The sequence below is a fragment of the Mesorhizobium sp. B1-1-5 genome, from assembly GCF_006443065.1.
Classification (GTDB): Bacteria; Pseudomonadota; Alphaproteobacteria; order Rhizobiales; family Rhizobiaceae; genus Mesorhizobium.
Genome location: NZ_VFWS01000026.1, coordinates 1 through 51351, shown reverse-complemented (window position 1 = coordinate 51351; position 51351 = coordinate 1). Strand labels below are relative to the sequence as shown.

General features: G+C 63.7%; 70 protein-coding genes and 1 pseudogene (1 of these 71 only partly in view). 36 read left to right on the top strand and 35 right to left on the bottom strand.

Annotated elements, in window-relative coordinates:
* Together FJ980_RS11900 and FJ980_RS11895 are read right to left on the bottom strand one after the other, a co-directional pair.
* On the bottom strand, positions 1-80 hold the 5' portion of the coding sequence (locus FJ980_RS11900) for a sulfotransferase family protein (RefSeq protein WP_140543071.1). The gene continues 661 nt to the left of window position 1, outside the view; 80 of the gene's 741 nt are visible here — the first part of the coding sequence; the start codon lies at positions 78-80; the stop codon falls past the left edge of the window.
* A gap of 171 nt (positions 81-251) precedes the next feature.
* A complete protein-coding gene (locus FJ980_RS11895; protein WP_140543070.1) occupies positions 252-527 on the bottom strand; it encodes a hypothetical protein in 276 nt (91 codons plus the stop codon).
* Between the two features lie 269 nt (positions 528-796).
* Here FJ980_RS11895 and FJ980_RS11890 point away from each other — a divergent pair, with 269 nt between their 5' ends.
* Both FJ980_RS11890 and FJ980_RS11885 read left to right on the top strand, forming a co-directional pair.
* Positions 797-1966: a PLP-dependent aminotransferase family protein gene (locus tag FJ980_RS11890; RefSeq protein WP_181181175.1), complete on the top strand. Its 1170-nt coding sequence runs from the start codon at positions 797-799 to the stop codon at positions 1964-1966.
* Between the two features lie 276 nt (positions 1967-2242).
* Positions 2243-2788 carry a YbhB/YbcL family Raf kinase inhibitor-like protein gene (locus FJ980_RS11885; RefSeq protein ID WP_140543068.1) on the top strand — a complete coding sequence of 182 codons (546 nt, stop codon included), beginning with the start codon at positions 2243-2245 and terminating at the stop codon, positions 2786-2788.
* 209 nt (positions 2789-2997) lie between these two features.
* Here FJ980_RS11885 and yghU read toward each other — a convergent pair whose 3' ends face one another.
* Positions 2998-3867, bottom strand: coding sequence for a glutathione-dependent disulfide-bond oxidoreductase (yghU, locus tag FJ980_RS11880; RefSeq protein ID WP_140543067.1), 870 nt, complete (start codon positions 3865-3867; stop codon positions 2998-3000).
* 202 nt (positions 3868-4069) lie between these two features.
* Here yghU and FJ980_RS11875 point away from each other — a divergent pair, with 202 nt between their 5' ends.
* Entirely contained in the window at positions 4070-4972 is a 903-nt protein-coding gene (locus FJ980_RS11875) for a S1C family serine protease (protein ID WP_140543066.1), read from the top strand.
* Positions 4973-4985: 13 nt separating this feature from the next.
* The gene (locus tag FJ980_RS11870) at positions 4986-5927 is read left to right on the top strand and encodes a LysR family transcriptional regulator (RefSeq protein ID WP_140543065.1); all 942 of its coding nucleotides are present in this window, start codon (positions 4986-4988) and stop codon (positions 5925-5927) included.
* Here the strand turns inward: FJ980_RS11870 and FJ980_RS11865 are convergent.
* The 3 genes from FJ980_RS11865 to FJ980_RS11855 all read right to left on the bottom strand — a co-directional run bounded on the left by FJ980_RS11865 (position 5878) and on the right by FJ980_RS11855 (position 7362).
* Entirely contained in the window at positions 5878-6606 is a 729-nt protein-coding gene (locus FJ980_RS11865; RefSeq protein ID WP_140543064.1) for an SDR family oxidoreductase, read from the bottom strand. The two genes, FJ980_RS11870 and FJ980_RS11865, sit on opposite strands and share 50 nt — an antisense overlap.
* A gap of 120 nt (positions 6607-6726) precedes the next feature.
* Positions 6727-7161 carry a type II toxin-antitoxin system HicB family antitoxin gene (locus tag FJ980_RS11860; RefSeq protein ID WP_140543063.1) on the bottom strand — a complete coding sequence of 145 codons (435 nt, stop codon included), beginning with the start codon at positions 7159-7161 and terminating at the stop codon, positions 6727-6729.
* Positions 7162-7173: 12 nt separating this feature from the next.
* A complete protein-coding gene (locus tag FJ980_RS11855; protein ID WP_140543062.1) occupies positions 7174-7362 on the bottom strand; it encodes a type II toxin-antitoxin system HicA family toxin in 189 nt (62 codons plus the stop codon).
* Positions 7363-7578: 216 nt separating this feature from the next.
* Between FJ980_RS11855 and FJ980_RS11850 the strand changes: the two genes are divergently transcribed.
* On the top strand, positions 7579-8175 hold the full coding sequence (locus FJ980_RS11850; protein WP_140543061.1) for a YdeI/OmpD-associated family protein: 597 nt from the start codon (positions 7579-7581) through the stop codon (positions 8173-8175).
* A gap of 156 nt (positions 8176-8331) precedes the next feature.
* Here the strand turns inward: FJ980_RS11850 and FJ980_RS11845 are convergent, their stop codons facing one another.
* Positions 8332-8628, bottom strand: coding sequence for a hypothetical protein (locus tag FJ980_RS11845; protein WP_140543060.1), 297 nt, complete (start codon positions 8626-8628; stop codon positions 8332-8334).
* A gap of 400 nt (positions 8629-9028) precedes the next feature.
* Here FJ980_RS11845 and FJ980_RS11835 point away from each other — a divergent pair, with 400 nt between their 5' ends.
* The 6 genes from FJ980_RS11835 to FJ980_RS11810 all read left to right on the top strand — a co-directional run bounded on the left by FJ980_RS11835 (position 9029) and on the right by FJ980_RS11810 (position 14908).
* Positions 9029-10087: a nucleotidyltransferase domain-containing protein gene (locus FJ980_RS11835; RefSeq protein ID WP_140543059.1), complete on the top strand. Its 1059-nt coding sequence runs from the start codon at positions 9029-9031 to the stop codon at positions 10085-10087.
* Between the two features lie 241 nt (positions 10088-10328).
* Complete coding sequence (locus tag FJ980_RS11830; protein WP_140543058.1) at positions 10329-11537, top strand: ABC transporter substrate-binding protein; 1209 nt, start codon at positions 10329-10331, stop codon at positions 11535-11537.
* Between the two features lie 44 nt (positions 11538-11581).
* On the top strand, positions 11582-12334 hold the full coding sequence (locus tag FJ980_RS11825) for an ABC transporter ATP-binding protein (RefSeq protein ID WP_140543081.1): 753 nt from the start codon (positions 11582-11584) through the stop codon (positions 12332-12334).
* Entirely contained in the window at positions 12327-13031 is a 705-nt protein-coding gene (locus tag FJ980_RS11820; protein ID WP_140543057.1) for an ABC transporter ATP-binding protein, read from the top strand. The genes FJ980_RS11825 and FJ980_RS11820 overlap by 8 nt, the downstream gene beginning before the upstream one ends.
* A 7-nt stretch (positions 13032-13038) precedes the next feature.
* Positions 13039-13926: a branched-chain amino acid ABC transporter permease gene (locus FJ980_RS11815; RefSeq protein WP_140543056.1), complete on the top strand. Its 888-nt coding sequence runs from the start codon at positions 13039-13041 to the stop codon at positions 13924-13926.
* Between the two features lies 1 nt (position 13927).
* The gene (locus tag FJ980_RS11810) at positions 13928-14908 is read left to right on the top strand and encodes a branched-chain amino acid ABC transporter permease (RefSeq protein ID WP_140543055.1); all 981 of its coding nucleotides are present in this window, start codon (positions 13928-13930) and stop codon (positions 14906-14908) included.
* Here the strand turns inward: FJ980_RS11810 and FJ980_RS11805 are convergent.
* From FJ980_RS11805 to FJ980_RS11795, 3 genes are all read right to left on the bottom strand, one after another.
* Positions 14905-15207 (bottom strand): HigA family addiction module antitoxin, encoded by a 303-nt coding sequence (locus FJ980_RS11805; RefSeq protein ID WP_140543054.1) that lies wholly within the window; start codon positions 15205-15207, stop codon positions 14905-14907. The genes FJ980_RS11810 and FJ980_RS11805 overlap by 4 nt on opposite strands.
* Before the next feature lie 38 nt (positions 15208-15245).
* Complete coding sequence (locus FJ980_RS11800; RefSeq protein WP_140543053.1) at positions 15246-15527, bottom strand: type II toxin-antitoxin system RelE/ParE family toxin; 282 nt, start codon at positions 15525-15527, stop codon at positions 15246-15248.
* A gap of 152 nt (positions 15528-15679) precedes the next feature.
* Positions 15680-16372 carry a helix-turn-helix domain-containing protein gene (locus FJ980_RS11795; protein WP_140543080.1) on the bottom strand — a complete coding sequence of 231 codons (693 nt, stop codon included), beginning with the start codon at positions 16370-16372 and terminating at the stop codon, positions 15680-15682.
* Positions 16373-16547: 175 nt separating this feature from the next.
* Here FJ980_RS11795 and FJ980_RS11790 point away from each other — a divergent pair, with 175 nt between their 5' ends.
* Together FJ980_RS11790 and FJ980_RS11785 are read left to right on the top strand one after the other, a co-directional pair.
* On the top strand, positions 16548-16874 hold the full coding sequence (locus tag FJ980_RS11790) for a DUF1330 domain-containing protein (protein WP_140543052.1): 327 nt from the start codon (positions 16548-16550) through the stop codon (positions 16872-16874).
* A 114-nt stretch (positions 16875-16988) separates the two neighbouring features.
* Positions 16989-17525, top strand: coding sequence for a hypothetical protein (locus FJ980_RS11785; protein ID WP_246676400.1), 537 nt, complete (start codon positions 16989-16991; stop codon positions 17523-17525).
* 73 nt (positions 17526-17598) lie between these two features.
* Here FJ980_RS11785 and FJ980_RS11780 read toward each other — a convergent pair whose 3' ends face one another.
* Entirely contained in the window at positions 17599-18072 is a 474-nt protein-coding gene (locus FJ980_RS11780; RefSeq protein ID WP_140543051.1) for an Lrp/AsnC family transcriptional regulator, read from the bottom strand.
* A gap of 103 nt (positions 18073-18175) precedes the next feature.
* Between FJ980_RS11780 and FJ980_RS11775 the strand changes: the two genes are divergently transcribed.
* The 5 genes from FJ980_RS11775 (at position 18176) to FJ980_RS11755 (ending at position 25610) form a co-directional block, all read left to right on the top strand.
* Positions 18176-19378 (top strand): diaminopropionate ammonia-lyase, encoded by a 1203-nt coding sequence (locus tag FJ980_RS11775; protein WP_140543050.1) that lies wholly within the window; start codon positions 18176-18178, stop codon positions 19376-19378.
* Complete coding sequence (locus FJ980_RS11770) at positions 19375-20610, top strand: Zn-dependent hydrolase (protein ID WP_140543049.1); 1236 nt, start codon at positions 19375-19377, stop codon at positions 20608-20610. The genes FJ980_RS11775 and FJ980_RS11770 overlap by 4 nt, the downstream gene beginning before the upstream one ends.
* A gap of 203 nt (positions 20611-20813) precedes the next feature.
* Positions 20814-22010 carry a diaminopropionate ammonia-lyase gene (locus tag FJ980_RS11765; protein WP_140543048.1) on the top strand — a complete coding sequence of 399 codons (1197 nt, stop codon included), beginning with the start codon at positions 20814-20816 and terminating at the stop codon, positions 22008-22010.
* Positions 22011-22106: 96 nt separating this feature from the next.
* Complete coding sequence (locus FJ980_RS11760; RefSeq protein WP_140543047.1) at positions 22107-23264, top strand: M20 aminoacylase family protein; 1158 nt, start codon at positions 22107-22109, stop codon at positions 23262-23264.
* Between the two features lie 249 nt (positions 23265-23513).
* Positions 23514-25610 (top strand): EAL domain-containing protein, encoded by a 2097-nt coding sequence (locus tag FJ980_RS11755; RefSeq protein ID WP_140543046.1) that lies wholly within the window; start codon positions 23514-23516, stop codon positions 25608-25610.
* A gap of 22 nt (positions 25611-25632) precedes the next feature.
* On the opposite strand, the gene FJ980_RS11750 is transcribed toward FJ980_RS11755, so the two are convergent.
* Positions 25633-25935, bottom strand: a complete 303-nt coding sequence (locus tag FJ980_RS11750; protein ID WP_140543045.1) for an AzlD family protein — start codon at positions 25933-25935, stop codon at positions 25633-25635.
* Positions 25932-26675, bottom strand: a complete 744-nt coding sequence (locus FJ980_RS11745; RefSeq protein WP_140543044.1) for an AzlC family ABC transporter permease — start codon at positions 26673-26675, stop codon at positions 25932-25934. The genes FJ980_RS11750 and FJ980_RS11745 overlap by 4 nt, the downstream gene beginning before the upstream one ends.
* A gap of 171 nt (positions 26676-26846) precedes the next feature.
* On the opposite strand from FJ980_RS11745, the gene FJ980_RS11740 reads away from it, so the two are divergent.
* Entirely contained in the window at positions 26847-27305 is a 459-nt protein-coding gene (locus FJ980_RS11740; RefSeq protein ID WP_040981044.1) for an Lrp/AsnC family transcriptional regulator, read from the top strand.
* Positions 27306-27551: 246 nt separating this feature from the next.
* Here FJ980_RS11740 and FJ980_RS11735 read toward each other — a convergent pair whose 3' ends face one another.
* The 5 genes and pseudogenes from FJ980_RS11735 to FJ980_RS11715 form a co-directional block, all read right to left on the bottom strand.
* Positions 27552-27872, bottom strand: a complete 321-nt coding sequence (locus FJ980_RS11735) for a plasmid stabilization protein (protein ID WP_095768382.1) — start codon at positions 27870-27872, stop codon at positions 27552-27554.
* 36 nt (positions 27873-27908) lie between these two features.
* Complete coding sequence (locus FJ980_RS11730) at positions 27909-28106, bottom strand: hypothetical protein (RefSeq protein ID WP_140543043.1); 198 nt, start codon at positions 28104-28106, stop codon at positions 27909-27911.
* Between the two features lie 50 nt (positions 28107-28156).
* A complete protein-coding gene (locus FJ980_RS11725) occupies positions 28157-28375 on the bottom strand; it encodes a hypothetical protein (RefSeq protein ID WP_140543042.1) in 219 nt (72 codons plus the stop codon).
* A 27-nt stretch (positions 28376-28402) separates the two neighbouring features.
* Positions 28403-28897, bottom strand: a complete 495-nt coding sequence (locus tag FJ980_RS11720; RefSeq protein WP_140543041.1) for a hypothetical protein — start codon at positions 28895-28897, stop codon at positions 28403-28405.
* Between the two features lie 172 nt (positions 28898-29069).
* A pseudogene (locus tag FJ980_RS11715) lies at positions 29070-29168 on the bottom strand (KGG domain-containing protein); the annotation flags it as partial.
* A 483-nt stretch (positions 29169-29651) separates the two neighbouring features.
* Here FJ980_RS11715 and FJ980_RS11710 point away from each other — a divergent pair.
* Positions 29652-29831, top strand: coding sequence for a hypothetical protein (locus FJ980_RS11710; protein WP_140543040.1), 180 nt, complete (start codon positions 29652-29654; stop codon positions 29829-29831).
* A 52-nt stretch (positions 29832-29883) separates the two neighbouring features.
* Here FJ980_RS11710 and FJ980_RS11705 read toward each other — a convergent pair whose 3' ends face one another.
* On the bottom strand, positions 29884-30777 hold the full coding sequence (locus FJ980_RS11705; protein ID WP_140543039.1) for an alpha/beta hydrolase: 894 nt from the start codon (positions 30775-30777) through the stop codon (positions 29884-29886).
* 39 nt (positions 30778-30816) lie between these two features.
* Positions 30817-31047, bottom strand: a complete 231-nt coding sequence (locus FJ980_RS11700; RefSeq protein ID WP_140543038.1) for a hypothetical protein — start codon at positions 31045-31047, stop codon at positions 30817-30819.
* A 163-nt stretch (positions 31048-31210) separates the two neighbouring features.
* Here FJ980_RS11700 and FJ980_RS11695 point away from each other — a divergent pair, with 163 nt between their 5' ends.
* The gene (locus tag FJ980_RS11695; RefSeq protein ID WP_140543037.1) at positions 31211-31930 is read left to right on the top strand and encodes a Crp/Fnr family transcriptional regulator; all 720 of its coding nucleotides are present in this window, start codon (positions 31211-31213) and stop codon (positions 31928-31930) included.
* Positions 31931-32038: 108 nt separating this feature from the next.
* On the opposite strand, the gene FJ980_RS11690 is transcribed toward FJ980_RS11695, so the two are convergent.
* Positions 32039-32338, bottom strand: a complete 300-nt coding sequence (locus FJ980_RS11690; protein WP_140543036.1) for a DUF982 domain-containing protein — start codon at positions 32336-32338, stop codon at positions 32039-32041.
* A gap of 545 nt (positions 32339-32883) precedes the next feature.
* Between FJ980_RS11690 and FJ980_RS11685 the strand changes: the two genes are divergently transcribed.
* Together FJ980_RS11685 and FJ980_RS11680 are read left to right on the top strand one after the other, a co-directional pair.
* A complete protein-coding gene (locus tag FJ980_RS11685) occupies positions 32884-33903 on the top strand; it encodes an SDR family oxidoreductase (protein ID WP_140543035.1) in 1020 nt (339 codons plus the stop codon).
* Between the two features lie 19 nt (positions 33904-33922).
* Positions 33923-34228, top strand: a complete 306-nt coding sequence (locus FJ980_RS11680; protein ID WP_140543034.1) for a hypothetical protein — start codon at positions 33923-33925, stop codon at positions 34226-34228.
* 23 nt (positions 34229-34251) lie between these two features.
* Here FJ980_RS11680 and FJ980_RS11675 read toward each other — a convergent pair whose 3' ends face one another.
* The gene (locus tag FJ980_RS11675; protein ID WP_140543033.1) at positions 34252-34437 is read right to left on the bottom strand and encodes a hypothetical protein; all 186 of its coding nucleotides are present in this window, start codon (positions 34435-34437) and stop codon (positions 34252-34254) included.
* A 200-nt stretch (positions 34438-34637) separates the two neighbouring features.
* Between FJ980_RS11675 and FJ980_RS11670 the strand changes: the two genes are divergently transcribed.
* Positions 34638-35696, top strand: coding sequence for a YihY/virulence factor BrkB family protein (locus tag FJ980_RS11670; RefSeq protein ID WP_140543032.1), 1059 nt, complete (start codon positions 34638-34640; stop codon positions 35694-35696).
* A gap of 26 nt (positions 35697-35722) precedes the next feature.
* Here the strand turns inward: FJ980_RS11670 and FJ980_RS11665 are convergent, their stop codons facing one another.
* From FJ980_RS11665 to FJ980_RS11645, 5 genes are all read right to left on the bottom strand, one after another.
* Complete coding sequence (locus tag FJ980_RS11665; protein WP_140543031.1) at positions 35723-35935, bottom strand: hypothetical protein; 213 nt, start codon at positions 35933-35935, stop codon at positions 35723-35725.
* A gap of 381 nt (positions 35936-36316) precedes the next feature.
* On the bottom strand, positions 36317-36634 hold the full coding sequence (locus FJ980_RS11660) for a DUF982 domain-containing protein (RefSeq protein WP_246676399.1): 318 nt from the start codon (positions 36632-36634) through the stop codon (positions 36317-36319).
* Positions 36631-36933, bottom strand: a complete 303-nt coding sequence (locus tag FJ980_RS11655) for a DUF982 domain-containing protein (protein ID WP_140543030.1) — start codon at positions 36931-36933, stop codon at positions 36631-36633. Before FJ980_RS11655 ends, FJ980_RS11660 begins: the two co-directional genes overlap by 4 nt.
* 285 nt (positions 36934-37218) lie before the next feature.
* Positions 37219-37731: a ferritin-like domain-containing protein gene (locus FJ980_RS11650; RefSeq protein WP_140543029.1), complete on the bottom strand. Its 513-nt coding sequence runs from the start codon at positions 37729-37731 to the stop codon at positions 37219-37221.
* A gap of 202 nt (positions 37732-37933) precedes the next feature.
* Positions 37934-39244 carry an Nramp family divalent metal transporter gene (locus FJ980_RS11645; protein WP_140543028.1) on the bottom strand — a complete coding sequence of 437 codons (1311 nt, stop codon included), beginning with the start codon at positions 39242-39244 and terminating at the stop codon, positions 37934-37936.
* A gap of 405 nt (positions 39245-39649) precedes the next feature.
* Here FJ980_RS11645 and FJ980_RS11640 point away from each other — a divergent pair, with 405 nt between their 5' ends.
* Positions 39650-39859 carry a cold-shock protein gene (locus FJ980_RS11640; RefSeq protein WP_095768399.1) on the top strand — a complete coding sequence of 70 codons (210 nt, stop codon included), beginning with the start codon at positions 39650-39652 and terminating at the stop codon, positions 39857-39859.
* A gap of 106 nt (positions 39860-39965) precedes the next feature.
* Positions 39966-40160 carry a hypothetical protein gene (locus tag FJ980_RS11635; protein WP_140543027.1) on the top strand — a complete coding sequence of 65 codons (195 nt, stop codon included), beginning with the start codon at positions 39966-39968 and terminating at the stop codon, positions 40158-40160.
* Positions 40161-40257: 97 nt separating this feature from the next.
* Here the strand turns inward: FJ980_RS11635 and FJ980_RS11630 are convergent, their stop codons facing one another.
* The gene (locus FJ980_RS11630) at positions 40258-40458 is read right to left on the bottom strand and encodes a hypothetical protein (RefSeq protein ID WP_140543026.1); all 201 of its coding nucleotides are present in this window, start codon (positions 40456-40458) and stop codon (positions 40258-40260) included.
* A 318-nt stretch (positions 40459-40776) separates the two neighbouring features.
* Positions 40777-40980 (bottom strand): CsbD family protein, encoded by a 204-nt coding sequence (locus tag FJ980_RS11625; RefSeq protein ID WP_140543025.1) that lies wholly within the window; start codon positions 40978-40980, stop codon positions 40777-40779.
* A 548-nt stretch (positions 40981-41528) separates the two neighbouring features.
* Here FJ980_RS11625 and FJ980_RS11620 point away from each other — a divergent pair.
* Complete coding sequence (locus FJ980_RS11620) at positions 41529-41942, top strand: HD domain-containing protein (RefSeq protein ID WP_140543024.1); 414 nt, start codon at positions 41529-41531, stop codon at positions 41940-41942.
* A gap of 39 nt (positions 41943-41981) precedes the next feature.
* Here FJ980_RS11620 and FJ980_RS11615 read toward each other — a convergent pair whose 3' ends face one another.
* On the bottom strand, positions 41982-42488 hold the full coding sequence (locus FJ980_RS11615; RefSeq protein ID WP_140543023.1) for a hypothetical protein: 507 nt from the start codon (positions 42486-42488) through the stop codon (positions 41982-41984).
* A gap of 94 nt (positions 42489-42582) precedes the next feature.
* On the opposite strand from FJ980_RS11615, the gene FJ980_RS11610 reads away from it, so the two are divergent.
* The 3 genes from FJ980_RS11610 (at position 42583) to FJ980_RS11600 (ending at position 44470) form a co-directional block, all read left to right on the top strand.
* Positions 42583-42828, top strand: a complete 246-nt coding sequence (locus FJ980_RS11610; RefSeq protein ID WP_140543076.1) for a hypothetical protein — start codon at positions 42583-42585, stop codon at positions 42826-42828.
* Between the two features lie 111 nt (positions 42829-42939).
* Positions 42940-43944, top strand: coding sequence for a PAS domain S-box protein (locus FJ980_RS11605; RefSeq protein WP_246673341.1), 1005 nt, complete (start codon positions 42940-42942; stop codon positions 43942-43944).
* A gap of 166 nt (positions 43945-44110) precedes the next feature.
* The gene (locus FJ980_RS11600; protein WP_095768502.1) at positions 44111-44470 is read left to right on the top strand and encodes an SPW repeat protein; all 360 of its coding nucleotides are present in this window, start codon (positions 44111-44113) and stop codon (positions 44468-44470) included.
* Positions 44471-44888: 418 nt separating this feature from the next.
* Here FJ980_RS11600 and FJ980_RS11595 read toward each other — a convergent pair whose 3' ends face one another.
* Positions 44889-45362, bottom strand: coding sequence for an Lrp/AsnC family transcriptional regulator (locus FJ980_RS11595; RefSeq protein WP_140543021.1), 474 nt, complete (start codon positions 45360-45362; stop codon positions 44889-44891).
* Between the two features lie 137 nt (positions 45363-45499).
* Between FJ980_RS11595 and FJ980_RS11590 the strand changes: the two genes are divergently transcribed.
* Positions 45500-46291 carry a tryptophan 2,3-dioxygenase family protein gene (locus tag FJ980_RS11590; RefSeq protein ID WP_140543020.1) on the top strand — a complete coding sequence of 264 codons (792 nt, stop codon included), beginning with the start codon at positions 45500-45502 and terminating at the stop codon, positions 46289-46291.
* Positions 46292-46505: 214 nt separating this feature from the next.
* Positions 46506-46919 carry a DoxX family protein gene (locus FJ980_RS11585; RefSeq protein ID WP_140543075.1) on the top strand — a complete coding sequence of 138 codons (414 nt, stop codon included), beginning with the start codon at positions 46506-46508 and terminating at the stop codon, positions 46917-46919.
* Positions 46920-47012: 93 nt separating this feature from the next.
* Here the strand turns inward: FJ980_RS11585 and FJ980_RS11580 are convergent, their stop codons facing one another.
* The 4 genes from FJ980_RS11580 to FJ980_RS11565 form a co-directional block, all read right to left on the bottom strand.
* Positions 47013-47318 (bottom strand): hypothetical protein, encoded by a 306-nt coding sequence (locus FJ980_RS11580; RefSeq protein ID WP_095768409.1) that lies wholly within the window; start codon positions 47316-47318, stop codon positions 47013-47015.
* Positions 47319-47389: 71 nt separating this feature from the next.
* On the bottom strand, positions 47390-47659 hold the full coding sequence (locus FJ980_RS11575; RefSeq protein WP_095768410.1) for a hypothetical protein: 270 nt from the start codon (positions 47657-47659) through the stop codon (positions 47390-47392).
* A 225-nt stretch (positions 47660-47884) separates the two neighbouring features.
* The gene (locus FJ980_RS11570) at positions 47885-48340 is read right to left on the bottom strand and encodes a hypothetical protein (protein ID WP_246673339.1); all 456 of its coding nucleotides are present in this window, start codon (positions 48338-48340) and stop codon (positions 47885-47887) included.
* Between the two features lie 146 nt (positions 48341-48486).
* The gene (locus FJ980_RS11565; RefSeq protein WP_348640653.1) at positions 48487-48780 is read right to left on the bottom strand and encodes a hypothetical protein; all 294 of its coding nucleotides are present in this window, start codon (positions 48778-48780) and stop codon (positions 48487-48489) included.
* A 382-nt stretch (positions 48781-49162) separates the two neighbouring features.
* Here FJ980_RS11565 and FJ980_RS11560 point away from each other — a divergent pair, with 382 nt between their 5' ends.
* The 4 genes from FJ980_RS11560 to FJ980_RS11545 all read left to right on the top strand — a co-directional run bounded on the left by FJ980_RS11560 (position 49163) and on the right by FJ980_RS11545 (position 51248).
* Positions 49163-49531, top strand: coding sequence for a hypothetical protein (locus FJ980_RS11560; protein WP_140543018.1), 369 nt, complete (start codon positions 49163-49165; stop codon positions 49529-49531).
* Entirely contained in the window at positions 49524-49934 is a 411-nt protein-coding gene (locus FJ980_RS11555) for a hypothetical protein (RefSeq protein WP_140543017.1), read from the top strand. Before FJ980_RS11560 ends, FJ980_RS11555 begins: the two co-directional genes overlap by 8 nt.
* Positions 49882-50568, top strand: coding sequence for a terminase family protein (locus tag FJ980_RS11550; RefSeq protein ID WP_246676398.1), 687 nt, complete (start codon positions 49882-49884; stop codon positions 50566-50568). The genes FJ980_RS11555 and FJ980_RS11550 overlap by 53 nt, the downstream gene beginning before the upstream one ends.
* 326 nt (positions 50569-50894) lie before the next feature.
* Positions 50895-51248, top strand: a complete 354-nt coding sequence (locus tag FJ980_RS11545) for a hypothetical protein (protein ID WP_140543015.1) — start codon at positions 50895-50897, stop codon at positions 51246-51248.
* Positions 51249-51351 lie beyond the last annotated feature (103 nt).

Here is a 51351-nt window from a genome sequence, read left to right as displayed (position 1 = left end):
AAGCCGAGCCTGTTCAGCGCGGCGAAAGTCGACCACGTGCCGGTGCGGCCGAAGCCGGCCCCGATGACCTCGAGCGTCATTGCCCCTCCCGTTCCGGACCGATGTTCTTCTTCTTGACGGTCCGCGCCCATGAGGTTGCATCCGCTTGCGCTTCGAGGCAACGGGTTTCTATTCGCGGTCGCTTAAATGTTCTTGAGTTTGAGGCGGATGGCGGTCCACCTCAGGATCCGCCATCCTGCGTCGAAACTCGGTCAGGCGTGGCCCGCCAGCGCGTTCAGCTTGGCGCAGAATTCGGCATGCGGCTTGCTCATGGCCGCGTCCTGGCATTCCTTCATCATCGCCGCTTGGTGCTTCTTCGACATCTTGGCCCAAGCCTTCTTCATATCGGCATCCGACTTCATCGTCTTCATCGTCTTGTCGGTGAAGAACGGAGCCATCATCTTCGGCTCGTCGAGGATGCCGGCGAATGCCGTGCCGGCGATGACCGACGCGGCCAATAGGCTTAGAAATGCGATCTTCGTTTTCATGGCCTGTACCTCCCATCGTTGTTGCCCCACAGTTGGGGCACGTCATAAGTATCACCAACAGCGATTTATTTAGATGTCGCTGATATTTCCTGGCGGTCACGTTTCGGTGAATGCATGGTGCTTATTGGCCTGCGCGCGCTTCGAGCCTGGGCTATTCAACTCGGTGAAAAAGCCTGATAATAGGTCAGCTAGGTTGACCTAAGTAGAATACGCCCCGCGGGAGGTGCGCCTTGACCCTGTTGAACCTTCTGGCCTCGCGTTCCTCGCGCATGAAGGCTTCGGAAATCCGCGAGCTGTTGAAGCTGCTCGACCAGCCCGACATCATCTCCTTCGCCGGCGGCATTCCCGACCCGTCGCTGTTTCCGGCCGAAGCCATCGGCGATGCCTACCAGGCCGTGCTGGGCGGCAAGGAGGCGGGCGCCGCGCTGCAGTACCAGGTCAGCGAGGGTTTCCTGCCGCTGCGCAAATGGCTGGCCGCCCATATGGGCAAGCTTGGCGTTCGATGCGACGAGGGCAACATCTTCATCACCTCCGGCTCGCAGCAGGCGCTCGACTATCTCGGCAAGCTCTTTTTGTCCCCCGGCGACACTGCGCTGGTGACATGGCCGACCTATCTCGGCGCGCTGCAGGCTTTCAACGCCTATGAGCCGCGCTACGACCGGCTGAACACCGCCGGCGGCAACATGACGCCCGAGGCTTATCGCGCGGCAGCGGCGGCCAATGGCGGCAAGGTGAAGTTCGCCTATCTGGTGCCGGATTTCGCCAATCCGACCGGCAATACGCTGGATACCAAGCAGCGCGAGGCGGTGCTCGACCTTGCCGGCGAGCTCGACATCGCCGTCATCGAGGATGCCGCCTACCGCGCGCTGCGCTATGACGGCGAGGGCGAACCGCCGATCCTTGCGCTCGATTGCGCCCGCTCCGGCGGCATCGATCATGCACGCACGCTCTATTGCGGGTCGTTCTCGAAGATCCTGTCGCCGGGCATGCGCGTCGGCTGGGTCTGCGCGCCGCGCCATGTGGTGGAGAAGCTGGTGCTGATGAAGCAGGCGTCCGACCTGCACAGCCCCTCGATCAACCAGATGGTCATGCACCGCGTCGCCGAAACCATCTTCGACGCCCAGGTGGAAAAACTGATCGATGCCTACCGAAAGCGCCGCGATGCGCTGCTTTCCGCGCTGGAAGCCGACATGCCCGCCGGCATTTCCTGGAGCCGTCCGGACGGCGGCATGTTCGTTTGGCTGACGCTGCCGGAAGGCACGGATGCCACCGAGCTGCTGGCGCGCTCGATCAAGGAGGCGCGCGTCGCCTTCGTGCCGGGCAACGCCTTCTACGCCGACGGCACCGGCCGCAACACGCTGCGCATGTCATTCACGCTTGCCGACGGCCGCGCGGTGAACGAAGGCGTGCCGAGACTGGCAAAGCTGCTGCGGGGCTGACCCTCAAGGGGAGATCAGCAGCCGGCCGTCCACTCGCGCAGGCGTGATTGGTCGTGTGCAGGCGTGATTGTCCGCGCGCCCGATTCCTCGGCTAGTGTCGCGACCGATCCAACCCCCTGGATCGACCCGGCCGTGGGGTCCCACCTCTATGGCCCGAACGAAAGCCCCGACGGCCTCCACCGGCGGGGCTTTCTCATTGTCTCGGCAAGCGGCCGCGCTAGCTTGCCCTTTTTCGGGCCGCTTTTCGGCTACGCTGCGTCATTCAGGGAGGATCAGATGACCTTGCGCCTCGGCTTCACCATGCTTGCCCTTGTGGCCTTCGCCAGTCAGGCGGCGGCCTTCGAGATGTCCAGCCCGTCGGTATCGAACGGCAAATGGGATGCAAAATATCTCGGCGACAAGCCCGGCTGTGGCGGACAGAGCGTCTCGATCGCGCTTGCCTGGAAGGACCCGCCGGCCGGAACGAAAAGCTACGCGCTGACCATGTTCGACACCGATGCCAATGGCGGCAAGGGCTTCTGGCACTGGCTGGCCTGGAACATCCCGGCGAACGCCAAGGGTCTGCGCGAGGGCGCCGGCGCGCAAAGTGGCCAGCGCATGCCCAAGGGCTCCGTGCAGGGCAAAGGCGGCGTCGGCCGCGCCGGCTATTTCGGCCCGTGCCCGCCGCCCGGCAGCGGCGACCATCACTATGTCTTTACGCTCTATGCGCTGGGTGAAAAGACATTGCGCATACCGGCCAACCCCTTGCCGGAGATGATCTCGGTCGCCGCCAAGAGCTCCGCGCTCGGCCAAGCGACCGTGACGTATACCTTTGGGAGGTAGTGGGGAGCTCGCGACAGCCAATCTCCCCCCTTGTGGGGGAGATGCCCGGTAGGGCAGAGGGGGGCGCTGTCCCGCCAACCTTTCCAGCTAAAATCAGCTAAATCCGATCGCCGACTGTGCTCGGCCGATGCAAAACACCGGAGGCCGCGATCCTTCGCGCCCCCCTCTGGTCTGCCGGCCATCTCCCCCACGAGGGGGGGATTAGCAGTTCACTCCGCCGCTTGCAGCTTATCCTGCGTCCTGGTTTCGAAGTCGCTGGCGTCATGGCGCTCGCGCAGCTGGAAGGCCGGATCGCCGGACATGCGGTTGACCATGCGGCCGCGGCTTACCGCCGGCCGCGCGTCGATCGCGTCGGCCCAGCGCTGCACGTTCTTGTATTCATGCACCGACAGGAACTCCGCGGCGTTGTTGTAGCTGCGGCCCTTGGCGAGCCCGCCATACCAGGGCCAGACCGCAATGTCGGCGATCGTGTAATCGGGGCCCGCGAGATATTCGCTCTCCGCCAGCCGGCGGTCGAGCACATCCATCTGCCGCTTGGTCTCCATGGCGAAGCGGTCGATGGCATATTCGATCTTTTCGGGCGCATAGGCATAGAAATGGCCGAAGCCGCCGCCGAGATAAGGCGCCGAGCCCATCTGCCAGAACAGCCATGAGAAGGTTTCCGCGCGCGCCGCGCGTTCGGTCGGCAGGAACGCGCCGAACTTTTCGGCGAGATAGGTCAGGATCGAGCCGGATTCGAACACGCGCACCGGCTTCGGCTCGCTATGGTCCATCAGCGCCGGGATCTTCGAATTCGGATTGACCTCGACGAAGCCCGAGCCGAACTGGTCGCCGTCGCCGATCTTGATCAGCCAGGCATCGTATTCCGCACCCTTGTGGCCGAGCGCCAGAAGCTCCTCCAGCATGATCGTTACTTTCTGGCCATTGGGCGTGGCCAGCGAGTAGAGCTGCAGAGGGTGCTTGCCGACCGGCAGTTTCTTGTCATGCGTGGGGCCTGCGATCGGCCGGTTTATCGAGGCGAACTCACCGCCATTCGGCTTGTTCCAGGTCCAGACTTTCGGCGGGACGTATTGGTTCATGTTGAAGGCCTTGCGTTTCGTGAAGGGCGGGCATCTGCCACGGATGCCGATAGACTTAGGTGCGGTTCCGCGCGCGTCAAAGAAAAAAGTTCAATCTTCGTTGAACTAGCGCTTATGCCAGCTTGAGCGAGGGGAATCCGCCCTTGCACGGCGCTCCTTCGGCCATACTTATAGGCAGAGACCCGCAATGCAGGATGGATCGATGACCATCGAGAAAATTTCGCGCTCCGTCGTTGCCGTGCGCGCCACGGTTCCGGACGACGCCTTCACCGCCAATGCGCTGGGCACGCGCCGCGAGGGGAGCGGCGTGGTGATCCGCGACAATGGGCTGGTGCTCACCATCGGCTATCTGATCACCGAGGCCGAGGAAGTGTGGCTGACCGACCAGGATGGCCGTGTGGTGGCGGCGCATGCGCTGGCTTACGACCAGGAGACCGGCTTCGGCCTCGTGCAGGCGCTGTCGCCGCTCGGCCTGCCGGCGGTCCAGCTCGGCAATGCCAGGAAAGCCAAGATCGGCGATGCCGTGACGCTCGCCGACGGCATCGGCCAGCAGGTCGACGCCCATATCGTGACCAAGCAGGAATTCGCCGGCTATTGGGAATATCTGATCGACGAGGCGATCTTCACGGCGCCCGCGCATCCGTCCTGGGGCGGGGCCGCGCTGTTCGACCGCGCCGGCAAGCTGCTGGGCGTCGGCTCGCTGCGCCTGCAGATGAGCCGCGCCGGCGAGGTGGCCGACATCAACATGGTCGTGCCTATCGATCTTCTGACGCCGATCCTCGACGATCTGATCAAGCGCGGCCAGGCGGCGAAGGCGCCGCGTCCGTGGCTCGGCGCCTTCTCGGCCGAGTCGAACGGCATGGTGGTGGTGATGAGCGTCGCCGAAGGCGGCCCGGCCGCACAGGCGGGCCTGCGCCAGGGCGACATCATCTCCGATGTGCGCGACGGCGAAGTCGATGGTCTGGCCGATTTCTACAGAAAACTCTGGCAGAATCCGGCCGGCGCTGAAATTCCGCTGCGCGTCGTGCGCGACGGCCGCGAAACCTGGCTGCGCATCAAATCCGCCGACCGCAATTCCTTCCTGAAGAAGCCACAGCTGCAGTAGGCTTGGAGCGCCGATGCATCCCAGGCTGCTGAAGACCTTTCTCGCGGTCGCGCGTACCCGCAACGTCACGCGCGCAGCGCGAGAGGTCAATCTCGCGCAGTCGAGCGTCAGCGACCAGATCCAGGCGCTGGAAACCGAGCTTGGCGCCAGCCTCTTCACCCGCTCGCGACAGGGGCTCACCCTGACGCCGGCGGGCGAGGCGCTGAAACCTTATGCCGAGGAGCTGCTGGCGCTCGCCGACGACGCGCGGGCCGCCATTGATGCCACCAGCGCCGAGGCGGCCGGCGGCCTGTCGATCGGCGCGCTGGAGACGATCGCCGCGGCAAGGCTGGCGCCATGGCTTGCTGGTTTTCGCGCCGATCATCCCGGCATCGACATCAAGCTCCGGATCGCCGGCAGCGGCGAGTTGCTGCGCCGGCTGGGCGACGGTGAGATCGACGTCGTTTTCTGCTTCGAGCAATCCAATGCCGGTGAGCCGGACCCGCGCCTTGCCAGACGCGTCGTGGCGGCCGAGCCGCTGGCGCTGATCGCGCCGCCCGGCGACAACCGGGCGGATGTCGATCTGGCGGCGCTGGCCGAGAAGCAGTTCGTTGCCACCGAGACCGGCTGCGTCTACCGCGCCATGGTCGATAAGGCGTTCGCCGAGGCCGGCCTCGGTAATCCCAGCCTCGCCGCGGAAGCCGGCAGCATCGACGCCATCGCCGGGCTGGTGGCGGCAGGCGCCGGCTTTGGCCTCGTGCCGCGGCTGGCGGTCGCCGCCGCGATCGGTCGCGGCGAGGTGTCCGAGCTTGCCTGGCCTGGGCCGGTCCGCTCGGCGGACGTGGTGATGATCTGGCGGCGGCGCCGCGTCCAGCCGCCAGCGCTTAACGCACTGCTCACCGCCGTAGGGGAGGGCTTCCCCTTGGTCACACCAGGCGGTGCCCGCCCTCGACATGCAGCGTCTCTCCCGTCGTAAAGCCGTTGCCGATCAGGAAGCGGATTGCGTCGGCGATGTCCTCCGGCTTTCCGACCCGACCCACCGGCAGTCGTTTCGCCATCGCCGCAAGCGTGTCGTCCTTTTTGTCGCCGGCGACGAACTCCCAGATCGGCGTGTCGACCCAGCCAGGCGAGACGGCGTTGACCCGGATCGGCGCCAGTTCGACGGCCAAAGCCCGCACCAGCCCTTCCAAGGCGGCGTTTACGGCGGCGACGACCGAGCCGCGCGCCGCCGGCCGGTGGGCGGCAATGCCCGAGACGAAAGTGAGCGAGCCGGCTGACGGCAGCTTCAGCGCGCCGTGCTTGGCGAGTAAAAGCGGCCCGTAGAACTTGCTTTCCACCACCTTTTGCGCGGCTGAAAGCTCGATCTCGGGCAACAGCCGGTAGGCGCCCTCGATGTCGGCCGCCGTGCTGACGATATGGTCGACCCTGCCGACGCGCTGAAACAGTGCGGCGACCTCATCCTCGCGGCTGATATCGACCACGGCTGTTTCGAGCGTGCCCGGCTGGCCGAGCTCTTCCCACGCCGCGCCCAGCTTCGCTTCGCCTCGCCCGGCGATGATGACGTGCGCACCTTCCTCGAGGCAGCGCCTGGCGAGCGCCAGCCCCATCCCCGAGCTGCCGCCGACGATCAGGATTTTTTGCTTCTCCATGTCCATGCCTTTCCTTTGCATGGACACTGATGTGGCAAAGCACGGCGTGGAACGGAAACGGAAGAAACCGATAGTGGTATCGGAGCCTCCGATGGAGGTCGGCGGCCGCCACCTTCGTTGCGAAAGTCAGGCGGCCTTGTGGAACTCCATGTCGAAGCGCAGCGGGTGGCCGAGCGCCTTGAATGCCTCCTCGAGCGAATCGAGCCGCGAGTTGTGGTCGAGCCGGAACAACCGATCGACATGCTCGCGCTGGCATTTCAACTCACGCATCAGATCCGCCCGGCTCCAGCCCTTTTCCCTAAGGGCCATGTATAGGGCCGACTTCAGGAAAACGAGCGCCGGAACCTCCACGAACCATCCCTTGCCCTTGGTTTCCTTGAGCGGAAAAGGGATATCATCCCCGTGCGCAATCCGGGCGGCGATGGCCTCCTCGATTGCATTGCGCCCATTGCGGCAAGCTTCTTCATCGGTGGCGCCGTAGGACGCGACTTCGTCGAACTGAGGTGCCGTAACCAACCAGGTATCGTTGTCGTCGGGCGTGAGGGCGAGTTCATACCACATACACTATCTCCTCTATTTCAGGCCCAAATCCTTCTTGATCTTCTCGACCAAACGCGTTCCAAGCTCCTTGCCGCCACCATGCATTGGCAACTGGGAAACTTTGTCCTCATAACGGACAGTCAGATGACCGCTCCCACCGCGGTGGGTTTCAAAGGTGCATCCCTGCTTGGCGAGCCAGCGCCGGAATTCGTTTGCGTTCATAAAGGATAGCGTACTCCACATATCTGTAGAAGTCAACAGAAGTGTGGAGTTTACCAGGTTATTGAAAACAAGGGAGTTTTCGGCCGGTGCTTCAAGTCGCGAACGCGAATCCCTCGGATCAAGCCGTATAGCGCCTGCTGACAGGAACTGGCACCAGCCGTCGCTACAACCGTCGCGGAATCGTCCGTATTGGCGTGATGAAATGACGAGGTGATAATGGCCCCCATCAAGGTCGATCCGGACAAGGTGCACGAATTCCCGGATGCCGAAAGCTTCCATGCCTGGCTTGCCGACAACCACGCCCGCGAAAGCGAAGTCTGGATAAAGATCCACAAGGTAGGTTCTGGTCTTGCCTCGATCACGCCGAAGGAGGCGATCGACGTCGTGCTTTGCTTCGGCTGGATCGACGCGGTGCGCAAGTCGCTCGACGAGAAAAGTTTCCTGCAGCGCTACACGCCGCGCGGCAGGAAGAGCATCTGGAGCAAGATCAACATCGACAATGTCGCGCGCCTGATCGAGGCGGGGCGCATGACGAAGCATGGCCTCGATCAGGTCGAGGCGGCCAAGGTCGACGGTCGCTGGGGCCGCGCCTATGGCGGATCGAAGGAGATGGCCATCCCGCCCGACCTGCAGGCTGCGATCGATGCCGAGCCGAAGGCGAAAGCGATGCTGGGCAAGCTTTCGGCACAGAACCGCTTCGCGCTCGCCTTCCGCGTCCACAACATGAGGACCGAGGCCGGCCGCAAGAAGAAGATCGCTGATCTGGTGGCGATGTTGAAGCGCGGCGAGACCATCCACCCGCAGAAGAAGTAAGGCATGATCCCGAAATGGTCGCCGGTTTGCCCGACTAGGTCTGCAAGCAAAAACGCCGCCCGGGAGGGGGGGCGGCGTTTTCGGGAAGCGATGATCCTGAACCCTTGGCAAGCGGTCTCGGATCATCCGGTCATGAAGGTCGCAACGCGTCAGGCCTCATGCGGCCTTCTTTGCAACATGCTTCTCCACATGGTGCTTGCGCACGTGGTGCTTCTTCACGTGATGATGCTTGCGAGCATGATGACGGTGATGCTTCCTGAGCTTCTTGTGCGGGCCATTGGCGCCAGCCTTCGCCGTCTCGGAAGCGGCCGGGGCGGCCGTGGTCGCGGCAGGAGCAGTGGTGCTCGTCGCCGGAGCGGTGGTCGTCGTGGTGGTGGTCTGGGCGTTGGCGGCGGGCACCGCGAAAGCGAGGGCGACGGCGAGGCCGAGTGCGGAAAGAAAGGTCTTTTTCATAATCGGCATTCCTTGGGTTCGGATCAATGTCTGTTGTCGCGCGCCGGAGTGGTCGGCTGCTGCGGGTACCGTTATGACACCAGTTTTTTTCGCGAGTTTTTCCCGACTGTTGAATCTTGTTTCCGGATTGTGTCTGGCGCCGCCGGCATCGTCTGGGCCGCGACCTTGCGCGACGACGGTCCGACCGACGGCTTTTTTCGTGACTGCAAAAGGCTGCCTTGGTGAGAAAGGACAATCGCGAAAGTCGTTTCATGGGAAACGATTTAAGCTATTGTTTTCAAGCATTTTTCCACTATCATGGCGGAATTCGAGAGTGATGGTGGAAAATGGTAAGCAAGACATTGTTATTTAACGATTTTCCACTATTAATTTAGAAATGGCTCGGTAGAGTGGAAAACGGATGCTTAGGGAGCTGACAAATGAACAGCGCCGCCAACTCATAGATACCCAGCAGGTCTATGAGAGCTGGCTCGGCGCCAACGAAGAGCACCAAAGGCGCTTCCGGGGCAGCATGCGCTGGGTTGAGCGGAACGGCGCCGAATACCTGCTGCGCAAGATCGGCCAAGCCGAAAGCTCGCTAGGTCCCAGAAGCGAGGATACGGAAAGATCATTTTCGGCTTTCTCCGAGGCCAGGGAACGGAACAAGGACCTGCTGGCCGGCCTGTCAGATCGCTTGAACAGCCTTGCCAAGATCAATGTCGCAATTGGCTTGGGGCGAGTGCCGGCTATAGCTGCCCGGATATTGCGACGCTGCGCCGAAACGAACCTCCTTGGACGACAGTTGGTTGTCGTCGGCACGAATGCCCTGTTCGCCTACGAGGCTTTGGCGGGTGTGCAGATCGCGAGCGGCCTCACGGCAACCGGAGACATCGATCTGCTCTTTGACTCGCGCCGCCGGATCAGCTTCGTGACCGGCGAGAAGATAACACAATCCGGGTTGATCGGTGTATTGCGCAAAGTGGACCGGTCCTTCAAGCCACTCCAGCCCAGAGCCTTCAGGGCGACAAACCGGGATGGTTATCTTGTCGATCTCATTAGACCGCAAACGAGAAATGTCCTCAAGGACAATGCCCCGACGTCGATAACGCCGCTTGCCGATGATCTCGACGGTGCCCCGATGGACGGATTGCAATGGCTCATCAATGCGCCCAAGACCGAGGCAATCGCCATCGATGAGCGCGGCTATCCCGTAAAGATACCGACTGTCGACCCCAGGATATTTGCGCTTCACAAGGCATGGCTCGCGAGGCGGCCCGACCGGTCCGCGGTCAAGGCCACCCGCGATCGCGAGCAGGCTGAGGTGGCTGCGGCGATTTCTCACAACTACCTGAAGCTTCCACTTGACCGCGACTATCTCAAGGCTTTTCCCGCTCCTCTTAGAGAAGCTGCGATCCGCACGCTCCTGCCGGTAAAATCGCTTGGGCTTTCCGAGGATTCTGCAATAGAGCCTGATTGGTAGCCGCCCAGGCCGCCTGGCAATCCTCCATGCTACGAAAATAGCATTCTCGGCCCGCGACATGTGGTGCTAGGCTCGCGCCCGTGCACCCAAGGCACACTGCGGCCCAGCCCGCAAACAGGAGGGCCCGCCAGAGGAGGAGCGGCAGAGCGGGATCGAGGCTCCAATCCAAAATCCGAAGGAACTGTTGAACCATCGCGAGGCAGCCGCGTTTCCCGTGGTTGCCACATGGGAGGAACCACCAGTGAAAGCATCCTATCTCGTCTCGGCCGCGCTCCTTGCGGCATCCGCAATGCCGGCCGCGGCTGGCGAAATCTCCGACGGCAAGGTCAAGATCGGCATCCTCAACGACCAGTCGGGCGTCTATGCCGATTTCGGCGGCAAGTGGTCGGTCGAGGCCGCCAAGATGGCGGTCGATGATTTCGGCGGCAAGGTGCAGGGCGTGCCGATCGAGATCGTCAGCGCCGATCATCAGAACAAGCCCGACATCGCCTCCAACATCGCGCGCCAGTGGTACGACACCGAGCAGGTCGACGCGATCATGGAGCTCACGACATCGTCCGTAGCCTTGGCCGTCCAGGGGCTTTCCAAGGAAAAGAAGAAGATCGACATCGTCACCGGCGCGGCTTCCACCGACCTCACCGGCAAGCAGTGCTCGCCCTATGGCTTCCATTGGGCCTACGACACCCATTCCCAAGCGGTCGGCACCGGCGGCCAACTGGTCAAGCAGGGCGGCGACAGCTGGTATTTCATCACCGTCGACTATGCCTTCGGCTATTCGCTTAAGGACCAGACCGCCAAGCTGGTCGAGGCGAGCGGCGGCAAGGTGCTGGGCGAAGTGCGCTATCCGCTCGGCTCCACCGACTATTCCTCCTTCCTGCTGCAGGCGCAGTCCTCCGGCGCCAAGATCGTCGGGCTCGCCAATGCCGGCCTCGACACGTCGAACTCGATCAAGCAGGCAGCCGAATTCGGCATCGTCGCCGGCGGCCAGCGGCTGGCCGCGTTGCTTTTCACGCTCGCCGAGGTGCATGGGCTGGGCCTGCAGGCGGCGCAAGGCGTGGTGCTGACCGAAGGCTTCTACTGGGATCGCGACGACAAGAGCCGTGAATTCGCCCAGCGCTTCTTCAAGCGCACCAACCGCATGCCGAACATGATCCAGGCCGGCACCTATTCGGCGGTGACGCAGTACCTGAAGGCCATCGACAAGGCCGGCACCGACGAGACCGAGGCAGTGGCCAAGGAACTGCATGAAATGCCGGTCAACGACGTCTTCACCGCCAACGGCAAGGTGCAGGCCGACGGCTCGATGGTGCACGACATGTATCTCTATCAGGTCAAGAAGCCGGAAGAGTCGAAGAAGGACTGGGACTATTACACCTATCTGGCGACCATTCCGGGCGACAAGGCCTTCATGAAGGCCGAGGACAGCGGCTGCCCGCTCGCCGCCAAGTGACGCTCGACACAGCCACCGCTGTCCGCCCGGACAGCACGGATCAGATGCCGCGGGTGGTGCTTTCCGCCCGCGGCCTCAGGCGCGACTTCGCCGGCTTCGTCGCGGTGAAGGATGTCGACCTCGACGTCCATCACGCCAAGATCCATGCGCTGATCGGCCCGAACGGCGCCGGCAAGACCACCATCTTCAATCTCTTGACCAAATTCCTGCAGCCGACCAGCGGCAGGATCGAATTGCTCGGCACCGACATCACCCGCACGCCGCCGGCCAAAGTGGCGCGCATGGGGCTCGTCCGCTCCTTTCAGATATCGGCGATCTTTCCGCATCTCTCCGTGCTCGACAATGTGCGCGTGGCGCTGCAGCGTCCAAGCGGGCTGGGCTACCAGTTCTGGCGCCCGGTCTCGGCGTTGGATCGGCTGACGCCAAGGGCACGCGAGCTGCTCGCCATCGTCGGCCTCGATGACGCCGCGCATCGTCTCGCCGGCGATCTCTCTTACGGCCGCAAGCGCGTGCTGGAGATCGCGACCACATTGGCGCTCGAACCGAAGGTGCTTCTGCTCGACGAGCCGATGGCCGGCATGGGGCATGAGGACGTCGGCACGATCTCCGGCATTATCCGCTCGCTGGCAAAAAACCGCGCCGTGCTGATGGTCGAGCACAACCTCACCGTGGTTGCCGATCTCTGCGACTGGATCACCGTCATGCAGCGCGGCCAGGTGCTCGCTGCCGGCGACTACGCCGCCGTCAGCCAGGACGAGCGCGTCCGCGTCGCCTACATGGGAACCGAGCATGAGTGAGCCGCTGCTTGCCGTGCGCGACCTCCACGCCTGGTATGGCGAGGGCCATGCGCTGCATGGCGTCAACCTCGACGTCATGCGCGGCGAGACCGTGACGCTGCTTGGCCGCAACGGCGTCGGCAAGACGACGACGCTGCGCGCCATCATGGGCCTGATCCGTAAGCGCACGGGCTCCGTCACCTTCAACGGCAAGGACCTGATCCGCCTGCCGTTGCACCGCGTCGCGCATCAGGGCATTGGCTTCGTGCCGGAGGAGCGCGGCATCTTCGCCACTCTTACCGTCGACGAGAACCTCATCCTGCCGCCCGTCGTGGCCAATGGCGGTATGAGCGTGGAAGAAATCTTCGAGCTCTTCCCCAATCTCAAGGAGCGCCGCAACAGCCAGGGCACGAAGCTGTCCGGCGGCGAGCAGCAGATGCTGGCCATCGCCCGCATCCTGCGGACCGGCGTCGAGATGCTTTTGCTCGACGAGCCGACCGAGGGCCTGGCGCCAGTCATCGTGCAGCGCATCGGCGAGTTGCTGGCGACGCTGAAGAAACGCGGCATGACCATCCTTCTGGTCGAGCAGAACTTCCGCTTCGCCGCCCGCATCGCCGACCGCTTCTATCTGATGGACCACGGCAAGGTGGTGGAAGGTTTTGCCGTCGGCCAGCTGACCGCGCACACCGAAAAGCTGCACGAGGTGCTGGGGGTATGATGGCGCCATGACCATGATCTTCGGCATCCCCATCCAGGCCTTGCTCGGTCAGCTCTTGGTGGGCCTGATCAACGGCTCCTTCTATGCGATGCTCAGCCTCGGCCTCGCCGTCATCTTCGGCCTCTTACGCATCATCAACTTCGCCCATGGCGCGCTCTATATGCTGGGCGCTTTCATTGGTTATCTGCTGCTGGTGCATTTGGGCATCGGCTACTGGCCGGCGCTGGTCCTGGTGCCGCTTGCCGTCGGCCTGTTCGGCATGGCGGTCGAGCGCCTTGCTTTGTCGCATCTCTACCGCCTCGACCCACTCTATGGCCTGCTCTTCACCTTTGGCCTCGCCTTGGTCATCGAAGGCGTGTTCCGTTATTATTACGGCGTCTCCGGCAATCCCTACGCCGTGCCGACGCTGCTTGCCGGCGGCACCAATCTCGGGTTCATGTTCCTGCCCAACTATCGCGGCTGGGTGGTGGCGGCTTCGCTCATCGTCTGCATCGGCACCTGGCTGCTGATCGAGAAGACCAGGCTAGGCTCCTATCTGCGCGCCGCCACCGAGAACCCGGAACTGGTCCAGGCCTTCGGCGTCAACGTGCCGCTTCTGCTCACGCTCACCTACGGGCTGGGCGCGGCGCTTGCGGGGCTCGCCGGCATTCTCGCCGCTCCGGTCTACCAGGTCAGTCCGCTGATGGGCTCGGATCTGATCATCGTCGTCTTCGCCGTTGTCGTGGTCGGCGGCATGGGGTCGATCCTCGGCGCCATCGTCACCGGCTACATGCTCGGCCTCGTCGAGGGCCTGACCAAGGTTTTCTATCCCGAGGCCTCGAACCTCGTCGTCTTCGTCATCATGGCAATCGTGCTTTTGCTGCGGCCGGCCGGCCTGTTCGGAAGGGACGCCTGAGATGAGCGAGGCGACCCTTCACGCAGAACGCGCCGCCGCCTCCGTGAGGCTCGAACGGGCGCTGGTGGTGCTGGGCATCGTGGCGCTGATCGCCGCGCCCTTCGTCGTCTACCCGATCTTCGTCATGAAGATGCTGTGCTTCGCGCTGTTCGCCTGCGCCTTCAACCTGCTCTTGGGCTACACCGGCCTGCTTTCCTTCGGCCATGCCGCCTTCTTCGGCGGCGCGGCCTATTTCTGCGCCTATGCGGTGAAGGCCTGGGGCTGGCCGCCGGAGGCCGGCATCCTGCTCGGCACCGCAGGTGCCGCGGGCATGGGCCTCGTCATGGGCTTCCTCGCCATCCGCCGGCAGGGCATCTATTTCTCGATGATCACGCTGGCGCTGGCGCAGATGTTCTATTTCTTCTGCGTCCAGGCGCCCCTCACCGAGGGCGAGGACGGCATCCAGGGCGTGCCTCGCGGCCACCTGTTCGGCGTCGTGGACCTCAACGTCGCCATGAACATGTATTTCTTCGTGCTCGCCGTCTTCCTCATCGGCGTCTTCGCCATCTGGCGCATCGTCAACTCGCCCTTCGGCATGATCCTGCGCTCCATCCGCGAGAACGAGAACCGCGCCATTTCGCTCGGCTATTCCGTCGGGCGCTACAAGCTCGCCGCCTTCGTCATGTCGGCCGCACTTGCCGGCTTTGCCGGCGCGACCAAGACGATCGTCTTCCAGTTCGCCACGCTCACCGACGTCACCTGGCAGATGTCGGGCGAAGTGATCCTGATGACGCTGCTCGGCGGCATCGGCACCATGGCCGGCCCGGCGGTCGGCGCCGGCCTTGTCGTAGGGCTGGAGAACACGCTCGCGACATCCGGCTTCCCGGTGACCATCGCCACGGGACTGATCTTCATGATCTGCGTGCTGATTTTTAGGCGCGGGATTGTCGGGGAGGTCTATGCGCGGTGGCTGGGGTGGAGGGCGCGCGGCAAGAACTCCTAAGCTGCAGCCGCCCCGAACCGCTCAATCCCTTTGAGTTCGTCCTGTATGGAGGTGCCCTCGACGGCGAGGTCATAGCTTGCCTGCATGTTCATCCAGAACTGCGGAGTCGTCCCAAAGAACTTTGCCAGGCGCAAAGCGGTGTCTGGCGTAACAGGGGTGGTCTCGTTGACAAGGCGTTCGATACGCGTACGTGGGACGTGAAGCTTCTTCGCCACGGTGTAGGGCTTCAGGTCGAGTGGCTCGAGGAACTCGGTCCTCAATATCTCGCCGGGATGGATAGGCTTGTCGAGGTCGATCATTTGGTTCCGCTCCTGTCGGATAGAGCTGGTTGGTTCAGCTAATGATAGTCAGTGATCTCTACATCGTCCGCTCCGCCATCCGTCCACCGAAAGCAAACGCGAAATTGGTCGTTGATACGGATCGAGTGCTGACCGGCGCGATCGCCCTTCAGCGCTTCAAGCCGGTTTCCCGGTGGGACCTTGAGATCGGCCAGTTCGGCAGCGTTGTCCAACATGAACAGTTTCCGTTGAGCGACACGAACGAGATCTGCCGGGAATCCTTTCGGAGCTTTGCCTGTCGAAACCGCCTCAGTGGTCCTGTCTCTGAACGAACGTATCATCCACTTCCCCCGAAACGTATCTTCTCATGATGCGTCTCCAAGATCAAGCGTAAAGTATCATGCGGTGATACGAAATGCCTCGAAGGGACTATCTTGGGCGAGGTGCGCCCGCCGGCACTTTCAGCCCCACCTTCACCCGGTCCGGCGCCCGGTTAGGCCGCCCGCTTGGGTTCGACCGCGAACGGGCTGAGCCCGAGCCAGCTTTGCATCTTCCTGCCAATGGCCTTGTCGCCGGTCAGGACGACCTTCACGCCGGCCTTCTCGACAGTCAGCACGCCCATCCAGATTGCGGTCATCGTGTGGAGATCGGTCGAGACGTAGAGGTCGACCTCGAAGCCCGGATCATACCAGCACAAATCGACCTCGCCATGCTTCTCGACGATCAGCCACCACGAGCGTTTCGAGGCTGGGAGGTCCTGATACAGAAATTGTATCACGGTTCTTCCGTCAGGCAGCGGCGAGGGGTTCAGATTACGCCGCATATCCCACATCAGCAGCGACGGATCGAGGTTCTTCAACGACAGCCGGGACTCGACCCATTTCTGTCCCCAAAAACCCATCGCCTCGACAACAGGGCGCAAATCGCGTCCCGCCTCGGTCAATCGGTAGTCGAAGATACCCTTCTCGCCGGGGACTTCCCGGCGCTCCACGACCCCCGCCAGCTCCAGCTCCTTCAGCCGTTGCGACAGAAGGGTCGGCGACATTTTCGGCACACCGCGGCGCAGGTCGTTGAAGCGGGTCGAGCCCGCCACCAGCTCGCGCATCAACACCATCGTCCAGCGGGTACACAGCACCTCGGCGGCCATCGATAGCGGGCAGAACTGCTTGTAACCGTGCTGGGCCATGATCGGCGCCTCCTCAAAAGGTTGGCCGGACATTAGACCTTCATGAATGAAGCGGCGAGTACAGAAACTGTACCGGCCCGGTACAGATCCAGGACTGGTTGGCACGAGCCCCGCCGTGCGAGCCGTTTGGCCGACGCACGGGATATCCCTGTGCGCAGCAACCAGGAGAATGACCATGACCGCTTACCTTATCGCGGATATCAAGGTGAAAGATCCGAAATGGATACCGGACTACGCCGCGACCGTGCACGACCTCGTTCACAAGCACGGCGGCAGATATCTGGCGCGCAGCGGCAATGTGAGGACGCTCGAGGGCAAGCCGCTCGACACGACGCTGATCGCGCTGATGGCCTTTCCATCGGAAGCGGCGGCGCACGCCTTCACCAATGATCCGGCCTACGCCCCCTTCGTGTCGGCCCGCCAGGGCGGCAGCGACAGCCGCTTCCAGCTGATCGACAACACCGATCTGGCCGGAACGATTTCGTACCTGCCGAAGGGATGATCGGCAGCCGCCGCATCCAAACCGGGATCATCAAGCACAAACAGCCACGGCGCTTGCCTGTCGCGCCGCCGTACTTTCGGCGGCCGGCCAGCCGTGCTTTTCAGGAAGAACGAAATGAACATAACACCAGACTTTTGTAACAGGCTGCTCATGGCAGCGGCCGCGCTGACGGCCTGTACGACCTTCGCCCAGGCGCATCAGGACGCTGCTGCATCGATGTCCGGCGCCAGCCCGCTGGCCGACAAGGTGCGAGCGGCCAACAGCCGGTTTCTCGACGTCAAGGCCGCTACGGCGGAGGGCTATGCGCCCATTCCTTGCGCCAGCGGCATCACCGGCGGCGCCATGGGCATCCACTATGTCAACGGCCAGTATCTGAAGGACGACAAGATCGATATCGCCCGTCCGGAAGCGGTCATGTACGAGCCGATGGCCGACGGCACGCTGAAGCTGGTGGCGGTCGAATACATCACCTCGAAGGGCCCCGCGTCGCTCGACGGCCAGCTGTTCAACTTCAACAGCGCGCCCAACCGCTACGGCCTGGGCGAGTTCTATGAACTGCATGTCTGGGCCTGGAAAGGCAACCCGACCGGCACCTTCGCCGACATGAACCCGAAAGTGTCGTGCGAACACGCCGCGTCGCCGACCCAGTAGAGGTTGGAGATTGGCGAAAGCCAGGACAACGGCCGATCTCCCCCTTGTTGGGGAGGTCGGCGGCCTCGACGCCTCACCCGACCGGCACCTCCATCCCCACCTTCACCCGGTCCATCGCCACGAACGTGCGAAACCTTTTGACATTGTTGTTCTCGAAGAATAGCCGCCTTGTCAGCGCCTCGTAATCGGCCATCGTCGCCACCGTGACGACGAGGATGAAATCGGCCTCGCCGGTGACGTAGTAGCATTGCTGCACTTCGGGCACTTGGGCAAAGCCGCGCTTGGCGGCGTCGATCAGCTCGGCGCGCTCGCTCTCCACCTCCACCTCGACGAAGATCGTGATCGGGTGGCCGACCCTGGCCGGGTCTACCAGCGCCACATTGGCGCGGATGACACCTGTCTCCTCCATGCGCTTGATGCGCCGCTGCACGGCCGGCGCCGACAGGTTGACCTTCTCGCCGATCGTGCGCTGCGGCGTCGCGTTGTCCTTCTGCAGGATGGCGAGGATGGCGCGGTCGAAGGCGTCGAGTTCGGGCGAAATGGACATGGCAGCGTTTCCCAACGAAACAAACTTGCACTTCAAGCGTCAAAACAGAGCGCCTTTCTCGCTTGTCCTGCAATAAATTTCAGTCCTCAAGACGGAGAAACCCATGTTCCTGCTCAACCGCCACCCGGACCATCGCCGCCCGCTGACCGAGGAGGACGCCGCGATGCTTGGGCTCGCCGGTGCCAGGGAGGCCGAGCGCTTCCTTGCCGCGCGCGACAACCATGCCGAGACACCGCTGCACGCCCTGCCGGCGCTGGCGGCCGAGCTCGGCATCGACGCGCTGCATGTCAAGGACGAGGGCAAGCGCCTCGGCCTCGGCAGCTTCAAGGCGCTGGGCGGCGCCTATGCCGTCATGCATCTGGTGCTGGAGGAGGCCGGCAGGCGGCTCGGCCGCGCCGTCGACGTCGCGGAACTGCATAAGCATGAGGTCAAGGCGATCGCTGCCGGCATGGTTTTCGCATGCGCGACCGACGGCAATCATGGACGCTCTGTGGCCCAGGGCGCCGGCCTCGTCGGCGCGCGCTCCGTCATCTTCGTTCATTCGGGCGTCAGCAACGAACGCGTGGCGGCCATTGCCCGCTTCGGCGCCGAAATGGTGCGCGTCGCCGGCGATTACGACCAGTCGGTCAGGGAAGCCGCCCGCGTCGCCGCCGAGCGCGGCTGGACCGTCGTCTCCGACACGTCCTGGCCGGGCTATGAGCGCATACCCGGGCTTGTGATGCAGGGCTACACGGTGATCGTGCGCGAGACGCTGAGGCGGTTGCCGCAGCCGCCCACTCACGTCTTTCTGCAGGCCGGCGTCGGCGGCTTCGCCGCCGCGGTCGCCGGCCATCTCGCCATCATGCTTGGCGAGGATCGCCCGAAGGCCATCGTGGTCGAGCCGGCGCGGGCGGCCTGCGTCTATGAGACAGCCAAGGCCGGGCGTCCGGTCACGATCGCGCACAGCAAGCTCACGGTGATGGCGATGCTCGAATGCTACGAGCCGTCTCTGGTCGCCTGGCGCGTGCTGTCACGGGTCGGCGATGCCTTTATGACTGTGGACGAGGAAGATGCCGTCGCGGTGATGAACCGTCTGGCGCGACCTGCCGGCAACGATCCGGCGATCGTCTCCGGCGAAAGCGGCGGGGCAGGGCTCGCCGGGCTGATCCGCGTTGCCGGCGACAACAAGATGCGCGCGGCGCTCGGTCTCGATGGGAATTCCCGCGTGCTGATCATCAATTCCGAAGGCGCGACCGATCCCGGCCGCTATGCCGAGCTGATCGGAATGGCGCCGCAAGACGTCGCGCAAGCGAGGCTGCCGGCATGAGCAATCCGACGATCAACGCCGACCGGCTTCTCGGCCGTATCCAGGAGCTCGGCAGTATCGGCCGCGATGCGCAGGGGCGGCTGGTCCGCGTCGCCGCCTCAGAGATGGACCGGCTCGGCCGCGATCGCTTCGTCGGCTGGCTGGAAGAGGCAGGGCTCGAGGTCGCCGTCGACCGCATCGGCAACATTTTCGGCATCTGGCGGAACGATGCCAATAGCGGCCAGCCGCCGGTCATGCTCGGCTCGCATATCGACACGGTGATCGACGCCGGCATCTATGACGGCTGCTACGGCGTGCTTGCCGGCCTCGAAGCGATCGAGAGCCTGAGGGAGGCCGGCTTCGCGCCGGCGCGCCCGATCGTGGTTGCCGCCTTCACCAATGAGGAGGGCGTGCGCTTCTCGCCCGACATGATGGGCTCGCTGGTCTTTGCCGGCGGTCGGAACCTCGAGGAAGCGCTGGCCTCGGTCGGCACCGACGGCACGGTGCTGGGCAAGGAGCTGGAGCGCATCGGCTATGCCGGTCGGCATCAGCCCGGCTTCCTCAAGCCGCATGCCTATGTCGAGCTGCATGTCGAGCAGGGGCCGGTCCTCGAGCGCGAGGGCATCGCCATCGGCGCGGTCGAGAACCTGCAGGGGATTTCCTGGCAGCGCGTTACCATCGACGGCGAGGCCAACCATGCCGGCACCACGCCGATGTCGATGCGAAAGGACGCAGGCGTCGCCGCCGCCCGCGTGATCGGCTTCTTGGCGGACCGGGCCAGCGCCTCGTCGACGCGCACTGTCGTCACCGTCGGCACCATCGCGTTCGAGCCGAACGCCATCAACGTCATCCCGTCGCGGGCGATCTTCACCATCGACCTGCGCGATCCCGACGAAACGCATCTTCGCGAAGAGGAGGCGGCGCTTGCCGCCTTCCTCGACAAATTGGCCGCAAGCGCCGGCGTCACTGTCCATGCCGAAAGCCTGGCCCGTTTCGAGCCGGTGACCTTCGATGCCCGCATCGTTTCGCTGATCGAGGATGGCGCCAGGGCGGCCGGCCTTTCGTGCCGGCGCATGACCTCGGGCGCCGGCCACGACGCGCAGATGATCGCCCGCATCGCGCCGTCCGCGATGATCTTCGTGCCGAGCCGGGGCGGCATCAGCCACAACCCCGCCGAGTTCACCGCTCCCGACGAGCTGGTCGCCGGCGCCGACATCCTGCTTAGCGTCGCCGCCCGGCTGGCGGGCGACTGATCGCGGGAGGAACCCAGATAGGCGTGCCGCTGGGGGTGAATACCACCAAAAATAGTCATCTTGGCTGTATCTGGTCGTCCCGAAGCGAACATCCGGCGACATCCAATCGAAACAAACTTCAATCACTTAGCCAATTAAAGCATCCAAAATCGCGCCCGAATCGCGCCCGCCGACAGAGTTCAGTGCCTCGCAGGAAGACTAGCATGCTGCTTCTCAACCAACGTCCAGAACACAACCAGCCGTTGGTTGCCGCCGATGCCGAGTCGCTCGGCATCGCGGGGGGCGAGCGGGCCGAGCGTTACCTCAAGGCGCGCGACGATCATGCCGAAACGCCACTGCACGCCTTGCCGGCGCTGGCCGATCACCTCGGCGTCGCGGCACTTCATGTCAAGGATGAAGGCCAGCGTCTCGGCCTTGGCAGCTTCAAGGCGCTGGGCGGTGCCTATGCCGTCATGCGGCTGGTACTGGAAGAGGCCGGCAAGCGCCTCGGTCGCGATGTCGATGTCTCCGAGATCGGCGAGCCGAGAGTGCGCGAGATCGCGTCGAGCATGATCTTCGTCTGCGCCACCGACGGCAACCATGGCCGCTCCGTGGCACAGGGCGCCGGGCTTGTCGGGGCGCGTTCGGTGATCTTCGTCCATGCCGGCGTCAGCGCCGAGCGCGTCGCGGCCATCGCCCGCCTCGGCGCCGAGATCGTGCGGGTCGAGGGCGGCTATGACCATGCGGTGCGCGAGGTCGCCCGCGTCGGTGCCGAGCGCGGCTGGAAGATCGTCTCCAACACGTCCTGGCTCGGCTATGAGCGCGTCCCCGGACTGGTCATGCAGGGCTACACGGTGATCGTGCGCGAGACGCTGCGGCGCTTGGCCGAGCCACCGACGCATATTTTCCTGCAGGCTGGCGTGGGCGGCTTCGCGGCGGCAATTGCCTGCCATATGGCGGTCATGCTTGGCTCCAGGCGGCCGAAAGCGGTGGTGGTCGAGCCGCGGCGCTCGGCGTGCCTCTACGCCTCGGCCGAGGCCGGACGTCCGGTGACGATCGCCCAGCAGCAGCCGACCGTGATGACGATGCTCGAATGCGCCGAGCCGTCCTTGGTCGCCTGGCGCGTGCTGGCGCGCGTCGGCGATGCTTTCATGATGGTGGAAGAAGAGGACGCGGTCGCCGTGATGAAGCGGCTGGCGCGGCCCTTGGGCAATGATCCGGCCATCGTCTCCGGTGAGAGCGGTGGCGTCGGGCTCGCCGGACTGGTCCGCGCTGCGGGCGGCGGGCAGATGCGCGCGGCGTTAGGCCTCGATGCCGGCTCCCGCGTGCTCGTCGTCAACTCGGAGGGCGCCACCGACCACGGCCGCTTTGCCGAGCTGGTCGGGATGGCGCCGGCAGAGGTGTTCCTGCAGACTGCCTGAGAGCAATTCCGGGAAAAGCGCGCAGCGGTTGGCTCGGCGACTTCGACGTGGCCTTCCGTCCGAAATTGCGTCAAGGAACGAGACTTGAGGACGACGATGGCTGAGCTCGACCAGCAGGCACTGCACAGCGAGATGACGGCGTGGCGGCGCGATCTCCACGCCCATCCCGAATTCGGCTTCGAGGAACAGCGCACCGCCGCCTTCGTCGCCGCGAAATTGCGGGAGTTCGGCCTGGAGGTCGCCGAAGGCGTCGGCGGCACCGGCGTCGTCGGCACGCTGACCCGAGGCAGCGGCAACCGTGCCATCGCGTTGCGCGCCGACATGGATGCGCTGCACATCGCGGAGCAGGGCAGGCAAGCCTGGCGCTCGCAAATGCCGGGCACCATGCATGCCTGCGGACATGATGGCCATACCTCGATGCTGCTCGGCGCGGCGAAATTGCTTGCCGGTGAGGGCGGCTTCGACGGCACGGTGCGCTTCATCTTCCAGCCGGCCGAGGAATGGGGCAGGGGCGCGCTGGCTATGCTGGGCGACGGCCTGCTCGAGCGCTTCCCCTTCGAGGAGATCTTTGGGCTGCACAACATGCCCGGTCTGCCCATCGGTCATTTCGAGACCCGGAGCGGTCCGGTCATGTCGGCCGAGGACAATTTCGAGATCGTGCTCAAGGGCCTGGGCGGCCACGCAGCGCGGCCGCATGCCGGCCAGGAGACCTTGGTCGCCGCCTGCGCGCTGGTCGTCAACCTCCAGACCATCGTCTCGCGGCGCTTGAGCCCCGCCGATATCGGCGTCGTCTCGGTGACCGAGCTCATCGCCGACGGCACCCGCAATGCGCTGCCCGGCATGGCGCGCATCCTCGGCGACTGCCGCAGTTTCAGGCCCGAGGTGAGCGCCGCGATCGAAAAGGAGATGCGGCGCATCGCCGACGGCACGGCCCAGGCCTATAATGTTGCGGCTGAAGTCGCTTACACCCGCGAGTTCGTGCCGTTGATCAACGATGCTGCATTGGTCGACGAGGCGCTTGCGGCGGCCCGATCCGTGCTGGCCGACGACGCTGTTCGCGTTGCGGCTGAGCCCATGACCGCCTCTGAGGATTTCGCCCGCTTCCTCGACCATGTGCCTGGCTGCTTCGTCTTCATGGGCAATGGCGATACGGCACCGCTGCACAACCCGTCCTATAATTTCGACGACATGGCCCTGCTGCATGGCGCGCGGTTTCATGCGGCGGTGGTGAGGCGAAGGTTGGCGGTGGGCTAGGCGATTGACGGCGGCGGTCGAGCGCAGAGGGGGGTGCTGTCCCGCCGGCGTTTAGGTTTTTTGCAGTCACAGCCAAGCCGGTTAGCGACCAGCTCCACCCCAACAAAATCAACGCCGCGATCCTTCACGCCCCCTCTGGCCTGCCGGTCATCCTCCCCTCTTGGGAGGAGGTTAACTGAACCACTCCCGGTAACCCTTTTTTCTCTGCTTTCATGCAATATTGCCGGGACGGGATGGCAAGAACAAGCAATGGCGGACGACGATAAACGCAACGGTAAGTTCTGGGCGCTGGCGCTCGATCGCGCTCATCTCGGTCTATGGGACTGGAATTTGTCGACCGGCGATTGCTACTATTCGCCGACCTGGTCGAAGATGTTGGGCTACGAGGCGAACGAGCTCGCCAACACGCCCGATCTCTGGCTGAAGCTGACCCATCCCGACGATCGCCAGCGCGCGCAGGAAAGCGGCGACCGGCATATTGCGGGTCTCGTCGATTCCATCGAGACGGAGCTGCGCCTGCGCCACAAGGACGGCCACTGGGTCTGGGTGCTCGACCGCGGCGGCATTGTCGAGCACGACGCCGACGGCAAGCCGCTCAGGATGATGGGCGTGCAGACCGACATCACCCGGCAAAAAGAGGCCGAGGCGGCGCTCGAGCAGGTCAATATCCGCTTCCGCCTCGCGATAGCCGCCAGCGGCACCGGCATTTGGCACCACGATATCGGTACGAAGAAGAGCTATTGGGACGCACGCACGCGCGAGATCTTCGGCCTGGTTGCCGATACCGATGAGGTGACGGCGGACCTCTGGCACACCTACCTTCATCCCGACGACAAGGAAGCTACCGAGCGAGCGCATCTGATCGCCCCCGGCTCGAACAGCGTCGTCGCCTCGCAATACCGGATAGTCCTGCGTGACGGCCAGGTCCGCCATCTCGAGTCGCTGGTGCGTTTCATTGCCGGCGTCGGCTCGGCCGGTCAGATTTTGGGCACGGTGCGCGACATCACCGAGGAGAAGACGCGCGCCGAGGAGCTTGCCTTCGCCGCGCGTCACGACGCGCTGACCGGGTTGCTCAACCGTTCGGCCTTCGACCGGCTGCTTGCCGAGAACATCGCCATGGCCGGGCGGCTGCCGCTTGCCGTGTTCTATGTCGACCTCGACTACTTCAAGGCACTCAACGACTATGCCGGCCATGCCGCCGGAGACCTCGCGCTGAAGAGCGTCGCGGCGGGCATCCTCGCCAGCCTGCCCGCGTCGGGGCAGGCGGCGCGCCTCGGCGGCGACGAATTCGCGCTGTTGGTGCCGAACTGCAATGACGCCTGCGCCGAGCGCCTTGCCCGCGCGGTGCTTGCCGCGGTGCACGACGCCGATCCCGGCTCTGCCGCCACCTCGCGCAGGCTTGCCGCCAGCATCGGCATCGCCTTCGTGCGCGACCCCACCATGAGCGTGGCCGACGCGCTCGCCTGCGCCGACGATGCCTGCTACGCCGCCAAGGCCGGCGGCCGTGGCCGCTTCGCGGTGTTCTCGCCGGAAACGGCGTCGGGCGCCGGCGGCCTCAACGCCGCGCGGCTTGCCGCAGACCTGGTCGATGCAATGGAGGATGGCCGGCTGAAGCTGTTCGGCCAGGAGATCCACCGGCTCGGGCAGCCATGGGAGGACAGCCGCCACGTCGAGGTGCTGGCCAGGCTCGAGGGCCGCAGCGGCAACATGATCCCGCCCTGCGGTTTCATGCCAGTCGCCGAACGCTTCGGCCTTGCCGCCCGGCTCGACCGCTGGATCATCCGCGCCGCGCTGACGCGCCACGGCGAGGCGATGCGCGCGGGGGCCATCTCGCTCGACTTCAACCTGTCGGCGCAGACGCTTTCCGACCCGCAGCTCTGGGAGTTCGTCGACGAGGCGATCGCCGACAGTGGCGCGCCGGCGTCGGCGATCGGCTTCGAGATCACAGAAACCGCCGCCGTCACCAATTTCGATGCCGCGGCCGAGTTCGTGCGCAAGGCCAGGCAACGCCGCTGCCGCGTCAGCCTCGACGATTTCGGGGCCGGCATGAGCTCGTTCGAATATCTCAGGCGCTTTCCTGTCGATGCCATCAAGATCGACGGCTCCTTCGTCGAGCACATCGCCGAAAGCCGGTTCGACCGCGAGATCGTTTCGGCGATCACCGGCATCGCCCGCTCGATGGGCGCTGCCGTGGTGGCAGAGAAGATCGAGGAAAAGAACGCGCTGGAGATCCTCATGGGCATGGGCGTCGCCTATGGCCAGGGCTATTTCCTGCACCGGCCGGAGCCGCTGGAAGCGATCGTGGCAAGGGCGACGGGCGGCGCGTGGGGGATGCGGGCCGGCTAAGCTATCTCCTCCTCGGGGGAGATCAGCCACCCATCAGCCACCTTAGCACGCCCGCCGAAGCCACCCCGATCACCACTGTCGGCAGCATCGACAGCCGTGTCGCCGCTAGCACCGTGATTGCAAGTGCCGCCAGATCGGCCGGATTCTTCGAGACGAAATCCGGAGCGATCACCGAGATCAGCACGCAGCCGGGCGCGGCTTCCATCACCGCCGTGGCGCGCGGGCCGAGCGCGCGGTTCCTCAGCACCACATAGCCGCCGATGCGGGTGAGATACGTCACGCCGGCCATCGCCAGGATGGCGAGCACGGTCATCGGATCGATCATCTCTCACCTGCGAGGAACCACGCGGCCACCAGGCCGGACAGCGCACCGGCCGCCACATACCAGGCGCCGGGCACGACGAGATAGGTGAGCGCCGCCACCGCCAGGCTGACCAGCCAGGGCCGCGCCGCGGCAAAGCCCGTCCACATGCCCCGAAGCAACACCAGGAACACAGCCGGGAAAGCCAAGGCAGAACCGTATGTCTCGACGTCGCCGAGCACCGGACCGAGTGCCGCGCCGCAGGTCGTGAATGCCACCCAGGCGAGGTAGAAGGGCAGGGCGGCGCCCAGGTAAAAGGCCAGGCTGAAGGCCGGCCGCATGCCGGCGTCGGCGCGCCGCCGCGCATCCGCAAGGCCCACGGCCCAGCTCTCGTCGCACATCAAAAACAGCGCCGGAAAAACCTGCCGCTTCGGCAGATGGTTGATGAACGGCGCAAGTGCGGCGCCCATCAGGAGATGCCGGCTGTTGACCAGAAAGGTGATGGCGGCGATCAACAGGATATGCGGCGGCGAAGTCCAGAGCCGGATCGCGGCGAACTCGGAGCCGCCGGCGAAATTGAGGCCGGTCATCAGCGGCACCTCGGCCACGCTCAGGCCCTTCTGCGCTGCCTGCGCGCCGAGCACCAGCGCGTAGGGGATGATGCCGAGCAGCACCGGCGTCGAGGCAGCGAGCCCGCGCCGGAACTCGCCGCCGCGTCCATCGGTGCTTTGACCCTCGGCGAGGGCGATCTCGGAAACGCTCATGGCTTTGCCTTCGGCAGGCCTCGTGGCCGCCGTTCTCCCGCTCGGTTGTGGGTTGCTATCGGTGGGGCACCATAGCCGAATCGCCTCGCAATCGGGTTGCGAATACGTCCCGCTTCTGCCAAAATTTAGCATTGAATAGCGCATACAGGCAAAAGATTGGAATTTGGCACTATGAAGCTGGATGAGATCGACAGGCGCATCCTGCGCGCCTTGCAGCGCGACGGGCGCATGGCCAACAACGATCTGGCCAAGGAAGTCGGCCTCTCGCCGTCGCCTTGCCTGCGGCGCGTCAAGTTGCTGGAGGAGGCCGGCGTCATCGACCGCTACGTCGCGGTGCTCAACCCGGCCAAGATCGGCCGCGGCCAGACCTTCTTCACCCGCATCTGGCTGAAGCAGCAGGACGAGGACACGATCGAGCATTTCGCCGCCGAGGTGGCGAAATTCCCCGAAGTGATGGAGTGCTATCTGATGCTGGGCGACTGCGACGCGATGGTGCGGATCGTGGCGGCCGGCATCGACGACTATCGCCGCTTCCAGTCGGAGCATCTGAGCCGCATCAAGGGCGTGCAGAACGTCAAGACGGACGTGCCCAGCCAGACGATCAAGCAGACATCGGAGATGCCACTGTAGGGGGCATTCTCCTTCTCCCCTTGTGGGGTGAGAAGCGGTCCGCGTGAGCGGATGGAAAGCCAATTGCTTGGCTTTTCGAGCTTCGAACGCCCTGAGCCTGCGAAGGGCCGGGCGGTGGCCGCGAAACGGCCGGGTGAGGGGTGTTCCAGGGAAAGCCGGCGTCTCGCTCCGCTGGAACACCCCTCATCCGTCTCGGCGCTATCGCGCCGATCCACCTTCTCCCACAAGGGGAGAAGGGGAAGTTCCTCAATGATGAGCGTGGTGCTCCGCGTTGCGCTTGCGCGTGGCCGCTGCCTTCTTCGCGGAAGCGGAGCGCGCGGCCGCGGATCGCTCGCCCGAAGCCTTGCCGCCAGCCTTCCCGCCCTTATGCGCCGCCGGATGGCCGGTGTGCTTGCCGCGGCCGGAGCCGCCTGCCTTTTTGCCGCCGGCGTCGTCCTTGTTGACCGTCGCCCAGGCGCGCCGTTCGGCTTCCTTCTCGGACACGCCGCGCTTCTCGTAGCCTTCGGCGATATGATCGGCCTTGCGTTCCTGCTTGTCGGTGTATTTCGATTTGTCTCCGCGTGGCATTGTCCTGCTCCTTGTTGCGCTGAGTGATTGAGAGTCTCAGGAACCCTTTTTCTTGGCGACGTCGCCCAGGTCGGCCCGTTCCGGATCCTTGTTGTTCTCGTCGGCCGCGTCGCGATCCTCGTCGGGATCATCCTTAGCCGGCAGATAGCCGCGCGGCTTGTTGGCCTTCGGGCCTTCCCAGCGCGGCCATTGATCGGAGGTTCCGGGACGTCCGGTATTGGGTGAATTGCTCATCTTAACCTCGCTTTCGAGAAGGCCGTTTGCCCACCGTCCTTGGAGAACCGTCAGCCTTCCGCTTTCATGGTCCGTGCGATCTTCAAGAGTTTGTCGCGGTCGTGCCCGTGCTCGCGGATCAACTCCCGCGCCTGCTTCGGCGAAAGATCGGTGTGCTCCGCCAGGAAGCGCACATCGGGATCGTCGCCGCCCTTGGTCGGCAAATTGCCGGTCGCCGGCGCATCGGCGGCGCCCGGCCGGTTCGGTATATTGTCGTTCGCCTGGGTCATCGCAGGCCTCCTTCGATTTCCGCCGTATCAGTTCGCTGTCTGGGACTGCCTGCGGCGTGCTTCCTTCTTGCGGCGCAGCACCTCGTCGGTGCCGACGACGTCCTTCGAGCCGCCGGTGATCGCGGTCGAGACCACGGCCGGCGGATCGCTTGCCGGAAAGGAGTCCTCAAGGCCGGACTGCAACTGCTCCTCCAGCGTATCCGGGTCTTCCGAACGGCCTTCGGCGCGACGTCCGTCGATCTCTTCCAGATCTTGCTTGGCGTCGGGATGCTCGCGCACATTGCGCAGCGTCGACACGACGAGTTCGACGGCGAATTCCTTCATCTCCTCGCCGTGCGGGGCGGCGACGTCGGTCTCCTCGACCAGGCGAACAAGCGATTGTTCGAGCTTGTCCAACTCGCGCATGCCTTGGTAGTGCGCCAGTTTCTGCGCCAGCGAGTGGATCAGCAACGGACCGAAGGTCGAATAGGCCTGTACCCGGGTCTCATCGACGCGTTCGGGATGAAGTGTACGCAAGGACATCGGTGCCTCCATGTAACGTCCTGCGGCGACCGCTTCGCTTGAGGCGGCCGGCCCTTAAGGGAACTGGAGGAGGGGGAAGAGGTTCCATCCCGGGCTGGAAGTCGCGGGACAGCTGGAAGTCGCGGGACACCAAAATGGCGCCCGCGTTTTGCGGACGCCATTTTGAAACTCAGTGCTGACCGCCCTTGCGACCAGCCTCGGAGGCGCGCCGGCGGTCTTCGGCGAAGTTGCCGCTGCCACCTCGGTGCTGGCCGGCGCTCCGCTGACCCATGTTGCGGTCCTCGGCCTGCTGCTGCCCGCTGCCGCGATGCTGGTCTTCGCGGTTCTTGTGGCTCTGCTGGCCGGCTTTGACGTGCTGTTCGTGGGTTCCGCCTCGATTGGGCATATCGAATTCTCCGTTGGTTCGGATTTTTCTTGAGGGTGAATTCAAGGATGCGTCCAACATCCCTGAGTAAGGGGAACAGGCGCCCGCAACCGATGTTCCGATCGAAACATTTTGTGACTCGTCAGACTGAAGTCCGATCCGGCCAGCGCATTGGGCTGGCTTGTGCAACCAAATCTCTTTTTGCGAATTGGTGAGCGGCCGACGAGAAAGCCCCCTCCATCGCCGGCTATCATGGTGCCCGCCGGTCAGCCCCGCGCAATTCCGGCGGGCACCGTTATCCATAAACAGAAGGCCGCGCAGCCGACCTCGGAGCGAGACGACGTTTTGACCTATATCTCTGCAAAGCCCGCTCGGCAGGATGCCGAAAGCATGCCTGCCAATGACAACCAGCGTACCACCCTTGCCGATCTTTCGTTCCTCGACATCATCAATGACGAGGACGAGGTCGCCGATATTGCCAGGCGCGCCGAGCGTCTCGGCCATGCCGCGCTCATCGCAATGGCGATCGGCCTGGCGGCCCTGCCGTTGCTCTGGCTGATGCTGATGTGAGCCAGGCCGACCGGCCGCTTGGCCGGCCGGCGCCATCTGCCGGAGAGGTTCTCTATCTTCCGGAAAAGAAGGCGTCGAGCGTGGGCGCCGTTTCGATCGGCGATTCCTCCGGAAAGAAGTGGCCGCCGGGCATCGCCCCGCCGCTGGCATCGTCGGCCCAGTTCCGCCATATGCCCAGCGGTCCGTCTTCGTCCCGATACCATTCGGCCAGCGCGCCATGCTCGCTCCACAGCGCCAGCACGGGGCAGGATATACGCCGGCCGGCCTCGCGGTCCGCATGGTCGTGCAGCCGGTCGAGCGAAGCCGCCGCGCGATACTCTTCGCAGATGGCGTGGATATGCGCCGGATCGCGCAGCGCAGCGACATAAGCCTGCCGCACGCCGGGCGGGAACGCGTCGGCTGCGGATCCCCAGCCGGAAAGCGCATTGTCGACGATTGCTTCGGCCGTCGCCGCCAATATCGTCTCCGGCAGCGGCTCGGGCTGCGCCAGCAGCGACCACGGCCAAAAGCCTAGCGCCAGCCTGGCATCGGCCCGGTCCCAGACCTCGGCGGTAGGGACGATGTCGAGCACGGCGAGCTTCTCGACGCGGTCCGGATGATCGAGCGCCAGCCGGTAGGCGACGCGCCCGCCGCGATCATGGCCGGCGACCAGGAAACGTCGGAAGCCGAGGTCCTCCATGAGCGCCGCCATGTCGGCGGCCATGGCGCGCTTGCCGTAGGGCGCATGGTCGGCGGCCGACGGCGGGCAGGAGCTTTGCCCATAACCGCGCAGATCGGTACAGACGACGCTGAAATCCCGCGCCAGGCTGGGCGCCACGTCGCGCCACATCGCATGCGTTTCGGGAAAGCCGTGCAGCAGGAGCAGGCCGGGCCCGCTGCCGCCATGGCGGGCGAAGATACGCGCCTCGCCGGTGTCTATTTCCAATGTGTCAAAATCGGCGAACATGCTTGCCTCCGGCGGGATGCGATGCTGAGGGCAAAGGCCTCACTTCCAGGCCGAGTCCAGCGTCAGCGACGCCTCGAATATCTGCTCCTTCGCGGTGCGCAGCTTCACGGTGATCTTCAACTGTTCGGTCCCGGGCGCCTCGTCGCGGGCAATGTCGTGCAGGATGCGCAACGCCTCAAGACGGGCACGCTCGCGGTTGGCAAAAAGCTGCCCGTGCTCGTCAACCTGGCCATGCTCGGCGTTATGGAGGTCGAAATAGTAGCGTTCCATCGATGAAGCACTCCGGGCGTTTGGCAAGTTCAATCCCTGGCCCCGATCATGGTTCCAAGCGGTTGATCCTCAGCGGAATGCGCGGCGCGCCGGCCCTTGCTGCGCGGCCGCCTGCAACCGGCCCAGCCCTGCGGCGTTAGCTGTTGCGCATGGAGAACCGCGGATGCTGGAATCGCTTTACCTCAACCTCGGCCAGCATGACGTCCTGTCGGAAGAAGAGAAGGCGCTGCTCGCTGACGCCATGTCACTCGAAAGATACCTCGCCGCCGGCGAGCACATCGTCACGGAAGGCACGCGGCCGATCTACAGCACGCTCATCATCGACGGGTTTGCCGCCCGCTACAAGGTGTTGGAGCACGGCGGCCGCCAGTTCACCTCGTTGCAGGTCGCGGGCGATTTCGTCGACCTTCATGCGTTTTTGCTGAAGACGATGGACCATGGCATCGTCGCGCTGTCTCCCTGCCATGTCGCCGCCGCGGAGCATAGCAAGCTCAAGACGATTACCGAGCAGGCGCCGCACCTTACCCGGCTGTTGTGGCTGAACACGCTGGTCGATGGCGCCATCCATCGCGAATGGATCGTGGCCATGGGACGCCGCTCCAAGACCTCTCATCTCGCGCATTTGATATGCGAGCTGTTCGTCAGGCTGCAGGTGGTGAAAAAGACCCGCGAGATGAGCTTCCATCTGCCGCTGTCGCAGGCCGAGCTCGCCGACGTGCTCGGCCTCTCCGTCGTCCATATGAACCGGGTCATCGGCACGCTGCGCCGCATGAACGTGGTCAACTGGACGAACCATATGATCACGATCCTCGACTGGGAGCGGCTGGTTGCGATCGCCGAATTCGATCCAACCTATCTCAGCATGACCCGCGAGCCGAGATAGGCATCTAAAGCATGTCTCCCGAAAGTGGGAACCGGTTTCGGGGTAAAGACATGCGTAAAATCAAGACGCTAAAGCGCATGGAGCGAATCTGAAAGATCGCGACGCGCTTTAGCTGCGCGGGGTCTTGGATCGCGACCACAGCTCATCCAGCATGGTAAGGGCGGCACTCGGCTGGGCAGGCCTCAGCAGGCCCTGCTGCGCGGCGACCTTCTTGAAGGCGGCAAAGGCGATGGCCGGACGGCAGGTGCCGGCGATCGCGTCGTCCACCAGCCGGGCCGCTTTGAGATAGGCTGGCGCCTCCTTGTTCTTCCATGCGCCTCCGAGCGCCTTCTTGGCCTCGGCGACGGTGGTGACCACCATCGTACCACCGCTGACGAAGCGTATGGTGAGGGGCAGGAAACGGCTCATCGGTCCTTCACCATCCGAGCCATTCGCGCGTGCGCCAGGCAAGACCGGCAAAGGGCGCGGCCGTGATCATGGCGGCGGCGAGAATAAAAAGCGGGCTGTTCGTACGCATGGATTTCATATTTCACCGTAAAAATTGCGGATGGCCATAAACGATGACTTCGGCAGTCGGTTGCATCCGGCCGGCTGGTCCGAGGCCGCAAATCCGAGGCTACATATTGCTCGCGGGCCGGGCCGGTGGCGCCGGGCGGTGCGGCGGACGTGGGCGCGGCCTGAGCGGCACCTCGGCCAGCGAAGCGCGGATCACCCTAACGGGGACTGGCGGCGCTGCGGCGCGCCGGCGCAGCATTGCGGCCGAGAGACTGCCGATGAGAGTTCGAACGTCCATGTGGACTCCTCCTGAAGAGTCCCCCAGTGACCAAGCGTTAGCACCGCGGCCGGGCGGCCGCATTTAACTTTGATGTACGCGCAGGCATCTCGGCGAGGTGCGGCGATCCAAGGGCCAACCTTTTCCCTCGGCATGCGTTGTCCTCCGAAAGGAGACCACCATGCCGACCAGCAGCCGAACGAAAACCGGCACGGCCAGAAAATTAGCGACCGCCAAGAAGACAGACACGGCGACGACGGCGAATAGGCAGCGCGGCGTGCAGCGCAAGGTCGATGCCACGGACCGCGGCAAGCCGAAGCCGGAAGCGCCGGGCGCTATGCAGGCCGGCGCGCGCAGATACCCTACGCCGCCTTTCCCCAGGCAGCATCATCCCAAGCCCGGCGAGGAATGGGCGATCGAGCCCGCGCCGCTTTATGATGCGCCCTTCTGGCAAGGGTCGGGCAAGCTCAAGGACAAGGTCGCGCTGATCACCGGCGGCGATTCCGGCATCGGCCGCGCTGTGGCCGTGCTGTTCGCACGCGAGGGTGCCGATGTCGCCATCGCCTATCTCAGCGAGGACCGCGATGCCGAGGCGACGAAGCATGCGATCGAGGCGGAGGGCAGGCGCTGCATCACCTTGCGCGGCGACGTCGCCAAACGCGCCTTCTGCCACAAGGCGGTGGCGGAAACGCTCAAGGCCTTCGGCAAGCTCGACGTGCTGGTCAACAATGCCGCCTTTCAAATCCACTCGGCCGATTTCGCCGATCTGACCGAGGAGCATTTCGACACCACGCTGAAGACCAATCTCTACGGCTATTTCCATATGGCTCAGGAAGCCGTGCCGCACATGACGCCGGGTTCGGCGATCATCAACACCGGTTCGGTCACCGGCATCGAGGGTTCGAAGGAACTGGTCGACTACTCGATGACCAAGGGCGGCATTCACGCCTTCACCCGCGCTCTCTCCGGCAACCTCGTCTCGAAGGGCATCCGCGTCAATGCGGTGGCGCCGGGTCCGGTCTGGACGCCGCTCAACCCATCCGAGAAACAAGCGGAAGACGTCTCGCAGTTCGGCGCCAAGACGCCGATGAAGCGGCCCGCCCAGCCGGAAGAGATCGCGCCGGCCTATGTGTTCCTGGCCTCGCCGCAATGCTCGAGCTACATCACCGGCGAAATCCTGCCGATCATCGGGGGTTACTGACACCCATGAGGAGGATCTCATGAAAAAAGCGCTTCTCATTGCAGCCGTCACCCTGGTCCAGGCTCTGCCGGCGGTGGCCCAGAATGCCGTCCAGCCGAACGACCAGCAGGCGCAGAACTGCCAGGCCAAGCCCGACGCCAACGACCAGCAGCAGAAACAGAAGCAGCAGGCCGACACCGATGAACTGTCGAAAAAACTCGGCAATTGCGGCGGCGTGCTGAAGCCGCCGCCGACCGGCGACAAGAACGCGACGCCACCGCCCCCGACAGGCAGCGACATGCCGGTGATCAAGCCGGGCGAAATTCCGCCGCAGACCGGCCAATGAGGCCCGTCTTCTACAACAAGGGTTCAATGCTTGCGCTTCTCGCCTTCGGCCGCCCTGACGGCCGGCAGGTTGTGGGCCTCGCGTATCATCTGCAATGCCTCCTCACGCGTGAGGCCGCATTTGCGGGCAAAATAAGCCGCTTCGAGGATCTCGGCGTCGGAAGCTGCCGAAACAGTGCAAGCCGACCGTCTGTGCTTCTTCTTGGCCATCGGTTCACCGCGCCATGAATCACTTAGTCAGCTAAATATAAATCCATTGTTTCCGATTGCAAATACGCGGCCGTTTTTAGCGATCCGGCGTCGGTGCCCACGCCCATTGGGAACCATTGTGCCGGCATGGGATTGTGATTTGCGAACCGCGTCAGCCGGACCTGGCGGCAAAGGGCAGGTCCAAAACAGATGAGGCGACGATGCCGGGCTGGGTTCGTGAAGGCTGGCTGCTCTTGCGGGAAAGCGTCGCCGGCTACATCGCCGACAATGCGCTGAGCCACGGAGCGGCAATCGCTTTCTATGCCACGACCTCGCTGGCGCCGATCCTCCTCATTGTCGTGGCGATTGCCGGCTTCGTCATCGGCAATGACGCCGCACAACTGGCGCTCTCGGCCGAGATATCGGGCGTGATGGGGCCGCAAAGTGCCGACCTCCTGAAGGCAACGATCGAGAGCGCGGCGCAGCGCTGGTCAAGCACGCTTGCCACGCTCATCGGACTGGTCACGCTTTTCGTCACCGCCTCGGGCGTCTTCGGCGAAATGCAGCAGTCGCTCAACGAGATATGGAAGGTGAAGCCCGACGGCGTGTCGCTGTCGCGCCTGGTGCGGGCGAGGGCGGCGAGCCTCGGTCTCGTCGCGGCGCTTGGCTTCCTACTGCTGGTATCGCTCGCGGCAAGCACGGCGATCTCGGCGCTGGGCGAATTGATCAACCGACGCCTGCCGTTCGGTGGCGTGATCGTCAGCGGCGTCAACACGATCGTCTCTTTTGTGCTGATCGCGCTGCTCTTTGCCGCGATCTACAAGGTGCTGCCGGACCGCACGCTCAAATGGCGCGATGTCGGCATCGGCGCTGCGGTCACGGCCCTGCTCTTCACCATCGGCAAGTCGCTGATCGGCTGGTACATCGGCACCAGCGCTATAGCGACGTCTTACGGAGCGGCGGGCGCACTGATGGTGGTGCTGGTCTGGGTCTATTATTCGGCACAGATTTTTCTTTTCGGCGCCGAGATTACCCGGGCCTATTCGGTACGGCGCGGCAGCCGGCGCGACCTCGCGCCGGTCGTTGCGAATGCAACCGACCGGGCTGCGCCGCACTATATCGAAAAAGTAGCCAAACCCGGGACGACGATGCCGGCCGACGCTGGTGCAAGTGTCGGCGCGGCGGCGCCTCGGGCATCCGGCGGCGGGATCGTCCTATGGATTGTCCTCGGCAGCCTGATCACTCTGCTTGTCACGCGGGTCTTGCGCCGCTCAGGCTGACACGACCTCGTCGCCAGGCTCGGGGGCTACCGCCGTTCTTCCTGCCGTTTCTCGATTTCGTAGGACAGCCAGCGGCAGAACATGCCGACAACCGAGGTAGCGGCTCCGCCGAGCAGACAAGCAACCAGCAACGGACTTTTCGAGGCACCGTCCCAGCTGACGATCGCCAGCAGTGCCACGCTCACTGTGGAAATCAGATACCCTGTACCTTTGAGAAGATGAAGCGACGATCTGTTCATGTTGGCCCGCCTTCCAATGAACAGACAATCAGGATCGAGGTTCCATTTAGCCGATGTTCCTCCACGACGGTGGCGGCATGAGGCACTTGCTGGAAACCAGGAAGGCAGGCTGGGCGGCCGCAACATGCCACTCACTTGGGACTGAAGTCGCACGCAGCGCCGCTTTGGTCCAAGCAGTGAAACCTTAGCCCGCCGTTGGTGGTTGGGGGACGGTTTGACGGATATTTGAGTCCCTTCATCGTCAACTGTTTGAACGCCCACCATTCCCGCGACTGGTGGGCGTTCATTCGAGGCAACGATCCAGTGCCAAGGGGCGGACCGGATGACACGCCGCACGCCCGTGAGGCGCCCCGACAGCTGTCGTGGGGCGCGCCCCGATCGTCATCGGTGATCTGACGGCCGAGCTTTTTCTATCGCGGGGGGGATTGGTCCGTCCTCGACAAGGATATCCTTCTTGCGCGCGAATGCGGCGAAAACGCCTCGCGCGGTTTCCGCGTCGACGTCGCCGACCAAAGCTGCCTTGCAGGCACGGATAGCCGCTTTCTGCTCCGGGCTATTGCCGCACCAGTCGGTCGCGAACTGATAGGCATCGACGACGGTGTTCAGTTGCCGGGGAAAGCCCAGTCCGACCCAAACGCGAAGGGGTTTCTCGAAAGGTTTGGAAAGCATCGCGAACTCCCATAGCCGCGAAACTTTCAAGCAGTCAGTCCGCCGCCGCGGCCGCCTTTGCCGGTCATCCATGGCAAGGGGATACTCACGTCCTCGAGAATTTTGACCGACCTTGCGAAACCGCTAAAGGCATCTCTGGCGGCAGTCAGCGGATAGCCGCTGTCGAATGCCCGCTGGCAGGCACGAAGGGCCGTTTCAAAGATGGCTCCGCGCCTGTTCTTGGGCCACGCGTAGAGAAATTCCAGGGCATCTTCCAGGCACGCGATTTCCTGGATGAGGCTGTCTCCGCTCTTCACGAAAACAGGGCTGTCGAACATGCGATCGTTCATAACGTCCTCCAATCGAACGAACAATTGAGTTCAGGCAACGGCTTGGTGCCGACAGCGGCCCAAGCTCAGCGGCGATATGGGTTTGTAGATCTTGACCGTCAAGAGGCCCGGGTCGCTGCAAGAACCGGCGCGCCAATTCTGCCATCCACGACGAATTATCGATCCAACAAACAGGTGAGATCGCTGGTGGCGCGGGCAGCGGCCGCCGCCGTTCGATTGGACCTGCAATGTGGCAGCGAGCCCTGGCAAGCCGCCGGGGCTCGGCGACCGTGAGCGGGTCGTCCGCTATGCGGCTTCAGCCGCGACGTTGACCGCGGATTCGGCAAGCTGGGTGAGCGCGGCGTCCGTTTCCTTTTCTTCGTTCAGCGTCTTGTCGAGCAAGGTGACGGCCTCCGTCAGGCCGAGTTCCTGCGCCCAGGTCCTGAGCGTGCCGTAGCGAGAGATCTCGTAATGCTCGACGGCTTGGGCGGCAGCCAGCAGGCCGGCGTCGAGCGAGGGCGAGCCCTTGTACTCGTCCATGATCTCGGCACCTTCCTCGGTGATGCCCATGATGGCGGCACAAGTCTTGCCCGCCGGTTTCTTATCGATCACCTCGAACACTTCCTCGAGACGGGCGACATGTTCCTCCGTCTGGTCGCGATGCTTCTCGAAGGCCATTTTCAGCGCATCGTCCTGCGCCGCCTTTGCCATTTTGGGCAGCGTCGTCAGGATTTTCTTCTCGGCGAAATAGATATCCTTCAGCGTGTCATGGAAAAGTTCGTTGAGGCCCTTGTTCGAGGCCGCTTTCGTCGTCGCCATTCTGAATCTCCTGGTGGGGGTTGGATCATCACCAACACGGCCTGATCAAACTTGTTCCAGAAAGAAATACATGCGGCGACACCGCTAAAAGCATCAATTGTTATTGACGGCGACGAAGCACCGCCGCGGCCAGGCGATTGGCCGGACCGACGCATGAATCGCCGCCTGTCGCATCTGAAAGACCGCTTTCCCTGCTCGGGATTCACACAAACCACTGCGCGATGAGGCCCACCGACGAGGCTGCCATTGTCATTGTCGTTAGCCATCCCAGCGCGCGCAGCCAACCCTGAACCGGGAATTCACCCATGACGTCCTTGCGGCCGGCCATCCGCATCATGACGATCAGTACGGGAACGGCGCATATGCCGTTGATGACGGCGCTCCAGTAAAGCGTCTTGATCGGGTCGATCGGGGTAAACATGATCCCGGTGCCAAGAGCGGTCGCGGCGGCGAGTGTGACGTAAAACGCCAACGCTTCCTTCGGCTTGCGCTGCAGCCCCACCGTCCAGTGCAGGGCTTCGCCGACGGCGAAAGCCGCTGACCCCGCCAGCACCGGCACAGCCAGGAGCCCGGTGCCGATAATTCCCATCGAGAAAATGATGAAGGCGAACTTTCCGGCGGCCGGCTCCAGAGCTTTGGCCGCGTCGGTGGACGAAGCAATGTCCGTCACCCCCGCCTTGTGAAGCGTGGCGGCCGTGGTGAAGATGATCGCGACGCCTATCAAATTCGAAAACGCCATTCCGACCAGCGTATCGGCGCGTATTCGCCGGAATGCCTTGGAAGCTTGCCACGGCGCCCATCGCAGCGGCTTGGCGCTTGGCTTGAGTTCCTCCTCCTCGACCTCCTGCGAGGCCTGCCAGAAGAACAGATAAGGCGAGATCGTCGTGCCGAGGATCGCGAGCAGCGTGGTGAAGAAAGCGCCATTCCATTCAATGTGCGGAACAAGCAAGCCTTTGGCCGCGTCGGCCCAGGCTACATTCGCGGCGAACATGGCAATGACGTAGGCGAAGAGGCTCAAGGTTGTCCATTTGAGCACTTTCACGTAGCGGGTGTAGTCGAGAAAGACGATCGCGCAGATACAGACGATCGCGAATGCGATCACATAGAGCGGGCTCGGCCCGCCGATGAGCAGCTCCAACGCGTCCGCCATGGCGCTGAGGTCGGCGCCGATATTGATGACGTTGGCGACGGAAAGCAGCACCACCACGACGTAGAGCAGCGAGGCGGGATAATGTCTGCTGAGGTTGCCGGAAATCCCCTTGCCCGTGGTGCGGCCGATGCGGGCGGCGATCTCCTGGATCGCCGCCATCAGCGGGAAGGTGAACAGCATGGTCCAGCCGATATCGAAACCGAGCTGCGCGCCGGCCTGGCTGTAAGTTCCGATGCCGGAGGGATCGTCGTCGGATGCGCCGGTGATAAAACCGGGGCCGATCGTACGCAGGAACCGTTGCAAAGGTCCCTTCGCCGACGTTTTGCTTTGTTCTCTCTCGATGTGCGAACCGACTTCGGCCATCGTTGCTCCTTCCATGCCCGGCCGAGCGCTAGCGCAATGGCAGCCGAGGCCAGGGATAATCGGAGCGACTTGCACGACAGGCTCGGACAGGTGTTTTGCGTAGATAAGCAAGAGCTAACGAAGATGGTGAGTAACTGGCGGCGATGACGTCGGTTCCGCCGTCATCGTCACCTTCCGCATCAGAGGGCGGATCCGGTCGGGTGCCGAAAAGGGTCCTGCATAAATATATCGGGGGTTGTCTTGCCGGGAGTCAGTTTAAACGCTATATGTGTGATATCGATCTTGTTGAACGAACGTTGTTTCAGGGCCTTTGCGCCCGACGATCTTCCCTCTCAATTTCGAAAACCGTGACGTTTGGCATTCGGCCAAGCGGCGGTAATTTGCGTCGATTTGAAAGGAAATCGTATGACTACTGGAACCGTGAAGTTTTTCAACGCCACTAAGGGCTTTGGCTTCATCGAACAGGGCGGCGGCCAGCCGGACGTGTTCGTTCACATCTCCGCCGTGGAGCGCGCAGGGATGCGTTCTCTCGTCGAAGGCCAGAAGGTAAGCTTTGACGTCGTCAAGGACGCTCGCAGCGGCAAGAGCGCCGCGGAGAACCTCCAGGCAGCCTAAGCCATGCGTCGGCGCCTTTGACCACGGATGTACCGGCACAGGCGCTGGGGCTTTGAGGGAAGGTCGGGTTCGCCCGGCCTTTTTCATTTGCATAGCGAGGTAGCACATGGCTGATACGAATGTGTTCAAGCCGAAAGGCGACGCCAAGAACGAGGCCACTACAAAGACCGCGCGCGCCATCATCGACAGCGAGGCGGCGGCCAGAGTTGCCAAGACGGCGCGTCTTCGCAAGGCCAGGCTGGCGCAGGAGCCGGTGGAGGAGCCGGTAAAGAAGGTGAAGAAGAAGGCCGCCGCCAAATAGGGGCGCGGCGTGAGCGGCGCCGTGGCGGCCGGGCTGGGCTCACCCATTCCTGAGATGATTGCCCCGGCTGCGGGAAAATCATCTCGACAAGCCTTGATCAGTGCCGTCCCTTGAGGAACCTCGCCTCTCTCACCAGTGAAGTCCAGTCGGGGCCGATAAGCTCGATCAGCTCGCGAGCCTCGTCCTCCGAGATGTCCATATCCTTTGCCAGGCGGCGGGCAAGCATTTCCACATCGCCCTGCGCTGGTTGAGCCGCTTTGCCGTCGCCGGGTTCGGCGCCATCGTCTCGGTTGATCATGAGCCAACTCCTTCCGGTAGGAACTGTCGAGGCGGCGGCATGTTTCATCCGTTTCCGCAATTTGACATCCGGGGCGTCTCGCCGGCGGCGGACCATGAGATCCGAGGCTGATTCGCCTTCTGGAACCGCCGCAAGGCGGCGCGCCAGGAGCCTCGCGAAGGCAAGCCGAATCCGGATAATACGGTGCGCCCGCAGCGCGGGCGGAACTCGGCCATGGCAGCCCGTCGGAGCCATTCGCCGCCATCGCGCGGGCTTGACCGGCTTACGCAAAAAGGCGCTGCCGCAGGGCAACGCCCTTCGTTTTTGGGGAGCCGGCTTTTACCAGCCCTGCATCCTGTACCAGTCGTCGATGTCGCGGCGCACGCGATCCTTCTCCAGGCCGTAGCGTTCCTGGATTATGCCTTCGAGCTGGTCGCGCTTTCCGGCGATACGGTCGAGATCGTCGTCGGTCAGCTTGCCCCACTTTTCCTTCACCTTGCCCTTCACCTGCTTCCAATTGCCTTCGACGCGGTTCCAGTCCATGGCCGGACCTCCTGTTGGACACGGAGGGCTAACGGCAACACGACCGCGAAGTTCCTGTCGAAAGCTCTTTCTGCGTCGAGGCAGGCACTGAGCACAACGACACGGACGAATGTGCCTTCATCTGGCCGTCATAATGAACCGCCAAATTAGCAAACGCTGAACGTGACCCCCGGTCAGCATGTTCCCAAGACCTCTCTTGCCCGGCTCCTGGTCCGGGCTTCTTTTTAATGCATGTCGCCCAGAAGGGCGCAGCGGTTCTGGGACGACGAGCATCAAAACAAAGACCTAAAGCGTGTCGTCTGAATCCGTTTCAGCGACGCGCCTCAGGTGCTGGCATTCCGCCTGGAACGGGTGGCGCGGATTGGCGATGGCGCATCCTCAAAAATCCGGCAGCGTTGGAACATTAGGCCGGTGCCGAGGTTTTTGCATGCATGATGGCGCGCAGTTCCCCCGAAGGCCCGTCATCCGGACCGGGTTCCGACCCGGGCAAGCCCGCCTCGGCCGTCCCTCGCCGGGACGGGCTTTATCGTGACGAGATCGGAAGGACCATGCTTCACCAGGCCGCCAAAATCGCCGAGCAGGCCCATCGAGGTCAAAAAGACAAGACCGGCAGACCCTACATTGAACATCTGAGACGGGTTGCCGATGCGGTCGAAACGCTGGACGAAAAGACGGTTGCCTATCTGCATGACGTGGTCGAGAAAGGCGAGGGTTGGAGTCTCGAGCGGCTGCACGGCGCCGGCTTCGGCCTGCCGGTGGTGGCGGCGGTCGATGCGCTGACCAGGCGCATGGACGAGAGCGAGGAGGGCTTCATTTTCCGCGCCGCCTCGAACGAGCTTGCCCTGCCGGTTAAGATAGCCGACCTGCGCGACAATCTGTGGCAAGCTCATCAGGCGGGCGTTGCGCCGGACCGGTATGAGACGGGGCTCGGCATTCTGGGCGAGTTGGCCGCCAGGGACTGAGCGGCGTCGGGGGCTTTGGGCTGCTGCCGGCGGCGCCCGCTATTCGTCGAGCTGCAGCAAATCGATCCGCGCGTCGGGCAGCGAGTGCTCCCACAGGGCTCTTTCGAGGTCGTTGCGGTTGTCGCCGCCCGTGGCTTCCGGCAGGTCGAGCGCCGTCAAGGCCTGGTCGTCGAACTCGATTGGCGCCCCGTAAAGTTGGGCGATTTGCATCACCAGGCTTTCTATATCCTCGCGGGCGATGTTGTCGGCGAGGTTCTTGAGCCTGATTTCTTCCGCAACCCGGATGATGTTGACGATGCCGTCGATCCGCAGGGCCTGCTGGACCTTGCAGTGAGAGTCGTCGCGCAGCCGGTTGGAAAATCCTCGCGTCATTGGAAAACCCTCCTTTCGCGGGGGTCTATCCCTCTGTTGCAGCCATGCGCTGGAGCAGTGCGGTTGGCAATACACAAATTTTAAAATCAATAAATAAATCAGCTGGTTAGCAAAGTATATCAAACGCAGTTTCACCGCATCCTTAGCATCGTTGGCTTCATTGCCGGTCGGCAAATCATCCCCTCTTGACGCCTTATGGCCGCTTCCTATTTCTACTCACAGTTAGGCAGATACTAACTCCCAGCATTCGGCTCGGATGGAGGCGGAAGTGGTTGAGCTTGAACGGCCGCAACGGTTGCAGATCATGCTGACCGACGAGGAATTGGCGGCGCTGGAAAACTGGCGTTTCGAAAAACGCATGCCAAGCCGCTCGGCCGCCGTGCGCGAGCTTTTGCGCCGTGGACTGGCATCCGATGGGTTTCTGGCCGCTGGCCTGGGCGCGAAGTCGCAGGATTTCGGCGTGATATCGCTGGATCGGAAGGCCGCAGATGGCTCCAGCGACCCGAAACCCTGAGCAAATGCACGCTCGCTCGCGGCAGATTGCCTTGACCTCGGCCGGCCCTAATTACCGTCCATGACCAATCGCGGGGGGACGTTCCGACAGGATCCGAATGCCGATGCGCGCTTGGCCGCGATCGTCGATTCGTCCTACGACGCCATCGTCGGCAAGACTCTGGGCAGCGTGATCACCGACTGGAATCACGCGGCCGAACGCATGTTCGGCTATACCGCCGAAGAGGCCATCGGCCGGTCGATCCTGATGCTGATCCCAGAGCATATGCAAGACGAGGAAACCGAGATCATCGGCCGCATCCGCAAGGGGGAGCGCATTCCGAGCTTCGAGACGGTGCGCAGGCGCAAGGACGGCTCGTTGATCACCGTTTCACTGACGATTTCGCCGATCAAGAACAACGCGGGCGAGATCATCGGCGCCTCGACAATCGCCCGCGATATCAGCGCTGCCAAGGAAAGCGAGCGCCGCATCCGGCTCTTGATGCGCGAGGTCAACCATCGCGTGAAGAACCAGTTCGCCGTGATCCTGTCGATGATCAGGGAAACCAGCAAGCGCTCCACCGATCCGGGCGAGTTCGAGGAACTGATCCGTTCGCGCATCATGGCGCTGTCGCGCTCGCACGATCTCCTGGTCACCTCCGAATGGGCCGGCGCCAGCCTGTTCGACCTGATCCAGGAGCATCTGAAGCCTTTCGGCCATGAGGAGCGCATCTCGCTTTCCGGGCCGCTCCTGACGCTGCAGTCCAACGCCGTGCAGAATCTCGGCATGGCCTTCCACGAACTGGGCACTAACTCATCCAAATATGGCGCGCTGGCGGGTGAAGGCGGCCGCATCGAAATCACCTGGCAGGTCGAGCCCGGCCCGCAAGCGCAGCGGCGCTTTCATCTTCTGTGGCACGAGACATCCGGCGCGACGGCCGTTGGAGCTGAGCAGAAGACGAGTGAGCGCAAGGGTTTTGGCACCGTGGTGCTGCAGCGGGTGGCGCCGCAGTCGCTGAGCGGTTCTTCAAGCCTCGAGCGTTCGCCCGGCAGCGTGAAATGGACGCTCGACGCGCCGCTCGAGGCAATCGTGGTTCCGCAGCTGGGGGCAGAGAGCGATACCGACTTCAGCGTCTGAGCGGCAGGCGGCGGGATTTCTGCCGTCCCGCGCCGGGCGACGCGCAGTCCGGACCCGCCCGACCGCCACTTGCAGCCTGATAGAAACGTAATTACATCAATCGCTAAGCGTGCAATGTCCACGCGGATACAGTTGCTTTGGTCAAGCTTCGTCTATGGAGGTTGTCATGCCAAGCAAACTGATGGAAGCAAGAAAGAGCCAGGACTGGATCACCCTGATCCTGGCGATTTGCCTGTTCATCTCACCATGGGTCATCGGATTCACCGCGGCAACGGTGCCCGCGTGGAACGCCTGGATTGTCGGCGTTCTTCTCGGCGCGCTGGCGCTCGCGACGCTTTCGGTGTTCGCCGAGTGGGAAGAATGGGTAAACGTCGTCCTCGGGCTCTGGCTGATCGTGTCGCCCTGGTTGCTACACTTCGCGGCTGACACGTATGTCATGGCCACGCATGTCGTTCTCGGCGTGCTGGTGGTCGCGGCATCGGCCTGGGCTGTCTGGGACTTCCGTCATCCCCACGCTCATGCGTGAGCGGTGATTGAGCGGGAGCCCGCCGCGCACGCGGCGAGCTCCTGCCACTGCGACGTCTGGGCATCGGGCTGAACGGCGATTGCAGCGTCTTCACGCGATTGCTGCTGCAATAGGAAACGTTTTGGTGCATTCTTGGGAATGGTCTCGATGCTTTACCCCGACACTCCAGCCAAGTGCTGCTCCTACTGCGGCGGCCGCGACCATGATTTTGAGGAATGCCCGAAACGCAAGGCCGACGCGGAGAAGGAGAAGGTGGAGCGGGAGCCGGCCGTGATCAGGCTCCCATATTCTCGTCACGCGTCCTCCAACCAGTAGATCGCCTCGCGTCGCCATAAAGACACCGTGCGGCGCGGCCAGCGTCCACGGCTCGATTGCCGACAGGGGTACCGTTGAGCCGAGTCTCAATTTGCCGCTCGCCTTATCCCCTCAGCGCACGCGCCGCCGCGTCGGCGAACGAGATGTCGCCCTTGATCTCGCGCATCGCCATCGAAGTCACCGTGCGGCGCACGCCGGGCAGGCGGCTGAGTTCCTCGCGCAGCATCCGGTCGAGCGCCATCATGTCGACGGTGACGATCTGGAGCAGATAGTCGGCTTCGCCCGTGGTGGCGTAGCAGCGGCGGATCAGCGGGTGCTTCTTCACCGCCGCTTCAAAGGCGTCCGACACTTCGAAGTCGATCGACACCTGAATGAAGGCCTCGATGCCGAAGCCGATCCTGGCCGGGTCGATGCGGGTCGAATATCCGCGGATAACGCCGGCCTCTTCCAACGCCTTCACCCGTTTCCAGCAAGGCGTCTTGCTCAAGCCGACCTCCTCGGCGAGTTCGCCGAAGGAGATGCGCGCGTCGCGCTCAAGCGCGGCGACTATTCTCCGGTCGACAGCATCCAGCGTCATTCGTTCTCCAATATGGCAGAAGACATCGATGATCGTCCTTCATTCCACGTCATTTGAATAACAGAAAGGAACAATGTTCAAGCCGAAAGCGCTATCTTTGTCGCCAGGTCGAAAACCTGCCGCGAGGAGGAGAAGCCATGGACAAGACGGACTATCACGCCCGCATCGAGGCCCCCGAGATGCGCGACTACGGCGTCTATCTGAAATGCGATCAGCTGCTCGCCTGCCAGAAACCGCTCTCCGACATGGTCAACGCCGACGAGCTGCAGTTCCAGATCGTGCACCAGGTCGAGGAATTGTGGATGAAGCTCATCGCCTACACGCTGGTCGACGTCCTCGACTATCTGGAGAAACAGGACACACATCGCATCGTCACGCTGATGGGCCGCGTGCACCGGCTGATGCGCATGATGACGGCGCAGCTCGACCTCCTGGAGACCATGTCGCCCAAGGAGTACCAGCAGATCCGCCTGCAGCTCGGCAATGGCAGCGGCCAGGAATCGCCAGGCTTCAAGCTTTTGCTGCGCCTGCCGCCGGACCTTTGGCGGGCCTTCAGGCATGCCTATCTCGACGGCCGCGGGCTGTCCGTGGAGGATATCTATGACGAGCATTACGACCACGGCGATTCCTATGTCGTGGCCGAGGCGCTGATCGAGTTCGACGAGCTGTTCCAGAAATTCCGCGCCAATCACCTTTATCTGATCCACCGCTCGATCGGGCTCGGCGCGAAGTCGCTGAAAGGCAGGCCGGTGGAGATCCTCGAAGGCGGCGCCCGCCACCGCTTCTTCCCCGAGCTCTGGGACATTCGCTGCGCCATGACGGACCGCTGGGGCGCCGAATACGGCACCGTTCGGGATTCGATCAGCCATCCGCCGCAACTTTCTCCTTCTCCCCTTGTGGGAGAAGGTGGCCGCGAAGCGGACGGATGAGGGGTGTTCCAGGGAATACCGACGTCTCACTTCGCTGGAACACCCCTCATCCGTCTCGGCGCTGTCGCGCCGATCCACCTTCTCCCACAAGGGGAGAAGGCGAGGCGCCGCGTCCCCGCCTCGCATAATTTTTCCACCGCCTGTCGGAACCAACTCCCTCCGCCCGTCCTTGGGGGCATCAACCGCTTCAACAATCCGGAGGAACATCGTGGAAATGCAATCGACCTGGCAGACCGCCGCCATCCTCATCGCCCGCCTGATCTTCGCCGCCATGTTCGCGATGGCCGTCGCCTTCAAGCTGATGGATATCGGCGCCACCGCCGGCTACATCGCGGCCGCCGGCTTCCCGTTCCCGCTGTTCCTGGCCTGGTGCGCGGCGATCCTCGAAGCGTTGCTGGTGATCGCCTTCCTCACCGGCGCTTATCTGACGCCGTTGGCGCTGATCGGCGCGGTCTATGTCATCTTTCTCGGCTTCGCCTTTCACGGCCCGTCGCACTGGGCCGGAAACCAGGCCGAGTTTGGCGCCTTCATGTCGCATTTCCCGTTCGCCGCCGGCCTGCTCTACGCCGCCGTCCACGGCCCGGGCAGCGTGCTGGCTCTCAAGCAGGGTTGGCCGGGCAGGGCGTGAACTTTCCTTTTCCCGTTCTACGTGGAGAAGGTGGCCGAAGGCCGGATGAGGGGCGGCGCCAACATTTCAAGACAAAGGCGCCTTCCCACACGCTCACATCTGATCGTTATACGGCTCTTTCATCTGGCCGACCATGCGCGCCAGCTTCGAGAAGGACGGCATGTCGGCCTCCGGCTGGCACTGGTTGGCGAGTTCGAGCAGCCGGATCGGGAAGTTGACGGCGTCGCGGCTCGAGGCCGACATGCCTTCCGAGCGCTCCTCGCTGGTTTCGCTGGCCTCCGCCTTGCGCAGCGCGATGTCGATCTCCTCGACCGTCAGCACGCCCTTGCGCACCAGCACCTGGTTGACCGAAGCGACGGCCATCAGGAGGCCCTCGAGCTGCAGATTGGCGACATTCATGGCTTTTGCTCCCATTGACCGGGGTGAAACGCGCGAGCCGCGGTTACGATCCGGAGATGCGCGAGCCTCGCTTAGGCCTCCATCCACCGCTCTCCATACTCGCTCCAAAGCCGCCTGATCTCGCGGTTGCCGAGCGGCGGCGTCTGGCGGTCGCCGTAGAAGACAGCGACGGCGCTGAGGTCATATTGCCCCTCGGCCTGGGCGATGAAGCGGATCGCCTCGCCGAGCGGTCTCGAATGGAAGATCGGATCGGCCTGGCCCCGGCCCAGGCTGCGAACGCCCGAAATGCTTGCTGGCACATGCCGCATCCGAAAGACGGATGCCATGGCAGGTTTGTCCATGCCTGCTCTCCGCGATTCCCTTGGGGAATGATCCCATAAGCACCGGCTAATGACCAGCCCGGGACGGCCGCCGGAACAGAGCAGGCCCCAGCACAACCTCGGAAACTGAACGCCGGCGGGGAAAGAAAAAGGCCGGGCGCGACGGCCTGGCCTTTCCTTCCGCGCGGTCGCCGCAAGGCAACCTCACCGTTTTCCGGGTCGGCTCTCTAGCCGGGCCGGAAATGTCTACCTGTGCCAGCGATGCAGCCAGTCCGGCTCGGGGGCGGAGCTTCGGCTGATCGCCATGCCGGCCAGCAAGCCGACCAGGCCGCCGATCAACATCGCAGTCGAGAAGGTGCCGGGGTTCTGCTGCACGGTTTCCGAAACGCTATGCGCCTGGCTGCGCAACTGGCTCGCCGCGCGCGACGCGCGGTCGGAGGCGCCGCTGTAAAGGGTCGAGGCCCGGTCGGCCGCGCCCTGATACCAGCCATGCGCGGTCTCTGCGGCTTGTTCGGAAAGCGTGCGGTTCAGCCGGTTCACCTCGCGCTTCAACTCGGCGATCTGCTTCTTCATCGCGTCTTCCGATGCCCGCGAGGCTCGTGCGCTGCTGCGGGACGCGGGACGGTTGCGCGTGGCGCGCGCAGCGGCGGTTTTCGCGTTGCCGTTGGCTGAATTGGTGGTGCTGGTGTCATTGTCTGCCATCGGTCTCTCCTTTTTGCCTCCTGGGAACGAACGGTCAAGCCGTGCCATTGTTCCGCCGCGGTTTCCGCAGGCGCGCCGCCAGACCAAAAGACGAGGGCCGCGGAGCGAACTCCACGGCCCTTGGTCCAAGCCCTTGCTTGCCGCAGTTACTTGCCGCAGTTGTTGTCATTCACGTTCGGCTGCACTGTGGTGGCGGTGCTGTTGTTGGCATCGCCCATTGCGCCCTGCGGATTATTCGCGCAGTTCTTGTCGGCGTTCGAATTCATGTCGCCGCCTGTGATGCTGCCGGTCGTGCCGGTATCGGGCGGAGGGGCCTGGTCAGGCGATGGCGCGGCCGGCGTCTTCGGGTTGACGGTAACGGTCTGGCCGCTGCCCGCGCCGTCATTTCCGGCGGTACCGGCGTTCTGGGCCATCGCCGCCGTCGCGAGGCCGATGGTCAAGGCCGAAGCTGCAAGAATCTTCGTAAGCATGATCTCTTCTCCTCTGTTGCGAGACGGTCGTCTGTCGCGTTGCGACTAAGGGTGGAACCCGTCGGACCAGGGTTGGTTCCGACAAAAATTTGCTGTGATCTGGCCTGGCGTTTCAATTTATAGGTGTGGCGCGCACGGGGCTTTGCTGGCTCGATTGCGAGAAATTTAGGAAAATGTACCTAGAAGCCATTGCCCGTTGAAGGCAGCTATGCTACTATTTTGTCCATAGTGCTGATTTGCGCCAACAACCCGCCGCCGGCGGGGTTTTTGTTTTCGCGCCATCCATTCTTTCGAAGCGCTGGCGGCGCCCTCTCTCCCCAGCGGCGCTTTCAACATTCTGCTCGAGGCCCAGATGCCACGCTATGCCACCATCGTCACCGCCGATGACGGCGCTGAGATCGTCAGCGCTATCGGCGAATTCGAAGGCGCAAGCCTTCCGCAGCGCTCGGGCCGTGTCGAGCAGGTCGCGCCGGGCGTGCGCATCGGTATGGTGCGGGGTGGCCTCGATGAAGCCGTCGCCGGTTTCGGTTTCCCGCGCCAGGGCCTCGGCCCGGCTGCGGTCCGCACAGCCACGGCGGGGCTGAAGGCAATGGCCGCGCCGTCCGCCGATGCCCGGCCCGCCAGGCCGGCCAGCACAAGGCGACGCAGGAAACCCGCCCGCAAGGTCCGCAAGGCGAAGGCGGCGAAAGCAGCACCATCTGATGCGGTCACGCATGGCTGACGAAAGCAGGCGCCGCGAGCCCGTCGGCGCGAAGCGGGCGAGGCGAACGCCGAAAGCCACCCAAGCCGCTGCCGCTCCGTCCCTCCGCCCGAAGCGCTCGCGAAGGACGCTCGTCGATGATTTCGCCGCCGCGCTTCGCGCCGATTTCCGCGTCCATGGCGCAGGCGTCATCGCCGCGGTGCGGGCCGAAAAACCCGAGCAGTATCTGAAGGTCGTGCTGACGCTGCTGCCCAAGGATTTCTCCGAAAGTGTCGATGCCAAGCAAACCAGTCTCGAGCAGTTGAGCGATGACGAGATCCGCAGCCGCATCCGCGGCCTCGAAGCGAGCCTCCGGCCGCTCCTGGACAGCGATGCAAACCTATCTGGCGCTGCTCGAGGAGATGGACCGCAGGCGTCGCCGTAACCTTCTTGCAGCCTACGCGCCCTACAAGCAGCAGGCCGAATTTCACGCGGCAGGGGCAACGAACCGCGAACGCCTGTTCATGGCCGGCAACCAGCTGGGCAAGACCAGGGCAGGGGGCGCGGAATGGGCCATGCACCTCACCGGTCGCTATCCGGGCTGGTGGAAGGGCAAAATGTTCGACCACCCGGTGCGGCTCTGGGCCGCCGGCGTGACCGGCGAAGGCACGCGCGACAATCCGCAGCGCGTGCTGGTCGGTCCTCCGCAACAACAGGCAGAATGGGGCACCGGCATGATCCCGGCCAATGCCATCGCCGATATGGTGATGGGCCGCAGTGTTCCCGGCGCAATTGACAGCGTCGTCGTGCGCAGGGGCGGTGGCGGCGACGTGCAAGCCGGCGAAAGCGTGCTTTCGTTCAAGAGTTACGAGAAGGGCCGCGAGAAATGGCAGGGCGAGACGCTGCACGGCGTCTGGTTCGACGAGGAACCGCCGCTGGATATCTATTCCGAGGGCCTCACCCGTACGAATGCCACGGATGGCATTGCGATCGTGACGTTCACGCCGCTGCTCGGCATGAGCGATGTGGTGCTCAGGTTTTTGACGGCGGAGGCGGTAGAGAGGATTGGGAAGACGTAGGTGACGGCCAATCTCCCCCCTCGTGGGGGAGATGCCCGGTAGGGCAGAGGGGGGCCGTAGAGTGTTTACCTCGACTTTGCCCGCGGCGGCGTGCTTCCTCGAACCATTGTGGATGGGTCTGACCGCTCATACACCGACTTGACCACTGATACGCCGGCGGGACAGCGCCCCCCTCTGTCCTGCCGGACATCTCCCCCACAAGGGGGGAGATCGGCAGCTTCGGCGACGGCACCCCATTCCGAAACCGCGCCGAAACCATGATTTGCGATGCCGCTTTGGCCGCAACCGAAGGTCGAGTAAGTTCCGGCCACGATCCGGGGGCCGACATGCGACCGAAACCGAACCTGCTTCTGGCCTGCGCGTTGCTCTCGGCCTGTTCCGGCTCTAGCGGCGACTGGCGCGGCGATGCGATCGCTTCGGCCGAAGCCAGGATGCGGAGCCTGACCAACGATCCGGCGGCGAGTTTCTCGCATGTCGACCTCACCGGCGACAGCGCGAGCGGCCAGACCTGCGGCGTCATCGCAAGCAAGGTCGGGATCTTCACCAAGCAAGCGCGCTTCATCGTCTATATCGACGGCGCCGGGCCTTATGTCGAACCGGGCCTCGGCTCGTCCATGTCGCAGGCCGATTTCGACTGGGCCTGGAAGAACGACTGCGTCAACGAGGGACATAAGGGCTGAGCGTTGGCTCTCCCTTCTCCCCTTGTGGGCTAGCGTGCGCACACATTTGCTTCGTGCTGTGGTCAAGCGTGAAGAGACGCGGTCGGGAAATGGCTTGAAGCGT

Excerpts from the sequence above, each read along its gene's own strand:
- FJ980_RS11585 (WP_140543075.1), top strand. The coding sequence starts at position 46,506 with ATGCAATCGACCTGGCAGACCGCCGCCATCCTCATCGCCCGCCTGATC.
- FJ980_RS11870 (WP_140543065.1), top strand. The coding sequence starts at position 4,986 with ATGCATCCCAGGCTGCTGAAGACCTTTCTCGCGGTCGCGCGTACCCGC.
- FJ980_RS11755 (WP_140543046.1), top strand. The coding sequence starts at position 23,514 with ATGGCGGACGACGATAAACGCAACGGTAAGTTCTGGGCGCTGGCGCTC.
- FJ980_RS11705 (WP_140543039.1), bottom strand. The coding sequence starts at position 30,777 with ATGTTCGCCGATTTTGACACATTGGAAATAGACACCGGCGAGGCGCGT.
- FJ980_RS11550 (WP_246676398.1), top strand. The coding sequence starts at position 49,882 with ATGCAAACCTATCTGGCGCTGCTCGAGGAGATGGACCGCAGGCGTCGC.
- FJ980_RS11895 (WP_140543070.1), bottom strand. The coding sequence starts at position 527 with ATGAAAACGAAGATCGCATTTCTAAGCCTATTGGCCGCGTCGGTCATC.
- FJ980_RS11635 (WP_140543027.1), top strand. The coding sequence starts at position 39,966 with ATGGCTGATACGAATGTGTTCAAGCCGAAAGGCGACGCCAAGAACGAG.
- FJ980_RS11810 (WP_140543055.1), top strand. The coding sequence starts at position 13,928 with ATGAGCGAGGCGACCCTTCACGCAGAACGCGCCGCCGCCTCCGTGAGG.
- FJ980_RS11630 (WP_140543026.1), bottom strand. The coding sequence starts at position 40,458 with ATGATCAACCGAGACGATGGCGCCGAACCCGGCGACGGCAAAGCGGCT.
- FJ980_RS11750 (WP_140543045.1), bottom strand. The coding sequence starts at position 25,935 with ATGATCGATCCGATGACCGTGCTCGCCATCCTGGCGATGGCCGGCGTG.
- FJ980_RS11675 (WP_140543033.1), bottom strand. The coding sequence starts at position 34,437 with ATGGCCAAGAAGAAGCACAGACGGTCGGCTTGCACTGTTTCGGCAGCT.
- FJ980_RS11700 (WP_140543038.1), bottom strand. The coding sequence starts at position 31,047 with ATGGAACGCTACTATTTCGACCTCCATAACGCCGAGCATGGCCAGGTT.
- FJ980_RS11645 (WP_140543028.1), bottom strand. The coding sequence starts at position 39,244 with ATGGCCGAAGTCGGTTCGCACATCGAGAGAGAACAAAGCAAAACGTCG.
- FJ980_RS11740 (WP_040981044.1), top strand. The coding sequence starts at position 26,847 with ATGAAGCTGGATGAGATCGACAGGCGCATCCTGCGCGCCTTGCAGCGC.
- FJ980_RS11670 (WP_140543032.1), top strand. The coding sequence starts at position 34,638 with ATGCCGGGCTGGGTTCGTGAAGGCTGGCTGCTCTTGCGGGAAAGCGTC.
- FJ980_RS11710 (WP_140543040.1), top strand. The coding sequence starts at position 29,652 with ATGCCTGCCAATGACAACCAGCGTACCACCCTTGCCGATCTTTCGTTC.
- FJ980_RS11815 (WP_140543056.1), top strand. The coding sequence starts at position 13,039 with ATGACCATGATCTTCGGCATCCCCATCCAGGCCTTGCTCGGTCAGCTC.
- FJ980_RS11845 (WP_140543060.1), bottom strand. The coding sequence starts at position 8,628 with ATGAAAAAGACCTTTCTTTCCGCACTCGGCCTCGCCGTCGCCCTCGCT.
- FJ980_RS11695 (WP_140543037.1), top strand. The coding sequence starts at position 31,211 with ATGCTGGAATCGCTTTACCTCAACCTCGGCCAGCATGACGTCCTGTCG.
- FJ980_RS11835 (WP_140543059.1), top strand. The coding sequence starts at position 9,029 with ATGCTTAGGGAGCTGACAAATGAACAGCGCCGCCAACTCATAGATACC.
- FJ980_RS11690 (WP_140543036.1), bottom strand. The coding sequence starts at position 32,338 with ATGAGCCGTTTCCTGCCCCTCACCATACGCTTCGTCAGCGGTGGTACG.
- FJ980_RS11800 (WP_140543053.1), bottom strand. The coding sequence starts at position 15,527 with ATGATACGTTCGTTCAGAGACAGGACCACTGAGGCGGTTTCGACAGGC.
- FJ980_RS11760 (WP_140543047.1), top strand. The coding sequence starts at position 22,107 with ATGGCTGAGCTCGACCAGCAGGCACTGCACAGCGAGATGACGGCGTGG.
- FJ980_RS11560 (WP_140543018.1), top strand. The coding sequence starts at position 49,163 with ATGCCACGCTATGCCACCATCGTCACCGCCGATGACGGCGCTGAGATC.
- FJ980_RS11665 (WP_140543031.1), bottom strand. The coding sequence starts at position 35,935 with ATGAACAGATCGTCGCTTCATCTTCTCAAAGGTACAGGGTATCTGATT.
- FJ980_RS11655 (WP_140543030.1), bottom strand. The coding sequence starts at position 36,933 with ATGAACGATCGCATGTTCGACAGCCCTGTTTTCGTGAAGAGCGGAGAC.
- FJ980_RS11890 (WP_181181175.1), top strand. The coding sequence starts at position 797 with ATGAAGGCTTCGGAAATCCGCGAGCTGTTGAAGCTGCTCGACCAGCCC.
- FJ980_RS11885 (WP_140543068.1), top strand. The coding sequence starts at position 2,243 with ATGACCTTGCGCCTCGGCTTCACCATGCTTGCCCTTGTGGCCTTCGCC.
- FJ980_RS11555 (WP_140543017.1), top strand. The coding sequence starts at position 49,524 with ATGGCTGACGAAAGCAGGCGCCGCGAGCCCGTCGGCGCGAAGCGGGCG.
- FJ980_RS11545 (WP_140543015.1), top strand. The coding sequence starts at position 50,895 with ATGCGACCGAAACCGAACCTGCTTCTGGCCTGCGCGTTGCTCTCGGCC.
- FJ980_RS11775 (WP_140543050.1), top strand. The coding sequence starts at position 18,176 with ATGTTCCTGCTCAACCGCCACCCGGACCATCGCCGCCCGCTGACCGAG.
- FJ980_RS11580 (WP_095768409.1), bottom strand. The coding sequence starts at position 47,318 with ATGAATGTCGCCAATCTGCAGCTCGAGGGCCTCCTGATGGCCGTCGCT.
- FJ980_RS11720 (WP_140543041.1), bottom strand. The coding sequence starts at position 28,897 with ATGTCCTTGCGTACACTTCATCCCGAACGCGTCGATGAGACCCGGGTA.
- FJ980_RS11770 (WP_140543049.1), top strand. The coding sequence starts at position 19,375 with ATGAGCAATCCGACGATCAACGCCGACCGGCTTCTCGGCCGTATCCAG.
- FJ980_RS11860 (WP_140543063.1), bottom strand. The coding sequence starts at position 7,161 with ATGTGGTATGAACTCGCCCTCACGCCCGACGACAACGATACCTGGTTG.
- FJ980_RS11790 (WP_140543052.1), top strand. The coding sequence starts at position 16,548 with ATGACCGCTTACCTTATCGCGGATATCAAGGTGAAAGATCCGAAATGG.
- FJ980_RS11825 (WP_140543081.1), top strand. The coding sequence starts at position 11,582 with ATGCCGCGGGTGGTGCTTTCCGCCCGCGGCCTCAGGCGCGACTTCGCC.
- FJ980_RS11570 (WP_246673339.1), bottom strand. The coding sequence starts at position 48,340 with ATGGCAGACAATGACACCAGCACCACCAATTCAGCCAACGGCAACGCG.
- FJ980_RS11735 (WP_095768382.1), bottom strand. The coding sequence starts at position 27,872 with ATGCCACGCGGAGACAAATCGAAATACACCGACAAGCAGGAACGCAAG.
- FJ980_RS11595 (WP_140543021.1), bottom strand. The coding sequence starts at position 45,362 with ATGACGCTGGATGCTGTCGACCGGAGAATAGTCGCCGCGCTTGAGCGC.
- FJ980_RS11745 (WP_140543044.1), bottom strand. The coding sequence starts at position 26,675 with ATGAGCGTTTCCGAGATCGCCCTCGCCGAGGGTCAAAGCACCGATGGA.
- FJ980_RS11855 (WP_140543062.1), bottom strand. The coding sequence starts at position 7,362 with ATGAACGCAAACGAATTCCGGCGCTGGCTCGCCAAGCAGGGATGCACC.
- FJ980_RS11620 (WP_140543024.1), top strand. The coding sequence starts at position 41,529 with ATGCTTCACCAGGCCGCCAAAATCGCCGAGCAGGCCCATCGAGGTCAA.
- FJ980_RS11625 (WP_140543025.1), bottom strand. The coding sequence starts at position 40,980 with ATGGACTGGAACCGCGTCGAAGGCAATTGGAAGCAGGTGAAGGGCAAG.
- yghU (WP_140543067.1), bottom strand. The coding sequence starts at position 3,867 with ATGAACCAATACGTCCCGCCGAAAGTCTGGACCTGGAACAAGCCGAAT.
- FJ980_RS11575 (WP_095768410.1), bottom strand. The coding sequence starts at position 47,659 with ATGGACAAACCTGCCATGGCATCCGTCTTTCGGATGCGGCATGTGCCA.
- FJ980_RS11640 (WP_095768399.1), top strand. The coding sequence starts at position 39,650 with ATGACTACTGGAACCGTGAAGTTTTTCAACGCCACTAAGGGCTTTGGC.
- FJ980_RS11590 (WP_140543020.1), top strand. The coding sequence starts at position 45,500 with ATGGACAAGACGGACTATCACGCCCGCATCGAGGCCCCCGAGATGCGC.
- FJ980_RS11875 (WP_140543066.1), top strand. The coding sequence starts at position 4,070 with ATGACCATCGAGAAAATTTCGCGCTCCGTCGTTGCCGTGCGCGCCACG.
- FJ980_RS11865 (WP_140543064.1), bottom strand. The coding sequence starts at position 6,606 with ATGGACATGGAGAAGCAAAAAATCCTGATCGTCGGCGGCAGCTCGGGG.
- FJ980_RS11795 (WP_140543080.1), bottom strand. The coding sequence starts at position 16,372 with ATGGCCCAGCACGGTTACAAGCAGTTCTGCCCGCTATCGATGGCCGCC.
- FJ980_RS11785 (WP_246676400.1), top strand. The coding sequence starts at position 16,989 with ATGAACATAACACCAGACTTTTGTAACAGGCTGCTCATGGCAGCGGCC.
- FJ980_RS11765 (WP_140543048.1), top strand. The coding sequence starts at position 20,814 with ATGCTGCTTCTCAACCAACGTCCAGAACACAACCAGCCGTTGGTTGCC.
- FJ980_RS11725 (WP_140543042.1), bottom strand. The coding sequence starts at position 28,375 with ATGACCCAGGCGAACGACAATATACCGAACCGGCCGGGCGCCGCCGAT.
- FJ980_RS11820 (WP_140543057.1), top strand. The coding sequence starts at position 12,327 with ATGAGTGAGCCGCTGCTTGCCGTGCGCGACCTCCACGCCTGGTATGGC.
- FJ980_RS11850 (WP_140543061.1), top strand. The coding sequence starts at position 7,579 with ATGGCCCCCATCAAGGTCGATCCGGACAAGGTGCACGAATTCCCGGAT.
- FJ980_RS11600 (WP_095768502.1), top strand. The coding sequence starts at position 44,111 with ATGCCAAGCAAACTGATGGAAGCAAGAAAGAGCCAGGACTGGATCACC.
- FJ980_RS11680 (WP_140543034.1), top strand. The coding sequence starts at position 33,923 with ATGAAAAAAGCGCTTCTCATTGCAGCCGTCACCCTGGTCCAGGCTCTG.
- FJ980_RS11730 (WP_140543043.1), bottom strand. The coding sequence starts at position 28,106 with ATGAGCAATTCACCCAATACCGGACGTCCCGGAACCTCCGATCAATGG.
- FJ980_RS11780 (WP_140543051.1), bottom strand. The coding sequence starts at position 18,072 with ATGTCCATTTCGCCCGAACTCGACGCCTTCGACCGCGCCATCCTCGCC.
- FJ980_RS11650 (WP_140543029.1), bottom strand. The coding sequence starts at position 37,731 with ATGGCGACGACGAAAGCGGCCTCGAACAAGGGCCTCAACGAACTTTTC.
- FJ980_RS11805 (WP_140543054.1), bottom strand. The coding sequence starts at position 15,207 with ATGATCGACCTCGACAAGCCTATCCATCCCGGCGAGATATTGAGGACC.
- FJ980_RS11685 (WP_140543035.1), top strand. The coding sequence starts at position 32,884 with ATGCCGACCAGCAGCCGAACGAAAACCGGCACGGCCAGAAAATTAGCG.